This is a genomic window from Kitasatospora sp. NPDC056446 (assembly GCF_042796115.1).
Taxonomy (GTDB): Bacteria; Actinomycetota; Actinomycetes; order Streptomycetales; family Streptomycetaceae; genus Kitasatospora.
Genome location: NZ_JBHTRF010000024.1, coordinates 61,458 through 115,427, shown reverse-complemented (window position 1 = coordinate 115,427; position 53,970 = coordinate 61,458). Strand labels below are relative to the sequence as shown.

At 71.7% G+C, this 53,970-nt stretch carries 53 protein-coding genes (1 of these 53 cut by a window edge); 17 read left to right on the top strand and 36 right to left on the bottom strand.

Going from position 1 to position 53,970, the window contains the following annotated elements; translation table 11 throughout:
• Nucleotides 1-877: 877 nt before the first annotated feature.
• The 4 genes from ACFQ6N_RS17635 to ACFQ6N_RS17620 all read right to left on the bottom strand — a co-directional run bounded on the left by ACFQ6N_RS17635 (nucleotide 878) and on the right by ACFQ6N_RS17620 (nucleotide 5,465).
• A complete protein-coding gene (locus ACFQ6N_RS17635; RefSeq protein WP_380649943.1) occupies nucleotides 878-1,615 on the bottom strand; it encodes a hypothetical protein in 738 nt (245 codons plus the stop codon).
• 132 nt (nucleotides 1,616-1,747) lie between these two features.
• Nucleotides 1,748-3,037, bottom strand: coding sequence for a hypothetical protein (locus ACFQ6N_RS17630; RefSeq protein ID WP_380649942.1), 1,290 nt, complete (start codon nucleotides 3,035-3,037; stop codon nucleotides 1,748-1,750).
• Between the two features lie 298 nt (nucleotides 3,038-3,335).
• Nucleotides 3,336-3,815 carry a nuclear transport factor 2 family protein gene (locus ACFQ6N_RS17625; RefSeq protein WP_380649941.1) on the bottom strand — a complete coding sequence of 160 codons (480 nt, stop codon included), beginning with the start codon at nucleotides 3,813-3,815 and terminating at the stop codon, nucleotides 3,336-3,338.
• Nucleotides 3,816-4,118: 303 nt separating this feature from the next.
• Complete coding sequence (locus ACFQ6N_RS17620; protein ID WP_380649940.1) at nucleotides 4,119-5,465, bottom strand: M48 family metalloprotease; 1,347 nt, start codon at nucleotides 5,463-5,465, stop codon at nucleotides 4,119-4,121.
• Between the two features lie 365 nt (nucleotides 5,466-5,830).
• Between ACFQ6N_RS17620 and ACFQ6N_RS17615 the strand changes: the two genes are divergently transcribed.
• On the top strand, nucleotides 5,831-6,313 hold the full coding sequence (locus ACFQ6N_RS17615) for a hypothetical protein (RefSeq protein ID WP_380649938.1): 483 nt from the start codon (nucleotides 5,831-5,833) through the stop codon (nucleotides 6,311-6,313).
• A gap of 44 nt (nucleotides 6,314-6,357) precedes the next feature.
• Entirely contained in the window at nucleotides 6,358-10,008 is a 3,651-nt protein-coding gene (gene fxsT, locus ACFQ6N_RS17610; protein ID WP_380649937.1) for an FxSxx-COOH system tetratricopeptide repeat protein, read from the top strand.
• Between the two features lie 127 nt (nucleotides 10,009-10,135).
• Here fxsT and ACFQ6N_RS17605 read toward each other — a convergent pair whose 3' ends face one another.
• A complete protein-coding gene (locus ACFQ6N_RS17605; protein WP_380649936.1) occupies nucleotides 10,136-10,444 on the bottom strand; it encodes a hypothetical protein in 309 nt (102 codons plus the stop codon).
• A 497-nt stretch (nucleotides 10,445-10,941) separates the two neighbouring features.
• On the opposite strand from ACFQ6N_RS17605, the gene ACFQ6N_RS17600 reads away from it, so the two are divergent.
• The 3 genes from ACFQ6N_RS17600 (at nucleotide 10,942) to ACFQ6N_RS17590 (ending at nucleotide 13,277) form a co-directional block, all read left to right on the top strand.
• On the top strand, nucleotides 10,942-11,577 hold the full coding sequence (locus ACFQ6N_RS17600; RefSeq protein ID WP_380649935.1) for a LysE family transporter: 636 nt from the start codon (nucleotides 10,942-10,944) through the stop codon (nucleotides 11,575-11,577).
• 64 nt (nucleotides 11,578-11,641) lie between these two features.
• Nucleotides 11,642-12,001 (top strand): hypothetical protein, encoded by a 360-nt coding sequence (locus ACFQ6N_RS17595; RefSeq protein WP_380649934.1) that lies wholly within the window; start codon nucleotides 11,642-11,644, stop codon nucleotides 11,999-12,001.
• Nucleotides 12,002-12,587: 586 nt separating this feature from the next.
• Nucleotides 12,588-13,277 carry a hypothetical protein gene (locus tag ACFQ6N_RS17590; protein ID WP_380649933.1) on the top strand — a complete coding sequence of 230 codons (690 nt, stop codon included), beginning with the start codon at nucleotides 12,588-12,590 and terminating at the stop codon, nucleotides 13,275-13,277.
• 343 nt (nucleotides 13,278-13,620) lie between these two features.
• Here ACFQ6N_RS17590 and ACFQ6N_RS17585 read toward each other — a convergent pair whose 3' ends face one another.
• Entirely contained in the window at nucleotides 13,621-15,765 is a 2,145-nt protein-coding gene (locus ACFQ6N_RS17585; RefSeq protein ID WP_380649931.1) for a HEAT repeat domain-containing protein, read from the bottom strand.
• A 118-nt stretch (nucleotides 15,766-15,883) separates the two neighbouring features.
• Here ACFQ6N_RS17585 and ACFQ6N_RS17580 point away from each other — a divergent pair, with 118 nt between their 5' ends.
• The 3 genes from ACFQ6N_RS17580 to ACFQ6N_RS17570 all read left to right on the top strand — a co-directional run bounded on the left by ACFQ6N_RS17580 (nucleotide 15,884) and on the right by ACFQ6N_RS17570 (nucleotide 17,806).
• Complete coding sequence (locus ACFQ6N_RS17580) at nucleotides 15,884-16,666, top strand: hypothetical protein (protein ID WP_380649930.1); 783 nt, start codon at nucleotides 15,884-15,886, stop codon at nucleotides 16,664-16,666.
• A 41-nt stretch (nucleotides 16,667-16,707) separates the two neighbouring features.
• Entirely contained in the window at nucleotides 16,708-16,920 is a 213-nt protein-coding gene (locus ACFQ6N_RS17575) for a hypothetical protein (RefSeq protein WP_380649928.1), read from the top strand.
• Nucleotides 16,921-17,518: 598 nt separating this feature from the next.
• Nucleotides 17,519-17,806, top strand: a complete 288-nt coding sequence (locus ACFQ6N_RS17570) for a hypothetical protein (RefSeq protein ID WP_380649927.1) — start codon at nucleotides 17,519-17,521, stop codon at nucleotides 17,804-17,806.
• 172 nt (nucleotides 17,807-17,978) lie between these two features.
• Here the strand turns inward: ACFQ6N_RS17570 and ACFQ6N_RS17565 are convergent, their stop codons facing one another.
• Nucleotides 17,979-18,215 (bottom strand): hypothetical protein, encoded by a 237-nt coding sequence (locus tag ACFQ6N_RS17565; RefSeq protein ID WP_380649926.1) that lies wholly within the window; start codon nucleotides 18,213-18,215, stop codon nucleotides 17,979-17,981.
• A gap of 421 nt (nucleotides 18,216-18,636) precedes the next feature.
• Between ACFQ6N_RS17565 and ACFQ6N_RS17560 the strand changes: the two genes are divergently transcribed.
• Nucleotides 18,637-19,554 (top strand): aminoglycoside phosphotransferase family protein, encoded by a 918-nt coding sequence (locus ACFQ6N_RS17560; RefSeq protein ID WP_380649925.1) that lies wholly within the window; start codon nucleotides 18,637-18,639, stop codon nucleotides 19,552-19,554.
• 217 nt (nucleotides 19,555-19,771) lie between these two features.
• Here ACFQ6N_RS17560 and ACFQ6N_RS17555 read toward each other — a convergent pair whose 3' ends face one another.
• On the bottom strand, nucleotides 19,772-20,272 hold the full coding sequence (locus ACFQ6N_RS17555) for a hypothetical protein (RefSeq protein WP_380649924.1): 501 nt from the start codon (nucleotides 20,270-20,272) through the stop codon (nucleotides 19,772-19,774).
• 249 nt (nucleotides 20,273-20,521) lie between these two features.
• On the opposite strand from ACFQ6N_RS17555, the gene ACFQ6N_RS17550 reads away from it, so the two are divergent.
• Nucleotides 20,522-20,749, top strand: a complete 228-nt coding sequence (locus ACFQ6N_RS17550) for a hypothetical protein (RefSeq protein ID WP_380649923.1) — start codon at nucleotides 20,522-20,524, stop codon at nucleotides 20,747-20,749.
• Between the two features lie 423 nt (nucleotides 20,750-21,172).
• Here ACFQ6N_RS17550 and ACFQ6N_RS17545 read toward each other — a convergent pair whose 3' ends face one another.
• The 4 genes from ACFQ6N_RS17545 to ACFQ6N_RS17530 all read right to left on the bottom strand — a co-directional run bounded on the left by ACFQ6N_RS17545 (nucleotide 21,173) and on the right by ACFQ6N_RS17530 (nucleotide 23,714).
• Nucleotides 21,173-21,478 carry a hypothetical protein gene (locus tag ACFQ6N_RS17545; RefSeq protein ID WP_380649921.1) on the bottom strand — a complete coding sequence of 102 codons (306 nt, stop codon included), beginning with the start codon at nucleotides 21,476-21,478 and terminating at the stop codon, nucleotides 21,173-21,175.
• Between the two features lie 39 nt (nucleotides 21,479-21,517).
• Nucleotides 21,518-22,000: an NUDIX domain-containing protein gene (locus ACFQ6N_RS17540; RefSeq protein ID WP_380649920.1), complete on the bottom strand. Its 483-nt coding sequence runs from the start codon at nucleotides 21,998-22,000 to the stop codon at nucleotides 21,518-21,520.
• Nucleotides 22,001-22,410: 410 nt separating this feature from the next.
• A complete protein-coding gene (locus ACFQ6N_RS17535; protein WP_380649919.1) occupies nucleotides 22,411-23,586 on the bottom strand; it encodes a protein-L-isoaspartate(D-aspartate) O-methyltransferase in 1,176 nt (391 codons plus the stop codon).
• Complete coding sequence (locus ACFQ6N_RS17530; RefSeq protein ID WP_380649917.1) at nucleotides 23,583-23,714, bottom strand: hypothetical protein; 132 nt, start codon at nucleotides 23,712-23,714, stop codon at nucleotides 23,583-23,585. The genes ACFQ6N_RS17535 and ACFQ6N_RS17530 overlap by 4 nt, the downstream gene beginning before the upstream one ends.
• 584 nt (nucleotides 23,715-24,298) lie before the next feature.
• Here ACFQ6N_RS17530 and ACFQ6N_RS17525 point away from each other — a divergent pair.
• Nucleotides 24,299-24,748 (top strand): hypothetical protein, encoded by a 450-nt coding sequence (locus ACFQ6N_RS17525; protein WP_380649916.1) that lies wholly within the window; start codon nucleotides 24,299-24,301, stop codon nucleotides 24,746-24,748.
• 170 nt (nucleotides 24,749-24,918) lie between these two features.
• Here ACFQ6N_RS17525 and ACFQ6N_RS17520 read toward each other — a convergent pair whose 3' ends face one another.
• Both ACFQ6N_RS17520 and ACFQ6N_RS17515 read right to left on the bottom strand, forming a co-directional pair.
• Nucleotides 24,919-25,605, bottom strand: a complete 687-nt coding sequence (locus ACFQ6N_RS17520; RefSeq protein WP_380649915.1) for a hypothetical protein — start codon at nucleotides 25,603-25,605, stop codon at nucleotides 24,919-24,921.
• Between the two features lie 269 nt (nucleotides 25,606-25,874).
• Nucleotides 25,875-26,168: a hypothetical protein gene (locus tag ACFQ6N_RS17515; protein WP_380649914.1), complete on the bottom strand. Its 294-nt coding sequence runs from the start codon at nucleotides 26,166-26,168 to the stop codon at nucleotides 25,875-25,877.
• Between the two features lie 415 nt (nucleotides 26,169-26,583).
• Here ACFQ6N_RS17515 and ACFQ6N_RS17510 point away from each other — a divergent pair, with 415 nt between their 5' ends.
• Nucleotides 26,584-27,126, top strand: coding sequence for a DUF2716 domain-containing protein (locus tag ACFQ6N_RS17510; RefSeq protein ID WP_380649913.1), 543 nt, complete (start codon nucleotides 26,584-26,586; stop codon nucleotides 27,124-27,126).
• A 473-nt stretch (nucleotides 27,127-27,599) separates the two neighbouring features.
• On the opposite strand, the gene ACFQ6N_RS17505 is transcribed toward ACFQ6N_RS17510, so the two are convergent.
• The 7 genes from ACFQ6N_RS17505 to ACFQ6N_RS17475 all read right to left on the bottom strand — a co-directional run bounded on the left by ACFQ6N_RS17505 (nucleotide 27,600) and on the right by ACFQ6N_RS17475 (nucleotide 36,668).
• Complete coding sequence (locus ACFQ6N_RS17505) at nucleotides 27,600-27,875, bottom strand: hypothetical protein (protein ID WP_380649912.1); 276 nt, start codon at nucleotides 27,873-27,875, stop codon at nucleotides 27,600-27,602.
• Between the two features lie 27 nt (nucleotides 27,876-27,902).
• A complete protein-coding gene (locus ACFQ6N_RS17500) occupies nucleotides 27,903-29,102 on the bottom strand; it encodes a hypothetical protein (protein WP_380649911.1) in 1,200 nt (399 codons plus the stop codon).
• Nucleotides 29,103-29,107: 5 nt separating this feature from the next.
• Complete coding sequence (gene fxlM / locus ACFQ6N_RS17495; protein ID WP_380649910.1) at nucleotides 29,108-31,186, bottom strand: methyltransferase, FxLD system; 2,079 nt, start codon at nucleotides 31,184-31,186, stop codon at nucleotides 29,108-29,110.
• A gap of 15 nt (nucleotides 31,187-31,201) precedes the next feature.
• Nucleotides 31,202-32,461, bottom strand: a complete 1,260-nt coding sequence (locus ACFQ6N_RS17490; protein ID WP_380649909.1) for a lanthionine synthetase C family protein — start codon at nucleotides 32,459-32,461, stop codon at nucleotides 31,202-31,204.
• Complete coding sequence (locus ACFQ6N_RS17485) at nucleotides 32,458-35,466, bottom strand: lantibiotic dehydratase (protein ID WP_380649908.1); 3,009 nt, start codon at nucleotides 35,464-35,466, stop codon at nucleotides 32,458-32,460. The genes ACFQ6N_RS17490 and ACFQ6N_RS17485 overlap by 4 nt, the downstream gene beginning before the upstream one ends.
• An 86-nt stretch (nucleotides 35,467-35,552) precedes the next feature.
• Nucleotides 35,553-35,714 carry an FxLD family lanthipeptide gene (locus tag ACFQ6N_RS17480; protein WP_380649946.1) on the bottom strand — a complete coding sequence of 54 codons (162 nt, stop codon included), beginning with the start codon at nucleotides 35,712-35,714 and terminating at the stop codon, nucleotides 35,553-35,555.
• A 186-nt stretch (nucleotides 35,715-35,900) separates the two neighbouring features.
• Complete coding sequence (locus ACFQ6N_RS17475; RefSeq protein WP_380649907.1) at nucleotides 35,901-36,668, bottom strand: TauD/TfdA family dioxygenase; 768 nt, start codon at nucleotides 36,666-36,668, stop codon at nucleotides 35,901-35,903.
• Nucleotides 36,669-36,845: 177 nt separating this feature from the next.
• Here ACFQ6N_RS17475 and ACFQ6N_RS17470 point away from each other — a divergent pair, with 177 nt between their 5' ends.
• Both ACFQ6N_RS17470 and ACFQ6N_RS17465 read left to right on the top strand, forming a co-directional pair.
• On the top strand, nucleotides 36,846-37,274 hold the full coding sequence (locus ACFQ6N_RS17470; protein WP_380649906.1) for an NUDIX domain-containing protein: 429 nt from the start codon (nucleotides 36,846-36,848) through the stop codon (nucleotides 37,272-37,274).
• Nucleotides 37,275-37,277: 3 nt separating this feature from the next.
• Nucleotides 37,278-38,426: a helix-turn-helix domain-containing protein gene (locus tag ACFQ6N_RS17465; RefSeq protein ID WP_380649904.1), complete on the top strand. Its 1,149-nt coding sequence runs from the start codon at nucleotides 37,278-37,280 to the stop codon at nucleotides 38,424-38,426.
• Between the two features lie 40 nt (nucleotides 38,427-38,466).
• Here ACFQ6N_RS17465 and ACFQ6N_RS17460 read toward each other — a convergent pair whose 3' ends face one another.
• The 11 genes from ACFQ6N_RS17460 to ACFQ6N_RS17410 form a co-directional block, all read right to left on the bottom strand.
• The gene (locus tag ACFQ6N_RS17460; protein WP_380649903.1) at nucleotides 38,467-39,987 is read right to left on the bottom strand and encodes a LuxR C-terminal-related transcriptional regulator; all 1,521 of its coding nucleotides are present in this window, start codon (nucleotides 39,985-39,987) and stop codon (nucleotides 38,467-38,469) included.
• Between the two features lie 95 nt (nucleotides 39,988-40,082).
• Nucleotides 40,083-40,589 carry a LuxR C-terminal-related transcriptional regulator gene (locus ACFQ6N_RS17455; RefSeq protein ID WP_380649902.1) on the bottom strand — a complete coding sequence of 169 codons (507 nt, stop codon included), beginning with the start codon at nucleotides 40,587-40,589 and terminating at the stop codon, nucleotides 40,083-40,085.
• Nucleotides 40,590-40,631: 42 nt separating this feature from the next.
• The gene (locus ACFQ6N_RS17450; RefSeq protein WP_380649901.1) at nucleotides 40,632-42,023 is read right to left on the bottom strand and encodes a hypothetical protein; all 1,392 of its coding nucleotides are present in this window, start codon (nucleotides 42,021-42,023) and stop codon (nucleotides 40,632-40,634) included.
• A gap of 68 nt (nucleotides 42,024-42,091) precedes the next feature.
• Nucleotides 42,092-42,475, bottom strand: coding sequence for a roadblock/LC7 domain-containing protein (locus ACFQ6N_RS17445; RefSeq protein WP_380649900.1), 384 nt, complete (start codon nucleotides 42,473-42,475; stop codon nucleotides 42,092-42,094).
• A 300-nt stretch (nucleotides 42,476-42,775) separates the two neighbouring features.
• Entirely contained in the window at nucleotides 42,776-43,660 is an 885-nt protein-coding gene (locus ACFQ6N_RS17440; protein WP_380649899.1) for a phosphotransferase enzyme family protein, read from the bottom strand.
• Nucleotides 43,657-44,952, bottom strand: a complete 1,296-nt coding sequence (locus ACFQ6N_RS17435; protein WP_380649898.1) for a helix-turn-helix domain-containing protein — start codon at nucleotides 44,950-44,952, stop codon at nucleotides 43,657-43,659. The genes ACFQ6N_RS17440 and ACFQ6N_RS17435 overlap by 4 nt, the downstream gene beginning before the upstream one ends.
• A gap of 118 nt (nucleotides 44,953-45,070) precedes the next feature.
• Nucleotides 45,071-45,337, bottom strand: a complete 267-nt coding sequence (locus ACFQ6N_RS17430) for a DUF397 domain-containing protein (RefSeq protein WP_380649897.1) — start codon at nucleotides 45,335-45,337, stop codon at nucleotides 45,071-45,073.
• Entirely contained in the window at nucleotides 45,334-45,564 is a 231-nt protein-coding gene (locus ACFQ6N_RS17425; protein ID WP_380649896.1) for a DUF397 domain-containing protein, read from the bottom strand. Before ACFQ6N_RS17425 ends, ACFQ6N_RS17430 begins: the two co-directional genes overlap by 4 nt.
• Entirely contained in the window at nucleotides 45,561-46,436 is an 876-nt protein-coding gene (locus tag ACFQ6N_RS17420) for a helix-turn-helix domain-containing protein (RefSeq protein WP_380649895.1), read from the bottom strand. Before ACFQ6N_RS17420 ends, ACFQ6N_RS17425 begins: the two co-directional genes overlap by 4 nt.
• A 99-nt stretch (nucleotides 46,437-46,535) precedes the next feature.
• On the bottom strand, nucleotides 46,536-47,228 hold the full coding sequence (locus ACFQ6N_RS17415; protein WP_380649893.1) for a hypothetical protein: 693 nt from the start codon (nucleotides 47,226-47,228) through the stop codon (nucleotides 46,536-46,538).
• A gap of 314 nt (nucleotides 47,229-47,542) precedes the next feature.
• Complete coding sequence (locus tag ACFQ6N_RS17410) at nucleotides 47,543-48,061, bottom strand: hypothetical protein (RefSeq protein WP_380649892.1); 519 nt, start codon at nucleotides 48,059-48,061, stop codon at nucleotides 47,543-47,545.
• Nucleotides 48,062-48,213: 152 nt separating this feature from the next.
• On the opposite strand from ACFQ6N_RS17410, the gene ACFQ6N_RS17405 reads away from it, so the two are divergent.
• Together ACFQ6N_RS17405 and ACFQ6N_RS17400 are read left to right on the top strand one after the other, a co-directional pair.
• Nucleotides 48,214-49,038: a hypothetical protein gene (locus ACFQ6N_RS17405; RefSeq protein WP_380649891.1), complete on the top strand. Its 825-nt coding sequence runs from the start codon at nucleotides 48,214-48,216 to the stop codon at nucleotides 49,036-49,038.
• Nucleotides 49,039-49,442: 404 nt separating this feature from the next.
• Nucleotides 49,443-49,931 (top strand): hypothetical protein, encoded by a 489-nt coding sequence (locus tag ACFQ6N_RS17400; protein ID WP_380649889.1) that lies wholly within the window; start codon nucleotides 49,443-49,445, stop codon nucleotides 49,929-49,931.
• Nucleotides 49,932-50,148: 217 nt separating this feature from the next.
• On the opposite strand, the gene ACFQ6N_RS17395 is transcribed toward ACFQ6N_RS17400, so the two are convergent.
• Nucleotides 50,149-50,865 carry a DUF1062 domain-containing protein gene (locus ACFQ6N_RS17395; protein WP_380649888.1) on the bottom strand — a complete coding sequence of 239 codons (717 nt, stop codon included), beginning with the start codon at nucleotides 50,863-50,865 and terminating at the stop codon, nucleotides 50,149-50,151.
• A 601-nt stretch (nucleotides 50,866-51,466) separates the two neighbouring features.
• Here ACFQ6N_RS17395 and ACFQ6N_RS17390 point away from each other — a divergent pair.
• Nucleotides 51,467-51,823, top strand: a complete 357-nt coding sequence (locus ACFQ6N_RS17390) for a hypothetical protein (RefSeq protein WP_380649887.1) — start codon at nucleotides 51,467-51,469, stop codon at nucleotides 51,821-51,823.
• Between the two features lie 9 nt (nucleotides 51,824-51,832).
• On the opposite strand, the gene ACFQ6N_RS17385 is transcribed toward ACFQ6N_RS17390, so the two are convergent.
• The 3 genes from ACFQ6N_RS17385 to ACFQ6N_RS17375 form a co-directional block, all read right to left on the bottom strand.
• Nucleotides 51,833-52,537: a hypothetical protein gene (locus ACFQ6N_RS17385; RefSeq protein WP_380649886.1), complete on the bottom strand. Its 705-nt coding sequence runs from the start codon at nucleotides 52,535-52,537 to the stop codon at nucleotides 51,833-51,835.
• A gap of 436 nt (nucleotides 52,538-52,973) precedes the next feature.
• Complete coding sequence (locus ACFQ6N_RS17380; RefSeq protein WP_380649885.1) at nucleotides 52,974-53,447, bottom strand: hypothetical protein; 474 nt, start codon at nucleotides 53,445-53,447, stop codon at nucleotides 52,974-52,976.
• Between the two features lie 419 nt (nucleotides 53,448-53,866).
• Nucleotides 53,867-53,970 carry the end of a serine hydrolase domain-containing protein gene (locus tag ACFQ6N_RS17375; protein WP_380649884.1) on the bottom strand. Its footprint extends 1,015 nt past the window's final position, so the window shows 104 of its 1,119 coding nt (coding positions 1,016-1,119); the start codon falls outside the window, past its right edge; it ends in the stop codon at nucleotides 53,867-53,869.

The window sequence follows — 53,970 nt, the reverse complement described above, 5'->3', positions numbered from 1 at the left end:
CCGCCAACGTCGACCGGAACTCCTTCCCCCCCTCCCCCTACATCCACGCCTACAACGCGGACGGCAAGGAGATCTACAACCAGAAGACGCAGCCCACGGTCAAGAACACCCACCAGTAGGCCTCACCGCAGGTACGTGGTGGTGGAGCGGCCATCCCCGCGGGTGCGGGCATCGGCGACGAGTTCGGCCTTGGCGGCCTGCCTTTCCCCACCCGCGACCTCGCTCACATCGGCGGCCAGGTGAAGTCGGGTCCCTCGGCGTGAATCGATGGACCTGACGTTCGCCTCGACGAGATGGCACGGCCCGGCGTCGCCGAGGGCCATGCGCGGGGAGCCGTGGAGCGCGACGGCAGCGATGACCCCGAGCGCCCCGACACTGAGGTCGGGGCGCTCGGGGCGCTCGGGGCGAGTCGGGCAGGGTCGGTCAGGTGGTGGTGCGGCGGGCAGCCCGGCGGCGCGCCCTTGCCCTCCGGACTGTTGCCACGGTGCAGCCGACGACGCAGGCGCTCACCCGGGTCACTGGTAGTAGCCACCCGCGTAGTGGTTCGGATACATGTGCAGGAGCCAGGCTATTCGCTGATGAACCAGCAGTGTTCCCGTATTCGGAGGAAGTTGTTGCAGCGCCCGCTGCAGGGTCCCGCAGCGGGCGCGTTTCGCGTGTTGTGAAGGAATGTACGAATACGAGTGACGGGCCGCATGGCAGGCGAGGCACGGGATCTCGACACGCTGCCTTGACAGGGAAGACCACGGCAGGCTCCACCGCTTCCCGGTGGGCGAGGATCCGTCCCCGCGGGCCCTGTAGGGGACTGCCCGTCCTGTCCTGTGACCGGTGATCCCGACGGTGTGTCAAACGGTCCGGACGGCCGGCGTGGGCTTGCTCACCAATCGGCGCTGACCTGGTCGGCGACCGAGAAGTCGGTCTCGCAGTCGGGGCAGGTCGCATGGCCGAAGACGTGGGTCAGCGCGTGTGCGACCTCGCGCTGCCCGTCAGCGAGTGCGAGGTCGTGGAGTCGTCGGCCGATACCGTCCAGGTCGGTGGGAGCCGCCGGGCGCAGGGCTCTCGTCTCGATGTCGCCGTCCGTGATCGCATAGTCGTCGCCGGTGGAGAAGAAGCCGCGTTCGCCGAAGGCGATGAACAGGCTTGCCTCGCAGCCCGGGCACGAGACCTGGTACTCCTCGTTCCCCACCCCCCAGGCCAGGTCTTCACTCCAGCCCACGACACCTTCGAAGCCCAGCATGGCTTCCATGAGATGGATGTACTCGGCGCGGTCCGAAGCGGTCCGACGGTACTGATCCACAGCCCTCAGCAGTGCCGCGATCTCCGCCGCATGCTCCGAGCGGACGTCGCCGGCCTCGCGCCGCTGACCGGCGCCGGCCACGATCGCGCCCGCCAGGACCAGGGCGTTGACAGCCTGTTCCCGGTCCCCGCTCCCAACCGTGCCGGCCAGCCAAGGCAGTGCCGCGAAGCTGGCCGAGTAGACGCTGCCCTGGTGGCACAGGGCCGACCACAAGTCGTTCCAGTGTTCGGCGCTCGGCTCTGCTGCGATCCGGTCCAGCAGGTCCGGTATGTCGTCGGCGGCACCGTAGGCATGGCTGAGTTGCGACCAATCCGTCATGCGGAGATCCAACCAGGCCGATGGGCCGAATGCGGAGGCGGGACGGCGCTCGCCCGGTGCGCGCCAGGCTCTCACCGACGGGTGGCGGCGGTGTACGGCTGACGAGCCGCCGTTTACGGGGGAGCGGAAGGGTTACGGGGTCACGCAGTCCAGGACCCGACCGTCGGCCGTGCCGACGAGCAGACGGCCCGGTCCGGTGACGGTGAGCGCCGTCGGCACGGCGGGCACACCGGCGACGGTCAGCCGATGGTTCCACCGGACGGTGCCGTCGTGCAGGCCCAGGGCGACGATGCCGCCGTCGCGGTAGGCGACGTAGGCGGTGTCCGCTTCGGTGTCCAGATCGGTAGCCATGTGGTCGGCCCGGAAGACCCAGCGGGGCGTGCCGTCGCGAGCCGATCGGCGGACGACGAAGGACCCGCCGGGGTGCGGCCCGTACCCGCCGTAGACGGTGCCGGCGTGCACCAGGTCGCCGCTCTCGGTCTCCACACCCGGGCCGGGGAAGTGGCTCTCCCCGGGCTCCCAGGAGAGCGGGAACAGGGGCTGGACTCCCGCATCCTTCGGGGAGCGCACCGACAGCCAGTACTGCTTCGGCCGCCGCCGGTCCGGTAGCGCCTGGCTGACGTAGTCCCGGCTGCCGTGCCGGATCCGCAGACGCGCGAGCCGGTCGGCGCTCGTCGTGGTCCGGTGCCGGATCAGCAGGCCGTCGGCGAGGACGGTGCGCCCGGGCTGCTCCGGATCCTCCTCCCGCCGGTCGACGGTCGCCAGGACCGCGCCGTCCGGCAGCTCTTCGACGGCGAGGACCTGGCGCCGGGACCGCCAGTCCGGACAGAGCGCCGTGAGCGCCCGGTGGGCGCCGTCGCGTCCGTCGCGTCCGTCGGGGCGCGGGGCGGGCACCCTGGGGCCGGCCAGGTCCGCGGCGGTGAGCGAACGGGGCGGGACGGCACGCCAGTCGGTCCGTCGCACGACGGCGACGTGGCCCTCGACGTGTGCCTTCCGGTCCTTCCAGTCGTCGGGCGGTGCCATCGTCACGCGAAGGGCCTGCTCGTCGAGCCATGCGAGTCCGAGGACCTTGCGGCCGAAGTCGTGCTCGATCAGGGAGGTGGTGGCACCCGTCTCCCAGTCGAGCAGGAGCAGTTCGCCTTGGAAGAAGTAGCCGCCGTCGTAGTCCCCCGTGCCGACGGTGAGCAGCGGCGCCGTGGGGTGGAAGGCCAGCGCGTGCACCCGGAAGCCTGTGCGGAGCACGGCCCGGCAGCCGAGGCCTCCCGTCTCGTACACCCCGACCGTCGACATCCCGGCGAACCCGGGCTCGCCCGCGACGGCGAGCAGCCCGCGCTCCTCGTCGGACCCGGCGAGGACGGGCCGGCCGACCTCGGCGAACGGGCGGGCACCGAGGACACGCAGCACGCGCAGCGGGGAGGTCATGCCGGAGATCCTCCCAGCAAGCAGCGCCGAGCCCTCGCGCGGGCCCCGCCGAGGGACGGCTCGACACCGAACGGCCCAGGCCTGGTGGTGCGGCGGTCCCGGGGCGGGTGCCCTCCAGCTTTCCCCGGGCCTGCTCGCGGACCCGCCACCAGCAGGCCGCCGATGGCCCGGCCGCCCTCGCCCCGCGAGGCCACCCGCTGGATCATGAGCCCGCGGCCACCGCGGCCGGCATGAGAAGAACGCCGACCGCACCGTGGCGCGAGCTGCTCCGGCTATTCGGGCCGCGAAGCAGTGGCCGTCAGATGCGAGGCGCGGTACCGGAGGGAAGTCGCTCCGTGTCGGCACCGAAAGGAAGGAAGACGGTTCGAGTGGCGAGGAGCCAGCTGCCGTCGATGTTGCGAAAGGTGTCCTCGTAGTGACCCACGTTGGCCGGGAGACGGGGCTCGATCATGCCGCCGGCGTAGCCGTCGACCCGATACGTCGTCAGATACGAGACTGCGCGAGCCCTCGTCGCGGACTCGACCGTGACCAAGATGTTCGTCATCAGGCGACGTGAGAGCCTGTCCGAGGGGCGCGACTGAAAGTAGGCACGCAGGGCCTCACGACCCTCAACGCGGCGGTCGCCGTGAGGCCAATGCCAGATGCCGTCGGGCGTGAACAGTTCAGCCACCGAGCTCGGCTCACCAAGGTCGAGGCGGTGGATGAAGTCCATGATGATCCGCTCGCAGGCGCGTTCCGCGAGCATGTGGTCGATCGGGGCGGTGATCTTGTCATCCATTCCCCCTTCCTACCAGCTCGACCGCGTTGCCGAGCGGCGATTTTTCGGCGCCGCCCAGCACCGGTGCGGAATCGACTCGGTACTTCTCACTCCGGGCCCGGCAGGTTGAACCGCAATCGCCCGCGTCCACCGTGAAGGGCCTGCGTACGGGGCAGCTGTGGCCTGCGAACACAGCGCGCTCGGCTGGCCGGACCACGGCTGCCGCGGAAGCAGCCCGTCGTCATAACCGCCGGCCGCCGACTACAGGCCGTCACGACCAGCTGATCGACTTCACGGAATCCGTGCCTGAACCGACGGATCCCGTCAGCCGGCCAGCAGGTCGGCGGCGAGCCCGGCGAGGTACGGCTCCAGTTCGGCGGCGATCGAGGCGCCCTCGGCGGCGGTGACGGTGACGGCGGCGTCCCCGTCCCCGGCGCGGGCGGCCAGGGCGATCCGCAGGTGGGTCGGCGGGTGGGAGCCGTCCACGGCGGACCGGTCACGGGCACTGAGCCGCAGCAGGCGTTCCCGCTCGGCTGCGGGGACGGAGGCGAGGTGCTCGCGCACCCGCTCCCAGAGGTCCGGCGCGGGCGGCGCGGGCACGTCCTCGGTCCGGCGGTTCCGGGCGCGGCCGATCCGGGGCCGTCCGCGCTCCTTGGCCCGGATCTGGTGGATCGCGGTGTTCACCGAGTTGAGCAGCAGCAGCGCCGCGAGCATGCCCCGGGTCGCCTTGCCGCCCGCCACCCGGGCGGCGAGCACGTCCGAGTGGTACTCGGCCTGCTGGCCGGCCCGGGAGGTGAGCCGGTCGAACAGCACCAGCCCCTGGTACAGCACCCAGGCGACGCCCCGCAGCACCAGCCGGCCGAACACCGCGCCGAGCCGCACCAGCATCGAGACCTCGTCCCGGGCCGTGACCGGCCCGTCGTGGCCCGGGCGGGCCATGTCGTACCAGGCCCAGAGCGCCGAGACGGCGCTGTACAGCCAGAACGAGCGCCGGCGGTCGCCGTTGACCCGGTGGCCGAACTCGTGGCCGAGCAGGGCTGTCCGCTCCTGGTCGTCCAGTACCTCCCAGAGCGGCAGGCCGAGCCGCAGCACCGACCGGCGGCGCAGCCCGACCAGCCCGTAGGAGGCGTTGAACTCGTCGGTGACCTGGATGACGTCCACCGGGCGGGCGCCGACCTCGGCGGCCACCCGGTCGGCCAGCCCGTACAGGGCCGGCGCCCCGGCGCGGTCGAGCACGCCCGCGTCCTTCGGCAGCCGGCCGAGCCGGGGCCGCAGGGTCACCGCGATCACCAGCACCACCGCGCCGACGCAGCGCTGTACGACGGTCCCGGCGATCAGCAGCCAGAACGCCAGGGCGAAGGTGCCGACGGTGACGAGGTGGATCACCCCGGCCGCGGCGGAGGCCAGCAGCCAGTCCCGGCGGGCGGTGGGGGAGCCGCCCCCGGCGGCCTGCTCCTCGTAGAGCCGGTCGGTGCGGGCGAGCGCGACCCGCTCGCGCCGGGTGGGTTCGGGGGCGGCGTCCTCGCCGGGCACGAGGTTCCAGTCGCAGGCCGGGCACCAGACGAGGAAGCGCGGGTCGTCGGTCAGGGGGGCAGCGCAGCGCGGGCACGGCGAACCGTGGACGGGCCGGTCGGCGGCCGCCACGACGGGCGGCTCGGGGGAGGTGGACACGGTTGATCATGATGGCGGACCGGGGCGCCGCTGGGCAGGGGGGTTATTCGTATCGTGACCATGCCCGTCGTGACCAAGCCCGTCCCGGTTCGGGCCGCCCCCGGCTGCCGGGCGGCAGGCGCAGGGTGCGTCCGGACGGCGTGCGGCGGGCTCCGGAGATCGGGGTGCCGGACCACCTCGCCGCTGCTGCGGGGAACGCCTGCCGGGACGACGGGACGACGGGACGACGGGACGACGGGACGACGGGACGACGGGAGGGCGGGACCGCGGTGCGGACGGTGGTCTTCTTTCGGTGGAACCATTGGAGTTGAATGGCCGTCAGTTCTGCAGGGAGAGCACCACCGAGGACATGGGGGTAACCAGGAATGCTGTCGGAGGCGTTGAGCGCGCTGGCCGTGGCCGGGGGCACCGGGATCGTCCAGGCCGCCGGAACGGACGTGTGGGCGGCCACCCGGGAACGGATCGCCCGCCTGCTGGGCCGCGGGCGGACCGAGGACGAACGCCTCGCCCAGGCGCGCCTCGACCGGACCAACGAAGAACTGGAAGCCGCGGCCCCGCAGGAACGGGCCACCCTTGCGCAGCGACAGGAACACACCTGGCAGACCCGGCTGGCCGACTTCCTGGAAGGGCTGGAACCGGCCGAACAGGCCCAGGCCGCCGAGCAACTGCGGGCCCTGCTGGTCCCCGCCCCCGCCGACCCCGCTCGCCAGGTCCACGCCGACAACAGTGGGGTCACCGCCGGCCGGGACATCGACAACCAGGGCGGTGCGATCGGCCGGGACTTCAGCGGCTCGGTCACCATCGGCGCGCCCGACCGCCCTACCCCGCCGGGAGCGGACCCGCGCTGACCGTCCCCGGAGCCGAGCACGGCCCCGCCGGTCCGCAGGCCGGCGTGCGCAGTCAGCACGACCTCGTCAACCTCGGCGGCGTGGTGGCCGGGAGCATCCGCGGCGACATCCACGTCCACGGTCCCACCGCCCCGCCGGCCCTCACCTGGCCGATGCAGATCGGCACCGTCCCCACGGTCGCGGACTGCTACCACCACCGCCCCTCCGTCGACCGCGCCCTGCGCACGGGCACCGCCACGGTACTGAGCGGACCGCAGGGCACCGGCAAGACCCAGGCCGCCGCCCACCGCGCCCGGTCAGCCCTGCGGGAAGGCACCGTGGACCTGCTCCTGTGGAGCGACGCATCGAGCCGGGCCGCCGTACGGGACAGCTACGCCCGGGCGGCCGCTCGGCTCGGGCTGGCCCAAGGACCCGATGCCGCGGCGGCCTTCCTGGCGTGGCTGCACACCACGGACCGCCGGTGGCTGCTGGTCCTCGACGCGTTGGCCGACCGCGGAGACCTCCAGGACCTGTGGCCGGACCCGGCCCCCGGGAGCGAACTCGTGGTGACCACCCGCAGCACGGACCGCAAACTGCGCACCCGACGGTGCGCGATGCTCCCCGTGCGCCACTTCACCACGTGGGAGTCCGTCGGCTACCTGGCCGACCGCCTCGCCGTCCACGACCTCGGCGCCCCGGAGTCCGAACTGACCGCGGCCGCCGACGCGGCAGGCGGCCGACCGGGCGAGCTGTGCGCCGCTGCCGACCAACTGGTCGAGGCCGGCTCGGGCCCGCCACCACACCCGTACGGCCTGCACCGCGGATCCGTACGGCTGCGCCGGCCCGTGTCCTGCCCGCTGTGCGCCCCACCGGCCCCGGCCACCGGCATCGCCCTGCGTCACGCCCCGGAGGACGAGGTCTGGGCCCGGTGGATCGCGGCCGTCCTGACCACGGCAGGACTCGGCCCGCTTCGCGAGGAAGCCGACGCGGACCGCACGATCGTCCTGCTGTCCACCGCCTACCTGCGCTCGCCGCGCTGCGCCGACCCCGTCGAGCACGCCGTGGTGACGGCACGCGTCGACGCCGCGTCGTTGCCGGCCTCCCACCCCCCGGGCCCGACCGTCGAGCTGAGCGGCCACCGCCCCGAGCAGGCCGCCGTCGCCCTGCTGGCCGCACTCGGCGGCGCACCGCGACCACCCGACCTCGCCGGCCTGCGCTACCCCGGTACGGGCCCGGCCCACTTCAAGGCCCCGCACCGCCACCCGTCGTTCACCGGCCGCGGCACGGTCCTGGAACACCTGCACCGGCAGCTCGGCGGGGGAATGGCGGCCGTCCTGCCCAGCACCCGGACCCTCTACGGCCTCGGCGGGATCGGCAAGACACAGATCGCGTTGGAGTACGCGTACCGGTTCGCGACCGAGTACGACCTGGTCTGGTGGATCGACGCCGAACAGCCCGACCTGATCGGCCCCACGCTCGCCGACCTGGCACGCGAACTCGGCCTGCCGGTCGGCGACTCGGTCGCCGAAGCCGCCGACTCCGCCCTGACCGCCCTGCGGCGGGGCACCCCGGCCGCCCGCTGGCTGCTGATCTTCGACAACGCCGACGACCCCGCCGAGATCCTCCCGTTCCTGCCGGGAGGCTCGGGCCACATCCTGGTCACCTCCCGCAACCCGGAGTGGAACCGGGTGGCCGAGGCCCTCGCCGTGGACGTCTTCACCCGCCGCGAGAGCGTCGAGCACCTGTGCCGCCGCGTCACGGGCCTGACCGAACCGAACGCCGACGCGGTGGCCCACGAACTCGGCGACCTCCCCCTGGCGATCGAGGTGGCCGCCGCCTGGCTGGACGCCACCGGCATGCCCGTCGACTCCTACCTGGCCCAACTACGCGGCGCGGCCGCCCAGGTGCTCTCGATGGGCCGACCGGTGGACTACCCCGCGACGGTGGCGGCCGCCTGGAACGTCTCGATCACCCGGCTGCGCGCCGAGGCCCCCGCGGCCGCCCGCCTGCTCCAGTTGTGCGCGTTCTTCGCCCCCGAGCCCATCTCCACCCGGCTCGTCTACGACAACGAAAAGACACTCCACGCGCTCTACGGAGAGCGGGCCGACAGTCCGGTCGCCCAGATCAACCTCGGCGCAGCCATCAAGACGATCGGACGCTACTCCCTCGCCCGGGTCGACAGCACCGGCATCCAACTGCACCGGCTCGTCCAGGCGGTCATCCGCAGCACGATGACCGCCGAGGAGCAGCGCGGCGCCGCCCACGACGTCCACCTCATCCTGGCCGCCGCGCGCCCTGCCGACCACGACATCGACAATCCGGCCAGCTGGCCCGCGCTGGAGGAGATCTGGCCACACCTGACCGCCTGCGCCACCCACCGATGCGACGCCCCACAGCCCCGGCAACTGCTCATCGACCGCGTCCGCTACCTGTGGAAGCGCGCCGAACTGCACACCGCCGACCGCCTGAGCGAAACCCTCATCCCGGTATGGACCGACAAACTCGGCCCGGACGACCCGCAGAACCTGCGGCTGCGCTTCCAGCACGCCAACATCCGGCGTTCGCTGGGGCGTTACACCGAGGCGCTGACACTGGACGAGGACGTCCTGGAACGCCAGCGGACCACCCTCGGCGAACACCACCCGGACACCCTGATGACCGCCGGGTCACTGGCCGCCGACCTACGGGGCCTGGGCCGCTTCCAGCCCGCGCTCGCGCTCGACCTCGACACCCGTGCCCGCCTCACCACACTGTTCGGCGCGGACAACCCGCGCACCCTCGCCATGGCCAACAACCTGGCGATCGACTACCGGCTCGTCGGGGACAGCCAGGCCGCCCGCGACCTGGACCAGGAGACCCTGCGACGACGAGAGGACGTGCTGGGCCCGCGGCACCCGGCCACCCTCTCGACGAAGTACTGCCTCGCCCGCGACCTGCGCGACCTCGGCTGCTTCCCGGCCTCGATCGCCCTGCTGAGCGAGGTCACCGTCGGCTTCGACGGAGTCCTCGGCCCCGACCTGCCGGAACGGCTGCGCAACGACACCTCGCTGGCCGTCTCGCTGCGCCGGGCGGGCCGGCTGGAGGAGGCCCGTACGAAGAACGCCACCGCCTACGGGCGCTACCAGGAACGCTACGGCGGGGACACCCCGGACGCTCTGATCTGCGCGGCCAACCTGGCTGCGGACCACAGCGCCGCCGGCGACCACGGCCTCGCCCGGGACCTGACAGTCCGGATCCACGCCACGTACGAGCGGCTGCTCGGCGCAGACCACCCGTTCACCCTCGCCTGCGCCGCCAACCTCGCCCTCTACCTGAGGACCAGCGGTGACGCCGAGGCCGCCATCGTGCGCGGCGAGGCGGCGGTGGAGGCGCTGGGCCGAACCGTGGGACCGGCGCATCCGTTCACCCTCAAGGCGGTGAACAACCTCGCCAACGCCTACGCCGACACCGGCCGCCACGGCGCGGCACTGCCCCTCCTGCAGCAGGCCCTGGCCGACCTGGGCGCCCGCTACGGCATGCGGCACCCGGACGCACGGGCCTGTGCCGCCAACCTCGCCCGGACCCTGCGCGACCTCGGCCGACCGGTCGAGGCCGCCGAACACCACGCCCACGCCCTCCACGGCCTCACCCGCCACCTGGGCGCCGACCATCGCGACACCCGGGCGGCCCGCGACGGGTGCGCGATCGACCTCGACCTCGAACTCCAGTCGGTCTGAGCCTCCGCGCGGCCAGGCGGCCGGGATTCCCCGTGACGGGGGATCCCGGCCGCCCCTGGGCCTCCGGCGGGTGGGGGCGGACGGCGTGGGGGCCGCCGCGGACCGCTAAGGGGCCGGTGCTGCAGTACTAGCCGAGGTCGATGCGGTAGCCGGCGAGCTGGGAGTTCACGCTGGTGCAGTACGCGTAGCTCCAGGTGCCGCCGCCGACCGGCTGCCAGTAGCCGACCACGTCCAGGCCGTTGTTGCAGATGGCGTGCGCCCGGAACTGGCTGGCGCCGCTGGAGCAGTAGGCGCCGTAGGTGTTGCCGTCGTGCCAGTCGGTGCAGCCGGCGGTGACCGAGGCTTGCGCCGCCGAGGCCGGCGTGGCGGCGGCCAGGCCGAGCGTGAGCGTAGCGGCGGCGGCGGCGGTCGCCGCCAGGGTGCGCATCGTGACCATGGGTTTCCCTCCCTGATGTGACGGCAGTCCGCTCCGGGTGGAGGCGGCTGCCTCACGGACGAGACTAGGGCGGGGCCGGGCCTGCCCGGGAGTGCCCGGCGGGATGGTGAGACGCAGTGCCAAGTGGTGGCGACGGATCGTCAATTCGCTTGTGGAGAACGGCACTTGATGCTGATCGGACGCCACCTGCGCACCACCGCCCGCCCCAGCCTCACCCTCACCGGGCCGGCCTCATCCTCACCGGGCCCGCCGCCACCGCAACGACCAGCGCCCTGCTCGAAGCCGGCCGCGCCCGCGTCCGGCGGCAACGTGCGCGATGTCGCCCCGGTTCTGCGGCACGGGCTGACGACGGCAATCGAGTTGCACAGGCGGCCCCGCTGCCAGCAGGATCTGCCCATGACGACGATCGCCGCCTTCCTGCCGCTGACCTCCACCGCTCCGCCGGTGCGGGTTCAGCAGCAGCCCGGCCGCCGGCGGAGGTCGACTCTCGCCCTGTCGTGATCGCCGCCCTGGTCGCGGGACTCCTGGCCGGCTATGGCATCGCCATGCCGGTGGGCGCGGTCGCGACATACCTGGTGGCCCTCACAGCTCGGACGTCCCTGAAGGTCGGTGCTTGCGCCGCACTCGGTGTGGCAACCGCCGACGGCCTCTACGCGCTGATCGCCGTGGTCGGGGGTTCCGCACTCGCGCACGCAATCCAGCCGATCATGCTTCCCCTGCGCTGGGCCTCGGCCTTGGTACTCATCGGGCTGGCGGTCCGCGGCGGTGCCGCGGCCATCGGTCGGTATCGCGACCGCCCGGCGGCCACCCGGGCGGATGAGGGGGCACCGGTCAGTCCCGCACGTGCCTACGTGGGGCTGTGGGGGATCACGATGATGAACCCCATGACCGTCGTCTACTTCGCGGCTCTCGTACTCGGCGCCCGGACCACAGTGGCACCGAGTCACCTGGAGCAGGTCGTGTTCGTCCTCGCTGCCTTCGCCGCGTCCGCCGGCTGGCAACTGCTCCTCGCCGGCGGCGGTGCACTGCTCGGCCGGGTCCTGACCGGAAGTCGCGGGCAACTCATGACCGCCATGGCCTCCAGCGCCCTGATCACCGCCCTCGCCTTCCGCTTGCTGATGTCGGCACCCTGACGCGCGTCGGCTGCCGGAGCCGCCTCCCGAACCGGGCGTGCGGCTTGGCGCCGCACCCGTTCCCGTGATCATCAAGGCAGCCACGACAGTTGCGCTGGCCCTGACGGCGCTCACGGCGACGGCCGGTAGCGCCTTCGCGACCGGGGACTGGGCGAGTCAGATCGGCACGACGAACCGGGGCTGCTACGCCTGGAGCACCTTCACCAGCAACTCCATCGCTGGCCACGTCTACTCCCAGACCGGCGACAAGTGCGAGGTTTGGATCGTCCAGAACGGCCACTGGCAAGGGCCGTTCGCCACCAGCGGGAGCGGAACGGTGATCGACACCTGGACGAACTCCTACGGCCCGGGCGTCGGCGTCTTCATCTACGCGCAGGACGACACCCAGGGCGGGTCGACGACAAGCCCCGTGTACGGCGGCTGACGCCACGCTCGCGTAGCACCGGCCTGCGGCGCCGCCGTTGGCGGGGGGCCACCGGCATTCCCGGTGGCCCCCGACGCGTCCCAGGGCGTCACTGACCCCGGTCAGCGCGATCACTTCGGTACTGATCGCGTCGACCGGGGCGGTCCTGGAACCGGCCACGACGTCGACCGCATCGGCTCCGAGCTCGCCGACATCCGCGACGCCATGCGCTGAGTGGCGACCTCTTCGGCCTGGCGCCCCGTGACGGTGAGCGCAGGGCCGTCGGGGCGGCGGCCGAGTGGCGGACGGGAGCGCCGTCGAGGAGACGCGAAGCACAGAGCCGGAGACGCGTTGCTGATTCCCCGACGGGTCCGGCGGCCTAGCGTGGCCAGTGCGCGGGGAGTCCGTACGGACAGGCCCTGCACGGGGCGGGAGTGATCGGGGAGTTCGGTGGCCCGGTCGGACACGTGCGATCTCCGACCTGCCGGCGCAGTAACATCCGGCAATACCCAGCCGCGTTACGCGCTGTTCCGGTGGAGTCCGGGTCTGAAGGAGAGGATCCATCCTCCCCGCAGGGTGTGACCTGGTGTCATATGAATGAGGCGACATGACGGATACAGAGACCGAGCAGCCGTCCGAGAAGCCCGGTGGCCTCCAAGCGATCTGGGCCAACACCCTGGAGCCGACAGCTCCGCTGCCCTGGTACCGCAGGGTGCCAGGCAAGGCCTGGATCGCGGGTGCGGTGGTCGTCTCCCTGTTCACCGCGCTGACCGTGGCCACCGTGACCGGGATGGGAGCCCCGCCCGCGCACCGCATCGTCCTGGCGGACCGGATCGGCGACCAGGAGCGGATGCCGGACGACGGCGTGGTCACGGCGGAGCGTGGCCGGCTCCAGAGGAACCTGACCGCGTTGAGCCGCTACCGGGACGTGTCGGTGGCGGGTTACGGGCCCGTCGGGTCGGGCCGCAGCACTCTGCTGCTGGCCGGGATGACCGGGAGCTTCCCCGACGCCCGGGGGGAGTTGGACCGGCAGTTCGGTGCGGTCTGGGGGTCCGACGTGTCCAGCGTGACCGGTGAGACCCTGCAAGGCCGCCAGGACTACCCGGCCGGCCCGCTCGGGGGCGCGCTCGACTGTGCGGTCCTGGCCGGGTCGACCGAACCCCGGACCATCTGCGTATGGGCGGACGGCACAACGGTCGGTGGCGTCATCGACGGGACGGGTGACAGCCGCCCGGAGGATCTGGCCCGGCGCACCCTGGAGATCCGTGCGGCCGTCGAAGTCGAGGTCCGGAACTGACGGCGGTGGCTTTCAGGTTGTTCCCGTCGGTCTGGCTTGCTGTTCCGGCCGCCGGTCCGCCGGGTCCGGGGGTTGGGTGACAGCGGGGTGGTGACGGAACCCGGCCGGGGTTCCTCGGCGGGTGGGTCGCTTGGGTCGCTCCGCCTTCGTCCTGCCTGCCCGTTCGCCGTCGTCGGGCCTGCCGTGCCGCCGGGCCGGGCCGGGCACACAGGCCCGGCGGTCCTGCCTCTCGGGGGCGGTACCTGAATCGCCCGGGCGCTCGGGGAGGGCCGATGTCGACGGCCGTCCCAGCGCGATCCGAGAGCGGGGCCCTGGCCCGCCGATCCGTAGGGTCGTTGCTCTCTCAGCCGGTCTGGTTGATGACGGTCCGGCCGGCGCGTTGCAGCGCCTCGTCGGCTTCGACGCTTGCGAAGACGTCGCCGCCGCGGCGGGTGAGGGCGAGTTCGGCGCGGATCCGTGGAAGGGCGGGTGCTGCGGCGGGGCCCATCCGCTGTAGGCAGTCCAGGACACGGCCGGCGGTCGAGTCGTTCTCCTCCCATCCCTTCAGCAGTACGGGCAGGACGACGTCGGCCTCGGCCGGGCCGCCGATGTCGTAGACCGCGGCGGCGGCGTGCGTCCGGGTCACGGCATGGCCGGCGTCGAGCATCCGCCGCAGGCGGGGCAGCGCCGCGGCCGCCGGACCTCCGATCCGGCCGAGGACGTCGGCGGCGTCGTGAGCGTTGTCGGTGTCGAGCAGCGCGATCAGCCGCGGCACGGCGTCGGTGGGGTCGCTCTCGATCTCCCACAGGGCCTTCACGGCGGCGAGGCGCAGGTCCGGGTCGTCGGTGTCGGCGAGCGGGCGGACCGTCCCCAGCGCGGGGGCGGCGTCGGCGCCGATGGAGCCGAGTGCGTGGAGGGCCACGGCGGCGGTGTGCCGGTACTCCTGTTCGACGGCGGTGGTGAGGGCCGTGGTGAGCGCGGGTACGGCCGCCGCGTCGCCGAGGCGGTTGAGGGCGGCCATCAGGGCGGTGGCGGATCCCCAGGGCCAGGAGAAGTCCGCGTCGGCCAGGCGCCGGGTCAGCCTCGGCAGCAGGTCCCCGGCGGCCTGGGGGAGGTGGCTGGCGGCCTGCACGGCACGCCAGTCGTCGGTGCCGGTGTCGAGCGCCGTCAGCAGGCCGGGCAGAGCCCGCTCGTCGCCGAGGCCGGCCAGCGCCGTGACCGCCTGCTGGTGGGCCCGTCGCAGCAGCGGGTGCCGTGCGGCCCAGACGTCGGGGCCGTGGGTGGCGCGGTGCGCTTCGACGAGGGCGGCGAGGGCTTCGCGTGCGGGTTCGGCGAGCGCGGCGGGGAGCTTGCCGAGGGTTTCGGCGGCTTCGGCGGCGGTGTACGGGTCGCCCGGGAGCAGGCAGTCGGCGAGCAGGAGGACGAGGCCGGTGTGGTCGCCGCGCCACGAGCGGATCAGCTCCCAGGTCATGGCGATGGCGTCGTAGCGGGTGGCCGCGTCGGGGCTGCGGAGTTGGGCGGTGAGCAGGGCGGTGCGCTCGGGGAGCCGCGCGTCCAGGACCCGGTGGAGGGTGGCCAGCAGCTCGGTGGTGGGGGAGTGGACGCGGCCGTGGCGGTCCAGGTCGGCGAAGACGGCGGCGATCTGCGGGGGGACGTTCCGGTCCGGTGCCGGCTCGGCGGAGGTGTCCGCGCAGGTGCACTGCCCGCAGTCCGCCGGTCGGCTCTTGGCCCCGTTGCCGTCTCCGTCTCCGTCTCCGTCCCCGGCCCCGGGTTCCGGTTCGGGAGTGAGCTGCTGGAGCAGGCCGGTCGCGGTCGGGACGAGGTCGGCATCGATCGACCCCGGTGTGCAGGCGGCCCGGTGGACGAGGGAGGCGAGCCGGATGTCGGCGTCCAGCGCCGGGTCGGCCGCCAGGGCGGCAAGCCAGGTTGTCACCGGGTCGAGCGCGGCCGGCAGTCGCCGGGCCAGCGTCGCGGCCGCCTCGATGACCAGCAGCCGCTCCACGGTCCCGCTCTCGGCCGCCAGCCGCTGGCGCAGCAGGGCGAACGCACGGTCGGCGTCGTCGAGGAACAGTCCCAGGGCCGGGACGGCGGCCCGCCGCACCTGCGGGTCCGGGTCCGCCGCGTGCCGGACGAAGTCCTCGACGCGCTCACGCATCTGAGGCACGACATCCGCATGGGGCGTCGACTCGTGGCCGGACGGACTGAAGTAGACGGCGTCGGGGTCGCACTCCAGCGCCGCGCTGCCGATGCTGAGCATCAGGCGGATGACAGCCGCGCGGTCGGGCGCCTGCGGATCGTCGGCGAGCGTGAACAGGAACGGCAGGCTCGCCGCCGTGCACGAGTAGACGTCGCCCTGGTGGTGGGCCGAGCCGTAGAAGCTACTGAACGCCTCCTGCCGGACGTCGGGGTCGGGCGAGGCCATCTGCTCCAGCCACAGGGGTACGTCGTCGGCCGGGCCGTAGGCGTGCCCCATCGACGACCAGTCGACACCGTCAAGGTTGTTGATCATGAGCCGTACAGTGGCACGGGCCACTGACACGATCTGCTGCGGATTGGCGGACTGCGGACTGCGGCTCCGTTCGGTAGGGCCGGACCGGGTGTCGGCACCGGGTTCTAGGGTGCGGAGGGTGACGACGACTTCCGGCGCGTATGCCGGCCTTCCCGGGCCCGTACCCGGTGCTCTGCCGGATCCGTGGACGGCGCTGCGGGAAACGGGCTGGCCCTCGCTGGATACCGCGTACGGGACCGCAGGAAGGATTCCCCGGATACTGGCCCCGCTTCTCGCCCCGGACCTGACCGCGGAGGAGACCCGGCAGGCTCTCAACGCCTTGGAGCCGGTGCGGCACCAGAACACCATCTACGAGGCGACCGCGCCGGTCGCGCTGTGCATCGCCGCTGTCCTGGCCCGTCGCGCGGAGCGACACTCCGGGGCGGCGGACCGGGTGTGCGCGCTGCTGCTGGACTGGTTGGCCGGTGTCGCCTACGACAGCGACGACGCCTGCGTGAATGCCGGCCGGCAGTACTTCGACGACGACTTCCTGGAGGCCTACCCGGCGATGGTCGCCTTGCGTGCCCTGAGGCCGTTGCTGTACCAGGCCGTCGCGCCGTTCCTCGACGACCCCGACACCGCCGTTGCCGAGGAGGCGCTGTGTGCCGCCCTGGCGTTCGCCGAACACCCCGGTCTGGCCGGGCACCGTGACGGCCTTGCCGAGCGAGCCCGGCGCTTCCTGCTCACCAGTGACCTCACCAGCGACACGCGGTGGCGACGCCGTCAGGCCCTCGACGCCCTGACCGCCTGGGACCACGACACCACGGCCCTCACCCGCCCCGGCGACGACGACCGCAACCCCTGCATCACCGGCCGGTCTTGGCCGGACGCCGACGGGTACCCCGACGACCCGCCCTTCTGACCGCCAGGCAGGACACGCCCGCCGTCCGGCCTGCTCAACCCGTGCCGCCGCTCTGCACCATCCTGGAGCGCGTCGGCCTCCAAGTGCTGACCGACGACGACCATCAGGCGGTGCTCGACCTCACCCGACACCGCTCCCTCGCCACGCTGCGCCGGTTCATGGGCCGGTTGGAGCGCACCCGCACGGCGGCCGCCGCCCTGCGCGCCGATCAGGTCCGGCCTGTCTGTCCTGTGGTTCGCCGCAGCCACCCCTGACCGTCTCCCCGACCCGCACCTCGCCGCCCGCGGCCGGCCCCGGCAGCAGCCAGGAGACCGCCCGACGGTCTCTGGCGGTGGAGGCCCGCCGCCCGGGGCGGCCAGGGCAGGCGTGCCGCCGCCCACGTGCTCGGCCATGCCGACCTCACTGTCTACTTCCCGGCCCGGGGCGGATCCTGCTTCCTTGGGGCGGAAATGCGGGTGTTGCAGGATCCTGCATGAAAGGGCTGCAGCGACTTCCGCCAGAACGACGTGCATTGTTGGGTCGTCAGCGGATAAATTCGTTCCCGTCGCCGGGCAGGGCATGGATGAATCGCGTGCATTCGCCTGCTGTCGGCGTCGATTCATCGTCGCCGGAGCGGTACCACGGCTTATCTTAACGGTGAAGATCCGTCGCTGACGGTCGCTCCGCTGGCGGGAGAGAGCGAATTTCTCGGCTCGCCCGCTGCCCCCGGCACCCCGGTATGACAGCCTCTGGCAGCTCGCTCCGACGTTGTGCGAGGACCACCCGCTCGATACCCCGACGAGTATTCGGGCGGCTATCGCAGGTGATTACCCTCGTGGGTAGGCTCGTCCCCTGTTGCCTTAAGAGGTATATGTGACTGACACCGGTATCAATGTGGCCTATGCGGTGTTCCTGGTGTTTCTGCTGCTGCGCTTCTACGTGAGCCGCACCGGCAAAGGACCGAACCGGGTGCTTCCCCCCAGCAGGGCGGGAGGGGTTGTCGCCGCAGCCGCTTTCGCACTCGCACTCGGCGTCGGACTGGCCGCAGCCCTCAGCGCAACGCGAGGTGTGTTCTTGGTGGTCCCCGCAGTCGCCTTCGCTATTGCCGCAGGGTGGGCGGGAGATCTGGCCGCACGGCTCAAACGGGACCGACGCGCGTAGTCGGGGCGGGAGCGGACGTCGGCGCCGGCCTGGGCGACGATCTCGGCGACCGGGGTGGCCTCCAGGACGGTGTCCCTCGGGTGGGACGCCCCGATCTTCCGCTGCACGGTGACCTTGATCGCCGATGGTGGGCCGCACGACCGGCGGCCCACCATCAGTGCGTTCCGGTGGCTCAGTAGAGGACTACGGAGAGCCGGGCCGGGCCGGTCTCGGTGGTGGTGTCGCAGAAGTAGACGATGGCCTGGTGGCTGTTCACGTACGCCTGGCCGGCCGCGTGGCAGGCGGCGGCGGTCGGGTAGATGCCGACGTAGGTGTAGGTGGACGCCTGGGCGGTCGGGGCGGCGATCAGGGCGGCGCCGGCCACGAGCCCGGCCACGGCCGCGGCGGAGAATGCCTTGCGAAGCGACATGAGTGGTCTTCCTCCCATTGGTGAGCGCCGGGGTCCGTGCCCCTGCGCTTCGCCGAGGAGCCTCCTCCGAATGTGAAGGCGGGGCAATGGTCGAGACCAATTCCGACCGGAAGCGGTGTGGTGTTTCTGTGATGGTGCAGGTCACGGGCTCGCCTGACGGGCTGACGGTTATCTTCCGGACAGTTCTTGCACTGTCCGGAACCTGACAGTCCGTTTTGAACCGATTCGTCAGACAGTCCCGGGCTGTTTCCTTGGTGGGAGCGCTTTCGCGCCCGGGCCGGGACAGCGTGCAGACGGGTCTCACCGAAGCCTGACCGGCAGTCACGATCACGTACGGGTCGCCGAGCCGTCCGTGCCGGACCGGCTCTTCGACCGGGCGGCCGGCCTATCCTGCCTCCGACGATTGCGAGAAACCGACGCCATGACCGACGCCATGACCGACGCCACCCCCGACACCGGCCTGCCGCCCGAGCTGGAGGCCTGGCTCGCCGCCCGCCTGCCCGGCCTGGACGCCACCGAGGACGTGTCCTGGCCCCGGGAGACCTCCCAGGTCTGGCGCGTGGCCACGCCCACCGGCCCGGTGTTCGCGAAGATCAGCCCGAGCGAGGCGGACCACCGGCGCGAGGTCTACGCCTACGACAACGTCACCGCTGCCTTCGCCGAGCACGAGACGCCGCGCCTGCTCGCCCACGACCCGCACCTGCGCGCCCTGCTGACCAGCCCGCTGCCCGGCCGCGTCGTCCGCGACCTCCCCCTCGACCAGGCGGCCGAGCGGCGCGCCCACGAACTCGCGGGCCACCTGCTGCGCCGCTGGCACGCCCACCCCGCCCCCGACGAGCAGCAGGTCCGCGGCCAGGTCGTCACCGCGGCAACAGTCCAGGCCGACGAGGCCGCCCGGTGCCTGCACCGCACCGCCGCCACGCTCACCCCCGGCCAGCGCGCCCTGGTCGCCCGGGTGGCGAGCGACCTGCCCGGCCTGGCCGCACACCTGCCGCTGGTATACCGGCACGGTGACAACTCGCCCCGCAACTGGCTCTGGCACGCACCCCCCGGCGCGCCCGGGAGCGTGGGCCTGATCGACTTCCAGATGGCCGATCACGGCGCGGCGGTCAACGACCTGGTGTGGCTGCACGGCGCGCTGTGGCCGAACCGGCCCGACCTGCGGTCCGCCTTCCTCACCGGCTACGGCCGCGACCTCACCGACACCGAGCAGCAGGCCCTACGCCTGTACACCGCGCGCCTGGCCGTCTCCTACCTGACCACCGGCCTGACCGAGGACAACACCATGCTCGTCGACCGCGGCCGGAGAGTGCTCGACCACCTCGTGCACGCAGCCTGACCCTCCCCACCCAGCGACCGAAGCGACCGGCTTTCCGAACTCCTCGCGGCCACACGCCTTGAAGCCCTCCAGGCCCGCCTGGAGGCCACCCACCCGCCCCGTTCTGCCCGCCCTCGCGCCGCTGCTGCCCTGCCGCCTTCCCGTGGCGCCGCAGTCCGGGTCGGTGACCCGTTTTCGATCACGGTGCTCGCCGCAGGCCAGGCGCCGCGCAGGATCGTCAGCCGGGCTCGGCGGCGAGGCGGCCGAGCATCGCCATCACGGTGATCCGCGCGTCCTTGTCGTTCGTCACCGCACAGTGGGCATCGACGCCTCGCCTGTCCGGTTCCTCGTCCGGCTGGGCCAGGCCCAGCCGGATCAGGTTGACTGCGGACTCGCGGCACCAGGAGTAGTCCGCTACGGCGCGCACTGCTTCGACGTGGTCGATGCGGCCGGGGTCCTCGGCGCGCAGCAGCGCTGGGGTGGGAAGCGGCCCCAACACCTCCGAGATCCACCCCGAGACGGCCTCGCGGGAGCATCCCCGTTCCAGCCGCGAAGCGCTCGCGGCGGTGAGCGCCAGGTGGATGAGGAGTGACCCGAACCAGGTAGTGGCCTCGGCCGGAGGCGTGTCCGTGCCCGCCGGCGGCATCACGGCCTGGTACAGCATGGCCGCGTCGTCGGCGCACGCAGCGTCGACGACCGCCTTCACGGCGCTGCCGAGGGCAGCTTGGTCGATGGTCACGTCAGCGACTCTCCCACAGTTGGCAGTCGTCAACTTACCGCCCCCTCGGGGGAATCAGTGCGGTTCGGCCACTCTTTCGGACCTGGGCTGGACGCACTTGTGCAGGCGAGGGGCACGGACAGCTTCTCTGCCCAGGTTCACCCCCGCGCTCCTGTCCGCCACACCGATGCCTAGATCCTCTGCCTCGGCCAGGCGGCCCGGCATGGACGAAGTCGGTTGCCGCCTCGTGCCAGAGGTTCCCGGCGCCAGGTGGCTGAGCCGGATGCGGACCGCGCCGCCACCGCAGCCCTGCGGGCGCTCGGCTACGACGTCACCGGCATCCAGGCCCTCGCGTGCAGCCAGGCGCCCTTGGCCAGCCGCCTCTCCTCCCGGCAGCTCGGTCTTGCCCCCGGTGTCCGCCTCGACGTCCTGCACCGGCAGTACGGTGCGCGCCGTGCACGGGCGGTGCGGCGGCCGCGTGCACAGGCACCGTGGTGAGGAGGGCCAGCACGACGACCCCGACCGGACTTGTACGCACCTGACCAGTACCCCCACAAGGGCGGGCCGACAGAGCCGGCTCTCGGCCACCATTTCACCCGCACGAGCGACCGCGTCGGGCGCGAAATGACTGCCGCTGCGCACGCCGCCTCGATTTCCTCCTGGTGGAGGTGTGCGAGCGCCATCCTGGCGGTCACCATCGCGGTGTTGCGCCGAAAGTGGGTCGGCGTGCCGGCCAGGGAACGGTGGCACGCGCTTCGGCCTTGACGTGTTCGCCGAGGTGCTCGTGGATGATCCCGCTCAGGCCGTGCAGTTCGGGAAGACCGAAGAACGCTGACCAGGACGGGCGGGGTACGTTGTGGGCGACCCGGGTGAGGCCGCCACCGGACACCACAACCCCCCTCCCGGCACCTCCGCGGCCGTCTACCGCCTCCACGGCGTCCCCGACGTCCTGGACACCACGCCGTACTGCCCGGCCCGCACAAAGCGGGAGGAGCCGCGGTGAACCAGTTCCCGCGCCCGCGTTCGGTCCAGAACAAGCCCTGCCCGACCTGCGACCGACGGATCGTCCTGACCGAACGCGAGCACCCGGCCTTGGCCCACATCGCGGGCGGAAGCACCATCGCCGCCACCGGCAAGCACCTCGGCCTGGCCGCCAGCACCGTCGAGATCGCCCTGGCACAGGCCCGCCACAAGGCCGGCGCCCGCAACCTCGCCCACCTCGCCCACCTGGCCCCGCCTTCTGAGCGGCGCCGTGCCGGTGCGCGGTCACGGCGCCGGTGCGAACCACGCCTGCGACTCGTCTTTCACCACCACGCCGATGATCTCCCGCATCCGCGCGCTCATCCGCGGCAGGGCATCCAGCGCGAACCACCCGACCTCCACCGACTCGTCATCACAGACCCGGGGCACCTGACCCGGGTCCGCCGGCCGACACGCGAACACCAGCTCCAGGTACTGCGCCCGGTCGCCGTTGCCGTGCCGCACCGGCGGCGAAGTCGTCACCATCGCCAGACGCTCCACCACCACCTGGACCCCGGTCTCCTCCTCGACCTCGCGCACCGCCGCCGCGGCCGGGTCCTCTCCCGGCTCCAGGATCCCGCTCAGCGGCGTCCACCATCCGTCGGCAGGCCGGCGCTGCAGCAGCACCTGCCCGTGCCCGTCGCGGACGACCGCGACCACCCCCGGCAGCCACAGAAGGTGATCAGGACCGACCGCAGCCCGCAGGGCTGACACATAATCAGGGACCATGCGCTCACCGTATCGGGCGCGGACACGGCCGGCACAAGCCGCCGTCGGCGCCTTCGGTATGGAGACCGGGGACGTGGAGCAGAGTGCCGGCGAAGCCGTCGAACGCAGACGAAGCTCCCCACGCAGCGTCCGGAGCGTGGCGGCCGGCACACGTAGCCGTCGGTTGCCGTCGTCGGGCGGGCGGTCGGCCCGCAGGGGACTTGGGCGTGGCCGGGCAGCCGTTGTTCGCAGTGGGGGCCGGAACACCGGGCGGCCGTCTGTCCGTGAGGTTCCGTCACCATTCCACGATGACGGAACCCGGGGTTGCGACAAGCCGCCCTGCCGGGCCTCGGTCTGCCACCCCCGCCCGCCGTGCCCTGCCCGCCGAGCCCCGTCCGCCGGCGGTCTCCGCCTGCCGCGGCCTGTGCGGTTCAGTCTTGCCCGCGCGGGGACGGCAGCGGGTTGGCCGGTTGGTGCAGCCACGCCCGGTGCTCGCCCCCCTCCAGGGTGAGCCCGAACCTCTCGAACCCCGGACGGCCTGCGGCCGTCCACCACCGGACGGTGTCCTCGACCTCCGACCACATCCGGCGGGAGCCCGACTGGCGGACCTCGAACCGGCTCGCGCCGTCCACGAAGTCCACCGTCGCCCAGGAGGTGACGCCGGTGTCGAACAGCCACAGCGTGGTCATGCCGCTGCCGCCGTTGTTGCTGCGCCGGTAGTACAGGTCGGGTACGGCCAGGCCCACGACGAAGGACGCCAGCCAGTCGTCGACGACATTGAGCGGGTTCAGGGTCGTGTACTCCCGCACGGCGTCCCCGGGCCAGTCGCCTGGCAGGTAGTCGTCGACGGGCGGGGCCTGGTAGCGCTGCTGGCGCATGCGCATGAACGCGGAGGAGCCGGTGAACGGGCCCGTGGCGGTGGTGCCGGTGACGGTGGTGCCGGTGACGGTCAGCCGGGCGACGGCTCCGCCCCCGAAGAGCGGCGCGAAGGGCAGCACCAGCACACCATGCCGGCGGATCTGTCCGATCAGGGCCGGGGGGACGTGTCGTACCGAGCAGGTGAGGATTCCCCGGTCGTACGGTGCCCCGGGCAGGTATCCGTGGGCCGCGTCGCCCACCACCGCAGTCGGAGCGATGTCGAGGGCCCGGAAGTTCGCGGCGGCCTGGGCGGCGACCACCGCGTCCAGTTCCACGGTCACGACGTTGTGCGCGCCCTGGCGACGGGCCAGCAGTCCGGCGTTCCAGCCGGGGCCGGTTCCGCCTTCCCAGACCTTGTGGCCTTCGTGGACGTCCAGGTCGCGCAGCATGGAGGCGACCATCGTCGGCATGGACACGGACGAGGTCGGTTCCCGCTGCTGTCCGCTGCTCGTTCCGTCGTCCCACTGCGTCACGATCGCCACGTCGGAGTACGCGAGCTCAAGCCACCGCTCGGGGCTCCGCGCACGGTCGCAGCGCTCGTAACCGTCGCCGGTGCTCGCCCAGAAGACGTCCGGGAGGAACTCATGGCGGCCCACATCGAGAAACGCCTGCCGCCAACCAGGGGTCAGGACGCCCGAGGCCTCCAGCCGGTCGACCAACCGGGCCCGGACGTCGACGGCCGCCGTCACTTGTGCTTCGGGTCGGGAGCCGGGCCCTGTCCGTCCGGGTTCGGCTTCGGGCCGATCTCCGGACCGCCGGGCTTGGCGTGGCCCCCGCCCTTGCCGTCGTTCGGGCCGCCCTTGTTCTCGTCACCCACGGTGACTCCTCTCCACCCCGATGCACCGAAGGCCTTGCCGAGCAGAGCGTAGTCGACCGGACACCTGACGTGAATGGGCGCGTCTCTTCCCGTAGTCCTCTCTTCCCGTAGTCCTCGACGACGAGTTGGGCACCGGGTCGGCGGACCTGCTCGTGGAGTCTGCGGGCCGCCGTGTCCCGGGCGGGCCGCCGTGTCCCGGGCCGGCGGGCCGGCGCCCCCGGAGCGACGCGCGCCAACTACGGGCCCGCGATCGCCAGGTCCTCAAGCACCTCACCGCCGAGTACCCGGACCTCGCGGCGATCGGCAGCCCCGAGGCCTTCGCCGGGATCGGGCTCATCGCCCGCCGCGGCGTCGGCGCCCCCGCAAGACCGCGGAGACCACCCCCCGTGAGCTGAGAAGCCCGTTGCTCAGTCGAGCTCGGTGATCGTGAGTTCGAGTCTGCTGTCTCGGTCGGGTGATCGTTGGTCGGCTGGGCGTGGGAGTGGGGCCTCCCGCACAACTCGGGTGCCAGGACACTGCGGGGTCGGGCCATCCGCCTCCGGTGTCACCGCAAGCGGATAGCCTCCGACGGGGACGGGCGGTCGATGGGAGTGGACGTGGACATCGAGGAGATGCTGGACCGGCTCGGTGCGGTCATCGGGCCGCCGCCGGAGGGGGTGGTCCCGGTTCCGTGGGAGCTCGGGCCGGAGACGCTCGGTTTCCAGCTGCCCGCGGACTACCGGGCGTTCATCGACCGGTACGGGACGGTCAGCATCAGCGACGAGCTGCACGTCTTCGCACCGTCGGCGGCGCCCAGTCCCAGGGTCGGGCAGCCGCCCGGTTTCGAGGGATTCCTGTTCTACACGACGGAGCCCTACGGATACTGCGCCATGCTGGCCCAGGCCTACGAGGACGGGGACCACGACGAGTGCCCGTATCCGCTGTTCCCGGCCGAGGGCGGGCTGCTGTCGACTCGTCCTGGGGTGGCGTGGACAGCGGATGGAACGTCGAGCGACCCTGACACCGGGGCTGCTCACGAACCGTCGACGAGGTGAGCGACAAGGCGCCGGCCGCCACCAGCCGGCCGGCGCCTTCGGCAGCCGGAGGTGATCCGCCCTCGGGAGGCCGTGATGCCACCGACTCGCCGGCACCTGTCCACGACTCGTCGCACAGCCCCGCCGTCCCGGGTCCCGCCGGTGCGTCCTGCGTCCTGTGTGCTGTTCTGTCAGGTCCGGTACGGAAGCCAGACATCGCCGTCCACGATCCTGACCTTCGGCCCGCCGGGAGTCCAGGTGATCGACTTGGCACGGCCTTTGTCCGTGGTGAGCTCGATGTCGTACATCTTGAGGTACTCCTCGGCCGGGTACTGGTCGGTGGTCGGGTTTCCCCAGGGCTCGATGTACTGGCAGATGTAGGTGGCGGGCTGGGGCCAGGTCTGCTCGCAGGCCGTCTCGGACGGGTACTCCTTGCCGTCCCCGTCGGTGAACAGGACGCGGTAGGTGTATCCGTCGTCCGTGATCTCCTCGAGCCTGACCACGCCGGTGACCGTGTCTCCGACGTTGACGTCGTAGTCCGTGCCCTGGGCGTGGGGGATGTCGTGGCCGTGCTGGTCCTTGCCGTCGTAGATGGCGTAGGTGTGGAGGTACCACTTCGGGTATCCGGCGTGGAAGGCGAGGACGGGCTGGAGGATGGACCCGACGCCGCCGGCGGCCGTTCCGGGCCAGAGGTAGAGGAAGACGTCGTGATCGCTCGTGTCCTCGGGAACGGAGGGGACGACGAACGTGGTCCGCAGTTCGGTGACGTATGTGCCGTCCGGGATGTCTGCCGTTGCGTGGTGGAGGTTGCCGGCCGCTCTGTGGGGGCCGAGTCCTCGGGTCGCGGAGGGCGGGATCCTGTGGTTCTGGTGGCTCATCTTCGCTCCATTGGCGTGAACTCGGGGTAAGTGGCGCGGTGGGCCGTCGCTTCCGCGTCCTGTGCGCCGGGCGGGCCGGATGGTCTCCACCTCGTGGGCGGGGTGGAGGCCACCGGGTCGGGATGGGCGGGGGAGACGGCTACCGCCACTGGCCGCGCAGGTGTCGAGCATGTCGGACCGTGCCTGCTTCGCGGGGGCGGTGATGTTCAGCCGGTAGTGGCTCTTCACCGTGCCGACATCGTGGGGTGCGTGGCGTGCCGCTGCTTCAGTCAGTGGCTCGAGATGGCGGCGGGTGTGCAGGTCACGCCGGCGGTCGGGTTCTCGGAACCGAGGCCGAGCGAGCCGAGCAGCCCTGGGGTTCCTTGCCGGTCGATTGACTGGCAGGACGTGAGGATCGTGCTGCCGTTTCCGGCGGAGGCGACGGTCGCGCCTTCTTCGAACTCGCCGACTGCGTGGGCGGCTCCCGCGCTGCCGGCTGCCGGCAGGACTGCTGTGATAGCGGGTGCGGCAGAACGAACGATCTTGTGCATGAGGTCGAGTTCTCCTTCGGCGGGGCTGACCATGCCCGGATCATTCCACCCGAGATCCGAGACGGAGGGCCGGACACAGGCCAACTCACCCGACCTGGTGACACTCTGGCCGGGAGTCGCAGGACCCTTGGTTGAGTCGAGGCCGAGGAGGTGGATGATCAGCCGGTCACCTCGCTGACCGTCGAGCGGGTCGAGGCCTCGTTGACGAGGTTCCCGGCGGCGGCGAGCGACCGCAGCGCGAGGTTGTTGAGCGCCCGCGGATAGCCGCGAGAGGTGGTCGGGAGCGGGGCTGCCCGGTCCTTCGTCGGGCCCCTCGTCAGGGCCTTCGCCTGACCGGGAAGACGGGTTCGCCGCCTTGGTCGGTGCCGCATCCGGCAACGCCGTCACCGTGAGGATCCGGCTGGAGCCGACCACGACCTTGCAACATTCATACAGGTAGATTCTGCTCGTGAGCACCGACGCGCTTCGCCGCTTGACCGACCGGGAGTCCAGGGAAGTCTGGGACCGCTTCGACGAGAGGTTCGACTTCAAGCCCAGCATGAATGCCTTCCCCGCGATCACCGAGCCGGTTCCGTCGGTGACCTGGAGCCTGGACGCACTTCACGACGATCCCGGTGACCGGAACCTCGATCACCTGGTTCGCCTCGTCCAAGACGGTCTGGCCACCTGCACCCCGCCCGGAACGGCGTTGCTCGTCCTGGAATGGCAGCACACCAGCTACCGCCTGCGCCCCGACCTTCCCGCCTCCGACATGTTCCTGCCCGACGCACTGGGCGGCAACTTCCGGCCCGGGTGGCCGCGCAGTCCCTATCCGGACGGCGACTACCCCGTCTACCTGGCCGAGGACCTCACGTTCGGCACCTTCGGCCACCCATGGGAGCACTCACTCTGCGTGTTCGGAACCGGCTTGCTGAATGAAGTTGCCGCCGATGTGGGCCAATTGCTCCCGACGGTTCTGCGCCGAGACGGCCAACCTACGACGACGAGCTGATCAAACGCCCGTCTTCACCGGCCTCGTGCGGGCAGGAGGGCAGGTGGCCTTCCCCGACGGCCACGTCCAGGCGTTCCGCACGCTGGGCGGCATACCCGTAGGCCAGATACGGTAGGACAACCTCTCACCCGCGGTGACCAGGTGATCCGCGAGAGCAGGTCGCGGGAGGAGCATCCGCGCCGGCACGACTTCCGCCGGCACTGCTCGATCACCCCGTTCTACTGCGAGCCGGACTTCGCGGCGCCCACGAGAAGGGCGGAACCGAAGGCCAGGTCGGCTACTGGCGGCCCAACCACCTCACCCCCGTCCCACGCGTCGACTCCCTCGACGAACTCAACGACGCCTTCGCGGCGTTCGAACAGGCCGAAGAGAACCGGCGGAGTTCCGATCGCCTCGAACGGGTCGTTCGGAAAAGGGCACATGTTCCGCTCGACCTGTGCGCGGCAGCGCCGAATGTCGACGGGTTCGGGGGTTCAGGCTGCCGGGGCGGACCGGTGCGTGCGCCAGAGCGACCTCAGGGCTTCGAGCTCGGTGCGGGGGAAGTGCTCGCCCCACTCGCCGCGATATCCGCTCTCGCCGTACTTCGTGGCGACTTCGTCGAAGCAGCGGATCACTGCTCGCGCCACGACGTCGACGCTCTGCCGGGTCGACCAGATCTCGGTCCCGGCGTTGTCGTGCTTGGCACCGTCCGGTAGTTGAAGGAGGCGGATCCGTACGTCGTCGCCTGTGCGGTAGAAGATCCACCACATATCACGGCTTTGCCGTTTCTTCCCAGGTCAGAGCCCCAGTGGACCATCTGCGGTCAGCAAATCGTCAGCATTGGACGGGATGGAGACGGCAGGCGATGGCAGCGAGGACCCTGGCCCATGGGATGGGTACCATGCTTCGGGGAAGCCTGGGTCCAGCGGGAAGTTTTCGAGCACCTCCCGGCCGGCGGCGAGGGCGTCCTCCAATCGGTCATGGATGGGTTTGGGCAGGGCAGCGGAGCCCAGTGCGCAGGTGGCGAGCGCCTGTTCGAGTTCGACTGTTCGGCCAGGGTCCAGGCGGCCGCAGACGCCAGGGTGGGTGAGAAGGTCGCGCAGTGCGTAGCCGTCGCCCGTTCTACCGGCGTGGCTGGACAGCTGCTTGATCAGGTTTCGGGCGGCGGGTGTGTCCGGGGCGGCGTCGATGGCGGTCAGGGCGAGGCGGGTGGTGAAGACGGCCAGGCCTTCGTCCGGTTCGAAGGCGAGGCAGTGGTCGATCGCGGTCTCGGCGGCGTGCCGGTCGCCCGGGCGGCACAGCGTGGTGAGCACAGCTGTGACGGCGTCCTCCCACGGCTCGCCCGGCTCGGTGGTGGCCAGCAGGGCGAGGGCGCCGGGCAGGTCGTTGTTGGTCATTGAGGCGAGGATGGCGACCTGGCGGCCGTCGAGGATGCGCCGGCCGATGCCGTGGTGTGCCTCGATGTGGCGCAGGGCGTCCGTCCAGCGGCCGGCGGAGGTGAGGGCGCGGGTGCCGTCGGCGATGACGACGCGCCACAGCCACGCGATGACTTCGGCGTGCTGTTCGTCGGTCTCGGTGAGGCGGGCGGGCACGGTGATGCCGTCGAACGTTGCTTCAGTGGCGGTGGTGACTGCGTGGTAGAGGTCGAGGAGGAGTTGGTGGCCGCGCTGGTGGTGGCCGGCGCGGATGTGGAGGCGGGCGAGGTTGACGACGGGCTCCAGGCCGCGGATGGCGCCCGTTGCGGGGAGTGGGCCGCGGGTGAGGTAGAGGACGGCGTGGCGGTGGCACAGCGAGCGGGCGTAGTCGGGGAGGCCGAGGTCGGAGGCCAGGAGGGCTGCCTGGTTGAAGACGGTGGACGCGAGGCTCGGGTCGACCTGCCGGGAGGCCGTGTCGGCCAGCTTCGAAAGCCGGCCGACACGGGCGGTCAGGGGCAGGCACGGGGGCCGGTGGCGTGCTACCAGCGGGAAGCGCTGGGCGATCGGTCCGGTCGGGTGCACGGGGGTTACTCCCAGACGACGGTGATCGGGTGGTGGGGGCGGTCCAGGACGAAGCGGCCGGCGGCCGGGTCCCCGGTGGTGGGGGTCTCGGGGAGTTCGAAGCGCAGGGGTCGGCCGCGGAAGGCGGTGTGCCAGGTGCGGATCCGGTCGGCGACGAGGTCGGCGAGGGCGGCGCCTGTGGGGCCGTGGCCGATGACGCCGGTCTCGTAGGTCTTGCGGCCGTCGGCATCGGGCTCGCCGGGGCGCAGGGTGAGATAGGCGAGGGAGCCAGTGTCCACGGTGGCCATGGCGCCCCAGCCGAACATGGGGGCGATGCCGCGTTCGCGGGCGTTGCCGGTGACGCTCATCCGCATCAGGGAGTTGGGGAGGGTGAGGGCCAGCCACAGGTCCTGGTACTCGTAGGTGGTGCCGGCCGGGATCGTCACGCCGGTCCAGACGTCATGGCGCCCGGTGTCGAGGACACCGAGCAGCCGGTCGGCGTCGACCGCGCCGGTCTGGTCCTTGTGGACCTGGAGGGTGACGTCGCCCTCGTGGGTGAGGGCGACGGTGCGGCGGGCGTCGTCCATGCTGCCGCGTAGCGGCATGAAGACGGCGAGTTGGTCGTCGACCGACACCCAGCCGGTGTCGCCGCGCTCGAAGGCGATGGTGCGCGAGGCGGTGCCGCGCAGGCGCAGCGGCAGGACGATCCGCCCGCTGGGCTTGATCTGCTGGAGCCAGGCGGTGGGCATCTCGCTGGTGCTCACGGTGGCGATCAGCCGGTCGAACGGGGCCGCGTCGGGGTGACCGTGGGCGCCGTCACCGAGGATTACGTCGACGTTGGTGATTCCGGCGTCCGTGAGGTGCTTGCGGGCGTCGTCGACGAGGTCGTCGTCCACGTCGACGGCGACCACGTGCCCGTCGGGGCCGACGATGGTGGCCAGGTAGGCGGCGTTGACTCCGGTCCCGGCTCCGGCTTCGAAGACGCGCTGGCCGGGCTGGGCGCCGAGCTGCTCCAGCATCAGGGCGACGATGGCGGGCTGGGAGGCGGCGCTGATCTGGGTGCCGGAGCCGTCGGTCTTGGTGTATGTGGGGTTGTCTGCGTAGGCGGCCTCCAGGGGGAAGCCGGGCAGGAAGTGCTCGCGGGCGACGGTGCGGAAGGCGGCCTCGACCGCGTCGGTGCGGATGGCGCCCTGGGCGAGCAGTCGGTCGGTGAGGCTGTCGCGCAGCTGCTCGACGGGGGTGGCAGTGTTGTTGCTGAGAGTAGTCACGTGGGCGACCCTAGTGGTTGTGCGGATGGTGGGCTGCGAGGGTGCGGGACCCTCGCTGGAGTGGAAGACGGTGTCCAACGCGCGTGCGGCGGTAGCGGATTGGTGATCGATCGGCAGGCCGGCGCGGTTGGCGTGGAAGATCATCAGGTGGGTGAGGACGGCGCGCAGCCCCCGGGTGAGGCGGCCGTCCCGTGCGAGACGGACGAGGTCCTGTCCAGCCTCCTCGAAGGCGTCGACCCAGTCGGTGTGTCCGGCGAGCGGTTCACCGGGGCAGGCGAGTCGGTGGGTGTCGAGGGTCATCAGGTGGCGCATCGCGGTAGTCAGGGCGGTTGCCCGTTCGGGGACGAGGGCGGGCGGCGCGGGGCGCTCGGAGGCGAACTTGGCCCAGACGTCGCCCTGTTCGTACCAGTCCAGGCCGGCGGAGCGGAGCATCGCGGAGACGAGAACGACGAAGGTCTCGGTGCGGCCGAGTGCGGACGGGTCGGGCTTGGCGGCACGAGCCATCAGATGGCGGCTGTCGGTGTGGAAGAACCGATGGACGATCTCCATGGCCTCGGGGCCGCCGAACGCCTCGGTCTCCGGCTCGTAGACCACGGTGACCCAACCCGAGACGAGGCCGACGTCCACGAGGGTGTCCAGGAGCGCGGTGACGACGGGGACGGGGGCGGCGGCGCGGTAGCGCAGCCGCAGCCCGCTCTTGCGCATGTACCACCAGCCCTCCAGTACAGCGGAGTTCTGCGCGTGGGCGAGGACGGGGGTCAGGTGGTGGGCGGCGATCTGTTCGACGGTGCCGGGGTCGGCGAAGGTGAGGTCGTGCTGGATCCAGCCGGTGGTCATCGAAGGAGTCCTTGGTCAGGTGGTGAGGAGACAGGCGTCCCAGCTGGTTGCGGGACTGGTGGCCGCGGTGGGGGCGAGCAGGGCGAGGGCGGTGCCGGCGGCGCCTTCCAGGAATCCAGGCCCTGCCGTCGCCAGGAGGTGGTGTGCCTGTTCGTCGGGGTCTGTGCGGGGCGGATGGGCGGTATCGAGGAGCAGTGCGGCGGCTGTTCGCAGGCGGGCCGCGTTGCGGGGGAGGGCGTCGTCGGCGGCGCGGTGGGCGATGTGGGCGAGCCCGGCGTAGCCGTGGCAGGCGGACAGGTCGGTGGTCGCGGCGAGCGCCTTCGGGTCGGCCAGCGTGGTGGCGAGGGCTTGCTCGGCGTCGTGGCGTAGATGCTGGTCGCCGAGGGCGAGGGCAGCGAGTTGTCGGGCGCGTGCGACGCCTGCGGTGCCGTAGCACCAGCTCGGCCGCTGCGGCGTCAGTGGCCTGTGGTTGAGGTCATTCAGGTGTGTGGGTGTGATCCAGTAGGGCCAGGCATTGCCGTCACGCCAGCGCTCCAGCCAGGACAGAACGGCGCGGATCGCCTCGCGCTGGCCGTCGACCTCGATGCCGCGGCGCAGTGCGAGAGCCAGCAGTGCGAGTGGGCCCGCGATGCCGTGCGCCACACCGGTGTTGGCGTGCCCGCTGGGGAATCGCGCGTCCGGCGCGCCTGAGGGGCCGTCCATGCTCCACCAGCCGGGCAGCGCTTGGCCGTTGAGCTTCACGTCGGTCGTGAGGCGGACGAGGTAGCCGAGGACCCGGTGGATCGCCTCGCCGGCCGGGTCGCGGCGGAGAAGCACCGCGCCGATTCCGGCCAGGCCGCGGATGGCGTCGAACTCGGCCAGCGCCGGTAGGTCGCCCCGGGTGCTCCGGGCGAGGGCTTCATCGCAGCGGCGCAGGGCGTCGCCGGCGACGACGCCGTCCAGGCGGGCGAGGGCGCTGCTGTAGGAGCCGGGCCGTGCCTGCGCGGCGCAGGCGAGAGCGTGTGCGAAGGCCGGAGCACCGTAGTGCAGGTAGCTGTCCGGGCCGCTGGTCACCGGACCCTTTGCTGCCATGGCCAGCCAAGTACGTACCGGTTCCCATGGGCCTCGGCCGGTGGCGGCCCGTTCGATGTGGAGCAGGGCGATGCCGGGTGCGCCGTGGGCCAGGGACTGGCGCCACTGCGGGCGCGACGACCAGGCGGACGCTACGGCCTCGGGGTCGGCGAGGAGTTCGGCGATCCGGTCGGACAGCCGAATAGCGGGGTGCGGGGTGGTCACCGGTCACCGTCCCGGGAGAGGCGGGCGAGGGCGGTGGCACGGGCCAGGTAGAGAACCTGGGCTTCGGCGTCGAAGTCGATGCGGTGCGCGCGGACGAAGCTGCAGTGCAGCAGCGAGCCGAGCACGTCGTCCGCCTGCACGCCGTCGGTGTGCGGGCTGGGGAAGTGCCGTCGATAGGTGCCGAGGGCCCGGTGGCGGGCGGACCAGGCGTCCACGATCGCGGCACCGCCGGGTTCGGCACGCAGCGCCGCCCAGCCACGGGCGGGGTCGGCCAGGCGCACGGTTCCACGGAAGACGTGCCTTGGCACGGGGACCGGCGCCTGAGCAGGGACGTTGTCAACGAGCCAGCGCAGTCCAGCGGTGGTCGAGCCGGCGAACCCTGCGGTGATGGCGACCGCGTGGGCGGCGAGCACCGCCTGCCGACCGGGCAGCACGGTCTGGGACAGCTGGGCGAGGACGGCGGCGGAGTCGGTGCGGAAGACTTCTTCCGCCGCTGCCCGTGCCGGTCCCTCACCCCAGCGCCCGGTCTCGGTGTAGGAGGTGGGGTAGACGACCTCGGACAGCAGGCCGGCCTGGTGGAGTTCGGCGGTCCAGGCGCTGATCACGGTGGCGGCGGGGCCGAAGACACCCGGTTCGGGAAGGGCGATGCGCAGCCGCAGATGGTTGCGCGGGTCGCGGAAGCGGACGAACCACCACTTCGGACTGCCGAGTCTGTCCAGGAGGCCGGGTAGGTGTCGGGCGAGGACGGTGTCCTGGCGGTCCAGGGCGCCGTAGAGGGAGGCGAGGAGCACGCGGGAGGTGCCCGGGGCGTCGCCGTGGCCTCGCTGCAGGATCCGGTGTGGGGTGGGCTTGGGCAGGCGTGGCCATGCCGGGGCCCGGGTGGCGGTGACCGGGACGACGATCTCGTGGGCCCGGCCGTCGGCCCAGCCGAGGTCGGCCGGGTCGGGTTCCTCGACGAGGACAGCGTGCGGGGCGGAACGGAGGTGGTCGCGGAGCAGGGCCCGGTGGCCCAGATGGTCGAGGTCGAGGGGAAGGCCCTGGCTGTCGGCGGCGAGCAGCACGTGCCGTGGCGCGCGGTGCCGCGTCGACCACGCCGTCAGGGCCTCGTCCCACCGCCGCTGCGAGGCGTCGCCGGAGGGAAGTTCGGCCGCGGTGAGGCGCCAGGTGGCGGGGGAGAGGATGACGCGCCGGTGCCGCAGCCGGGGGCGGAAGGGCAGCGCATGGAGCGAGCCCCAGTCGAAGCGGGTGACCTGTGCGGCCTGGGCGCGGGACAGCTCGGTGATCAGCCGGGCGAGCGGCGGGGTGTGGTGGCGGAGGTTGAGGGCGTGGGTGGCGGTGGCCTCGATCCGGACGCCGAGCGTCGGTGCCGCCAGGTACATGCGCCGTCCGTCGCAGCCCACCGCCAGGTCCTCGGGGCCGAGAGCGCGGTCGGTGGCAGGGCGGTGTTCGGCGAGGCTGATCACCAGCCGACCCGTCGGCAGGCTGCGGGTGACGTGCCCGCTGGCGGGGTCCAGCGGTGGGAACGACAGCTGGGCGGTGACGGCGTGCTCGTCCATCGTCGGGAGGTCCGCCAGCAGGTCGGTGAAGGCAGTCCGGTTCTCGGGTTCGAGGAGGTGGAGGAAACGGCCGACCGAGACGCCGGCGGCCCGGGACGCCGCGACCACCTCCAACCGGAACTCGCCCCGGTCGAGCCGCTCTTGACTGCGGGCGTGGACGCGGACGATGACCTCAAGGTGCGGAGGAACGCGGGGCTCCTCCGGGCCCTGCTGGAGGGAGGCCAACAGCGCTTCGTCGAGGACGACCTCGCGCTCGCCGTCGAGCGTGGCCCGCTGGGCGAGGGCGGCGAGCAACTCGTCGCGCTCGTCGAAACGCGCCGGTTCGGCCGGCCGGGCGCCTGGATAGCCGTCGGGCCAGCCGATTCCACTGTCGGCCACCATGTCCAGCAACGGCACCAGCGCGCCGCGGCCGTAGCGCTCGTAGAAGCGCTGGTGGTAGGCGCGCCACGCCGTGGTGCCGTTGGGTGCGGCACTGAGCCGGTCCAGCAGGTGGGCGGCTCGGGCGGCCTCGTCGGCCACCGAGCGGGGGAGGACCAGGTCGGCGTCCAGCCGAAGGTCGACGGCGGGCACCGGACGACGGCTGCCGGCGGTCCGGAGGTCCGTCAGGATCTCGGCTGCCTCGGGGATGTGCTCGGCGCTGATCTTCGACAAGACCGTGAGGAGGTGCCGGAGCGGGTCAGGGTCGGTCGCCGGAGCGTGCAGGTTCGTGATGAGCACACGTTGGGCGACGAGTTCGGACAGGATGCCGGTGACCTGTTCGACGGTTGCGGTGGGGAACTCGGCGCGGACGTTGTCGACCAGATCTCGGAAGCGGATCGGAAGGCGAGCGAGGCCAAGGGCGAAGGCGACGGGGAGGGTGCGACGCAGGGTCGTCTCGGCCGCGGCCGTGCTGCCGTCGGCCCGGGGGATCGCTCGGTGGGGGACGACGAGGCGATCGCCCCGCACTTGGACGGTGTTGTTCGCCGTCACGTCCAGGAGTGCCAGCACGGCGGGACGGCACTCCAGCAGGCCGGCAGCCTGGGCGATCACGGACTCCGAGACACTGGTGACAACATGGTGTCCGGCGCCCCACCGCACGACGCAGGACGGCCCGAACGATGCCGCCTGTACGCCCGCGAAGCGTCCGAACGGGGTGGCGCGGCCGGCCGCGCGCAGGAGGTAGCGGGCGGTGGAGAGCGCGGCGCGCCGAACTTCGCGCGGGTTGGGCTGGGGGCTGTCGATCAGCTGGGCGATGCGATCCGCGAGGGTCGGGCCGGCCAGTTCGAGGGCTTGGGCGAGGTGGGCGTCGGCCCACAGAGCGCGCAGCCACTGTGCCTGGTGGAGGGCTGCGGCTGGTCCGGTGGTCGAGAGGTCGGGCCACGCCGGCACCGGCAGGTCGGGATGGGCGACGGCGCGTACGAGAGCCGCGTCGGCGGCGCGGTAGACGGCTTTGGGAGCAGGTGTGCGCATCGCTGCGGACCTCCGGACTCGGAGACGGAGACGGGGGAGGGCGGGTGGTTCCCCGGGAGCAGGCCCCGGGGAACCACCCGGGAGCGTCAGTGCACGCCGGTGGTGCAGGCGCCGCAGGTGGAGCCGCAGCCGTCGTCGGTGAGGACCTGCAGGCTGGCCGCGTCGGCGGTCTCGACGGTGCGCACGTCGAGGTCGAACTCGTCGCCGCTGACGACGGCCGTGGTGGCCTTGGTTTCGGCCGGGATCATCTGAGCCATGATGGCTCCTCCTTGAGGGTTTCCCTTGCGGGGCCTGGAGCCGGGGCGCGTATGCCCCCCGCGTCACCAGGAGTCGGTGGGGCGGCAATGCCGCGGGTCGAGGGACGGCTGCCCTTCGAGGGTGAGCGATTCCGCGGAGCCTCCTGCGGGTCCTCGTGAGGGGAGGCTGCCAAGGCATCAGGAACGGGGGAATCCGGGCCCGAGACCGAGTGCAGGGTGCGGATCGCCCAGTGCCCGCAGTATCAGCCGCTCACCCGAGAAGCCGGTGCGGCCGTGCAGCAAACGATGGTTGTCCAGTACGACGCCCTGTCCAGGGGCCAGCCGAAGCCGCTGGGTGTTGCGGTCGATGGCCTGGCGCAGGGCGGGCAGGTGCGCCTGGGCGTCGGGCGAGAACCGGGCCAGGTCGTCCTGGCGCAGCCGCAGCTGCCACCGTCCGGCGGGCAGCTGCTGGAACACCGGGGCGAAGTGGCCACTCGACCCGCCGAAGTAGGCGGCTCGCTCCGCGGAGAATGCCTCGATGGCGGCGGGGTGCTGCACGGCCAGCTCGGCGAGGACGGCCCGGCCGTCCACCAACAGGGTCTCACCGCCGTTGTCGCCGGCCCGCGCGCACGCCAGCAGGAGCAGACGCGGCGGATCCGATTGCTGCGCGCACTCGGTGTGCAGGGCCAGCGCGCCGCGCCCCAGGCCCGCGAAGCCCGGCCGCCCGCTGTGGCGACCGGTGTCGCGGATCACGGTGAGACCGTCCGGGTCGGCATCCCGGTGCTGCCGCAACGAGGACATCAACCGGCCGGCCGCGAGGAGCACATCGTCGCGCCCGCCCAGCCTGGCGAGCCTCAGCAGGCCGTCCTCGCGCAACGCCTCACCGGCCTGCACACGCACCGTTCCGTCCAGCCCGCCCGCGGTGAAGTCGTCGCTGCCGGTGCCACTGGTGTCGAACGACGGCATGGTGAAGCTCCCTCGTGGGACCGATCGGGTGGGAGGCGGCACACTCTCCACGCCCCGGCCACCGAATGGAAAGTGACAGATTGTCAAAGCCTGATTACCCGGCTGCGGGGCATCGCGTGGGTTCGCAACTGCTACCTTCGACACGCCCGTGACCGCCCACGCGCCCCGGAAGAAGCGATGACCGAAACAGAACTGCCCTACGTGCCAAAGGCCTTCCCGATCTCCGTCAAGGGCGTCGTGCTCGACCCGCGGCAGCGGGTGCTGCTGCTGAAGAACGAGCGCCAGGAGTGGGAGCTGCCCGGTGGGAAGCTGGAGGGCACCGAGGCCCCCGAAGAGCGGGTCGTCACCGAGATCCACGAGGAGAGCGGCTGGACGGCGACCGCCGGCCCCCTGCTGGACGTGTGGATGTACGAGCCGATCCCCGGGCGCCAGGTCTTCATCGTCACCTACGGCTGCACCGCCACCGACGCCCACCGCGCCCCGGTCGTCAGCCACGAACACAAGGAAGCGGGCCTCTTCCACCGCGACGAGGTGCCCGGCCTGGCCATGCCGCAGGGCTACAAGGACTCCATCACCCGCTGGTACGAACTGCACCACCAGGCCTGACCGGTGACCCGGACCGGCCCCCACGGCGGCATCCGCTGGCACTGGACCACCCCCAGAGCCCAGGACATCCTGCGCCGCCGCGCCCTGCCCGAGATCCTCCAGCTCTACCGCGAACTCCACGGCCTGCCGCAACAGGAACTCGCCGACCTCCTCGGCTACTCCACCAGCTACGTCTCCCGCATCGAGACCGGCTCGCGCACGATCACCGACATCGGTGCCCTGCGCCACCTCGCCGAACGCCTCGGCCTCCCACCGCACTGCCTCGGCATCACCGACGACACCGATGCGGACCACCAACTCGTGATCCAGCTCGCCGACTCCGTGCTGCGCCTGGCCGAGATCGCCCGCCAGGCCGGCCAGGCCACCACCGCCGTCGCCGAGCTGTGGCCGCTGGTCGCCCGTCTGGAGGCCCGCACCGCTGACGGACACGCCGACCTCGACATCCTGCGTCTGCTCGCCCGGGCCCGCGTCGGCCTCGGCGTCGCCCTCGGCCACGTCCTGCCGGAGGAGCGCCTGGCCACCGCCGCCCGCTGGACCGGCAAGGGTTTGAACGTCGCCCGGCGCCTGGGAGACCCCGGCCTGCACGCCAATGCCCTGCGCCACCACGGCAACGAGCTGCGCAAGGCCGGACTGCACCTGCGCGCCCTGGACCGGCTCGGGCGGGCCCGCGACACCGCCCGCACCGCCACCGAACGCGCCGAGGCCGTCGTCCTGCTCGCCCGCGCTGCCGGAGCCGCAGGGAACACCGCCGTCTTCGACACCGCGATCGAGGAAGGCCGGCGCCTCCTGGGCGAGGCGACGCCCACCGCCCTGTTCTCCGAGTTCACCCTTCACGAGGTCCGCCTTCGGGGCCTCATGGGCACCGGCCGGGTCGCGGAAGCGGTCCGACACCTCGACCAGGAACCGGTCGGCGGACTCGCGGCGACCTCCCAGTGGCGGATCATCGCAGCGATCACCGCCGGCGAGGTGCTGCTGAGGAAAGGGGACCCGACTGCCGCGGCGCGGCAACTCGGCGCGGCGGTGGACGGGGCGACCCTCCACCGTCTGCCGCACCAGCTCCAGCGCGTCGTGCGTGCCGGCCGTCACCTGCCCGAGGTCCGGGACCGTGCGGGCGATGCCTTGGCACGGCTGCGGGCCGAGATAGCGGCCTGATGTCCGGCCCGACAGCGGGGCGGTGATGAACACGGCGAAGTCACATCCCTGAGATCTGGACTGAACGCTCCGGGACGGCCGGGTGGGCGGCGCTCAGCGGTTCCAGGTAGTGGGTGGGGTGCGCCGGGGGCAGGGTGACGATCCCGGTGAGTACGGCGACGGCTGCGGCATGGGTGCGGCTCCCGCGCCGGGAGAGCGCCCGGACGATTCGGCCTTCGACCGCACGAGCCGTGGGCAGGCTCAGCCCGACGGCGTTCGCCCCGGCCTCGCTCAGCGTCCCGGTACAGATCAGCGCGGCCACGGCCCGCCCCGCCTGATCCAGCTCGGGCACGTGCTCGGGCAGATCGGCGCGCAGCCGGTTGGTGCCGATCACCTCCGCCGTGATCAGACGGGCGACCAAGTGCGCGTCGTCGATGGCTCCGGTGCGCCGGCGCAGGTCCGCCAGGCGGGTCCGCACCAGGTACTCCCCGGCATGGACCCGGTCGCCGATCTCCGCGATGCTCTGCCCCTGGGCGGCCAATTCGGCGATCCGGCGTTCCAGCGCGTTCAACTCGGGCCGCGGGGCACGCCGGGACCCGAGGCCCGGCACGATGCTCGTGGTGGTCAGGATCCGGCGGAACCCGGCTCCTGCCGCGACGGACGCCTGGTCGGCGGTGCACACGACCAGAATCTCGTCCACCGGTGTCCCTAGCAGGCGGGCTGCTTCCAGATAGGCGACGGTGCCGTCGTACGCACCCTGGCGGACGGCGCACGACCAAGCCGCTTCCAGACCTACCGCGCCGACCGCACGGTCGGAATCGACCGCCGACGCCGGGAGCAGCAGGGCGCACGGTACACCGAGGGCCAGCGCCTGGTGCACCAACCGTACGACGGTCGGCGCCGCTCTGCGGGGCGGGGCCCCGGCCAGGACTCCTGCCAGTGAGGGCACCTCCGGCAGGCCGGCCAGTGCGCCGAGGTGCACGGCCAGACCGTGCGCGGAGTGCAGCAGCGCGACCGCGCGGTCCAGCTGATCAGTGCGTTCGGGTTCAGCTTGCGTCTCGTTTACGGGTCCGTCCGTACCGGTCCCTCCTCTCGGTCGGTGGTGCAGGGTGCGGCCCTGGCCCGAATCGGCCGCCATGGGTGTGGTGAGGTCGGCCAGAGTGTCCCCGGCCGGATCGATCAGTCGGTGCTCGAACGCCCGGCGGACGGCGACAATGCGCTTGCCGGTACCAAGCGCGGCCAGCACGGCCTCCTCGTAGAACTCCGCCGCGCCCTCCCGGACCTCCAGCGCGCGGGCGATGTCGCGGCGGTTCCCACCCTGCCCCCAGATCCGCAGGATCAACTTCTGCTCGTCCGACAGCATCGGAGCGGGACCCGTGGCGGTCGAACGGGGGAGCAGACCGTACCGCCACGCCTGAGCGAAGGCGTGGACCCGGTTCGTCGTCTCCAGCCGGTCGTACGCCTGGCGCAGATAGCCCTTGACGGTGTCGACACGCAGGTTCATCGCCGCGCCGATCGCCGAGTTGGTCATCCCGAGGCCGGCCCTGTCGAGGACCGCGATCTGCTGTACGGTCAGCGCCATGGGCGGAACCTTCGCCTCCGTCAACCGATTGCTCCTGGCCACGGGAGTCAGCGGCATGCCGGGGCCTTCGCCGGACGGCCGGATGCGGTGCGGCATCAGCGTGCCTCCGCCGTTTGCCGGAGCTCACTGAGCTTCACGTCCGGCCAACCGGCCCCCAGAGCACGGAGCGGTACCAGATCGGCCAGGACGGCCGCCGCGCTCGCCTGCTCCCGGGAGCGAACCCCGAGTCTCCGCAGGATCGTCTGGATATAGGTCTTCACCGTGTTCACCGTCAGCCCCAGGCGTCGAGCGGTGGCGGCCGCGTCCTCACCGGACACCAGGCCGGCCAGTACCTCGACATGCCGTGCCGACAGCGCCTTGCCGGTGGGGTTCACCACATGTACGTCCCGCACCAGCCCCCAACCCGCGCCCAACGCGGTGGCGTGGAAGCGCGACCGCGCACCGATCCTTGCCACCAGGGCGATGACGGCTGTGCCGACCTTGGCCTCCTCGATGCCGGTGGCGCGGCTGGTCGCGCCGTGCAGGGCACCACGTGCCACCTGCTGCAGGAGGAGGACGTCGGCGTCGGACAGATCGGGCCTGGCGGGACCGGGCGAGGGCATGGCGGACCTCCAACAGGGCAGGGTCGTGACGGGGGTAGGTGGCTATCGACAGGGCTTCGGTCGGTCGAGAGCGGCCAGCAGGGAGGGGCCGATCCGCCGGGCGGCGTGGGATCCGATCGTCAGGATCAGGTCACCCTGCTGAACGAGGGAGGCAACCAGGCGCTCGGGGCCCTGCCGGTGCAGGTCCGGCTGGAAGCGGATCACCGTGCCGGTGGAGCCGGCGTCGAGGATGGATTCGCTTCCGTCGGCGTGGTTCTGACCGCTGGGGAAGGTCGAGTGGACGGGGAGCAGCACGGTTCGGTCGGCGGAGCCCAGGGCCTCGGCGATCAGACCGGAGAGGGCGTTCGACCGCAGGTGCCCGGAGGGCTCGTACACGGCCACCACCGCGCCCTCGGTGAGCATCCGGGCGCCCTGGAGGTCGGCAGCGATCTCCCTCGGGTGCACAGCCCTGGACTCGACGACATCGATGCCGCCGTTCGAGCCGAGCCGGGTCAACGACCGTTCGACGCCCGCGAACGCGCGCAGCCCGTCCACCAGTTCGTGGCCGGGAACGCCGAGTGCCCAGCCGGCAGCCCACGCCGTCGCCACGGCCATGGCGTTGTCGCTTCCGGCGACCGGCACGGTGAACGTGTACTGCCTGCCGTCGGCCTGGACGGTGACGCGGTGGTGGTCCCCGGTCCAGAACTTCCCGAGGACCCGCACGTCCATGTCGGTGCCACGGCCCATGGTCACCACCCTCGGTCCGGGGCGCCGGTGGAGTCGGTCCGCAAGCTCCTGGCAACCGGGCTGGGCGGCCCACACCACCACGGTGTCGCTCCGCCTGGCGAGGGCCTCCATCTGGTCCAACGCCTCCGCCTGGTTCCAGAAGGCCGGCGGCGCCGCATCCACGGCGGTGACCAGTGTCACCGTTGGGCTCAGTCCTTCGCCGAGGGTGCGGAAGCGCCAACCGGGCGGCGAGGTCTCGTGGCTGGAGCCGTCCGGGCAGAGGTCCACCACCAGGACATCTCCTCCGCCGTCGTAACCAGTGGAGTCACCCCTCGGAGCCTCGGCGAGGATCCACCCGGGATCGCGGCTGACGAGCGCGCAGGTGAGCGCGGCGGCAGCCATGGTGGTCGAATGGCTACCCGCGACGGCGACCGTGATCGGCGCTGTGCCGGCCAGCAGCTCGACGGCCCGCGCGTAGCCCATCATGGGCAGACCATGGTCGGCGATGTGGCTGGTGACGCCGTGGGTCACGGTGTTGTCGCCGCCCCAGACCAGCGAGGCTGAACCGGGGGCGGCCACGCGGAGAACAGCCCCGTCACGCTCGAACCGCTCGACCAACTCGGGACGGAGGCCCACCTGTTCGGGCGAGATGGTGACCCTGGCGTGGCGCCGGGTGAGGTAGGAGGCCAGTCCGGCCATGCCGGGGCTGAGCGGGTCGGGGATGTGCACGGTGCCGAGGACATCGGGCAACGGCAACGGGCGCCGGGGACGGCCGGTGCCCGTGACCGGGATCGGGTTCACGCCGCAGCCCCCACGGCGACGGTGCTGTCCGCGAGTTCGACGAGCCGGGCGGCGATGTCGCCCAGCTGGGCGTTCCTCCCGCACACCACGGCGAGCATCGAGTCGTCGTTGGCGCCGACGAGAATCAGCGTGCGCCCGGATCGGTCCTCGATCACGCTGTGACCCCACAGGCCGGACCCGGCGGTACAACGGCCGATGATCTCGGTGCCGCGGTTGCTCACGGCCTGAAGCGCCGCCATCACGGCCGCCCAGTGGTCGGCCTCGTCCTTGTCGACCCCGGGTGAACTGCCGAGGAGCAGTCCCTCGGGGCTGACGTGGATGGCGGAGATGGTGCCGGCGGTGCCGGTGACCAAGTCCTTCAGGAACTGCGGGTGGCGCAACACATGAGCCTCCTTGGCCAGAACGAACGCAGGAGAGGAGGGGCCGAAGCGCGAGGATCGGCTGGGACCCGAGTGGATCGCCGGGGTGGCGTCTCCAACACGTTCAGAGTGGCCAAGGGTGTGGTGCGAGCGGGAGGGGGTGGATGGGGACAACCGTGGAATACTCCAGCTGTCCCCATCGACGGGGCCGGGCAGTATCCAAGACCTGTGCGAGCCGGCGTCGGTGAGGTGCGGCTTCAGCCTTGTCGGCAAAGCGGCGGGCCCTGGTGCGGCCGGAACCCGTTTCGGATGGCTGCGAGGTCAGATGACGGTCCAGCCCCATGGCCGGGCGCCTTCCAGGCCTTGAATACAGGCGAGGCGGTAGTGGGCCTGGGCGCGATGCCTGGCGGGGTCGGCCGCGGCGAGCTGAAGGGCGAAGCAGGTGACGCGCAACTCGCGGATGTTTCGCAGGACCGGATAGCTCGGCCATTCCGTGACATCGGCACCGTAGGCGGTGCAGATCGCCTTGTACTGCTCTTCCGTCACGCTGCCGAAGCTCGTGAAGCCGGCCGCCATCGTCGCGAGGTCGTACTCGCGCCGGCCTCGGGAGGAACGCTCGAAGTCGAGCAGGTAGGTGGTGGTCGGAGTGACCGCGGTGTTGCCGCCCCAGGCGTCTCCGTGGACCACGCAGAGCGGCCGTCCGACGGGGAGCTCGTCCCATGCGGCCTGTAGGTCGGCGAGGTACCCCCGCAACCAGCGCCGCTGGTGTTCGTCGAGGGTGACTGCTTCGTCGATCCGTTCCGCGAGCCGGACGAGTGGATCGAGAACACCGAGGTCGATGTGCTCGGGCACCGGCAGATCGTGCAGCCTGCGGAGAAGGGGCGCCATGTCGGCGCCAGTGCCCGGTCGGTGGGGCGGCAGCTCGTGCCAGAAGGTGACAGGACGGTCGCCGACGGGGATCGGGCCGGAGAACGCCTCCACCGGACGGACGACCGGCAGGCCGCACTCGTGGAGCCACCGGGCTATCGCGATCTCCTGCACTGCCGCAGACCACTGGCCGGGGCGGGCGATGCGGGCCACCACACCGCCAGGGAGACGCCACAACGCGTTCTCGCCCAGCCTGATGAGCTCGGCACCGTCGGTGGACAGACCGGCATCGGCACATGCGCTGAGCAGGACGGCGTGGGAGTCCCTGGCAGTGGTCACTCGCCTACCGTAGTGGCGATCCGGAGGCGCAGGCTCTGGAGCCTGGAGTGCTGTTCGTACCGAAGCGCAAGCTTCGCCAGATCCTGGAGGTCCCGCACAGCTCGGTGTGAACGGAGTTGGGAGGCTTCGGCCACGGCCCGCTCGGCCTCCGGAAGCGCGGCGTCGGGGTACCCCATGACCAGCAGCAGACCGGCCAGCTTGGTGCGGCTGAATGTCCTGGACCGGGTGAACGGTTGGGAGTGCCCGTCGACGGCGGTCCTGAGCCGGTCGAGCGCGTCGTCGACGGTGTTACCCGCGAGTGCGAGGTCGTAGACGGCGTGACCGCTGTCGCCATGGTGCTGGGCTTCGTCGTAGTAGGTCATCCAGCCCGACTCCTCGGTGGCCTGGAGCCGGGCGTACGCTTCGTCGGACCGTCCGATGGCAGTCAGTGCCGCCTGGCGGTTGCCCAGCTTGGCGTGTCCTCGCGCTGCGGCGTTGTGCAGCATGGCGCGTTCGGCGGGGGAGAGCCGGTCGGAGCGAACGAGGCCCAGCTCGGCCAGGGTCACACCGTCGTCGTAGTGTTCGCACCAAGTGGCCAGCCGGGAGCGGAGATTGTACGAGACCGCGCGTGCGGACCAGTCGCCGGCCTCCTCCGCCAGGTCGGTCGCCCATCGTAGGTGTCGGCCGGCCTCGGTGAACTCGCCCGCGTCGTGCAGAACGGCGCCTGCGGCCGAGGCGAGACGGCTTGCCGCAGTGAGCAACTCCGGTCGTAGCGGACTGCTGCACGGAGCCTCGGTCAGTGCTCTGGTCCACCGAAGCTGCGCGACGGCCGTCTCCCGTACGAGGCCGCCTCCGCCGTGCAGGTTGTCCCAACTGCGCAGGGCGGCGGCAGCAGACTTGACGTGGGCGACGTCCCCCGGACGCACCGACGGGCCCGGTTCCGAGCCGACGGGGATGATCGGGGCCGTGACCAGGCTCAGGCTGTCCGGGGACACGGGGGAGGGAACGGCCGCCCGAGTGGTCGTGGCGGCGGAGTCGCCCCCGCCACGAAGATCTGCTCGCATGTCCACCAGTACGAGGCTGCGGGTGAGCGCTCCGCCGGTGTCCAGCGTGATGTCGAGGGCCTCGGCGTGGTGCGGCAGGCACCTGCGTTCACCGCGTTCCATCTTGCCGATCAGATCACCGCTGAGGTGCACCAAGGCGCCGAGCTCGTCCTGCCCGAAGCCCCTCAGCATGCGCCACTGCCGGATCTCGTTGCCCAGCCACTCCTCGGGCGAACGCTCCGGACGCAGTGTGTTGGGTCGTGCCGCCACATTGGCCTCCCGACCCGGGATGGGGACAATCGCGTTGTCCCCATCCCGGGGAAGATCTCTTACCTGGACCGGGAACCAGCGGCTCCACACATCTGCCGCAATGGATCCATCGGCGTCGTCAACGTCGGACGGCCCGGCGCTCGGCCTCGTCGATGTCCGGCTCGAACTCGCCGTCCCGGCATCCTCGAACGAAGGCGACCCACTCCGCCGAGGTGAAGAAGAGAACCTCCGCCGTGGCCGAGTGCCGAAGCGCGGTGGCGCCGCCCGGAAGGTACGCGACCTCCAGGCGGTCCGCGGGATCGCTGTCCGGGGCTGCCATCCACCGGACTGTGCGGAGGTCGAGTGCGTAGAGGTCGGCCTTGGCGGCCGGCACGTACGTCGTCACGCTTCGACCAGGGCGTCGGCCGCGAGGGCGCTGAGGAACGAACGCACCTGACCGGCACCGGATCGGAGCGCCGGGATCTCCGGGTTCTTCGAGTCACGGATGGCGAGGGCCGGCACCCCCGGCACGGCCGCCACCTCGACGCAGTTGCTGTTGTTCGCCGTGTAACTGCTCTTGTGCCAGAGCACGTTGTCGAGCGGCACGGCGTAGATGTCGTTTGTGTCGATCATGATGCGGTCAGTCTTCTCTCGGTCTGCTCGATGAGCGCCAGCGACTCCCGGGGGCCAAGGGCGGCGCGCAGGAGGTAGGAGTGGAGCCGGGCGAGGCGCCGAAGTCCGAGTGCGTCGTCAACCACGATCGTCCCCGTGACAGCCTCGGCGAAGGCGGTGTCCGGCGCATCCTGGCCGTTGCCCTGAAACAGCGTGAACGCGCCGGTCAACGTGCCTTCGGCCCCTCGGTCGAACGGGACGACCCGAAGATCCACGGTTCCCAGGCGGCAGACGTCCTGGAGATGGCGGAGCTGCGCTGCCTGGACTGCAGGCCCTCCTACCTCGAATTCCAATGCCGCCTGGGTGATGACGGCCGTCAGGCGAAGGGGGACCTCGTCGCGCAGGCGACGCTGCCTCATGTTCTTGACCTCGACCAGGCTGTCGACCTGGTCCGGGCCGAGCGCCGCGAATCCGACCTCGGTGACGGCGCGGGCATAGGCCTCGGTCTGTAGCAGAGCAGGTATGTACGCGAGCTGGTACTCGGCCGCGGAGGCGGCCTCGTGCTCGTAGGAGATGAACTCCGTGTACCTGCTGCTGAGGACGTCCGCATAGGCGTCCCACCACATGGCCGTACGGGTCCGTCCTCGACGGAAGAGCACCTCCAGGTGGTCCCGGTCGGGATCGGAGACTTCGAAGAGGTCCATGAGGGCCTCGAAGTCGGCCGGGGTGGCACTGCGCTTGCCGGTCTCGACCCGCGTGATCTTGGAAGTGCTGCACCCGATCCGGCCGCCGACCTCTTCGGCCGTCCAGCCTGCGGCTTCGCGCCGACGCCGCAGGTCGGCACCGAACTTGCCGCGTGCAGCGAGGGGTTGTTGGGGGACAGCCGGTGCCATCGTTCCCTCCGTGAAGCTCTAAGCGAATCTGTCGCTCCGTCAGCTTAGCTGCGGCGCGTGCACGGCACATGTGAGGCAAGGAAATTGGCATTTTGCCAGTCACGTGCTTGACGGTGCGGGAGGAAGTCGGGGGCCCTGATGATGGTGACGCACTGCAGCGATATGGATGCGTATTGCCATCTCTCGGCCGCTTGCGCGCCGGCGGCCTCGTGACGCCTTGCCGAGGCCTGCACCAGGGGCTTCACCTTCTCCGCACTCAGGACGATCAGCCGATGGAACGACCTGGTCGCGGTGCCGGGCTGGCGGGGCCTGGCCGCGGCCAGCCCTCGCCCTGGAGGCAAGGTCGTCCACGCGCAGGAGCCGGACCTCGCTGCTGGAGGCCGCGTGGAGGAGCGCCAGGACTCCGAGCAGTGCCTCGTGCGGGTGCGCGTCGGCGCCGGTGGTCCAGTGGCGGAACGGCTGCCGCTGCTGCCCGACGGCGACACTGGTGCCGCTGAACCCTGACGGTCCTTTGGCCTTCACTCCCCGGGTGGTGTCGATGAGCACGACCTTGCGGGAGCGGGCGAAGCGGAAGTAATGCCGCAGCACGGTCAGTCGGCGTTGCCGGGCCTTGGGCATGGTCGCCAGGAAGGCCTCGACGTCGTGCAGATCGGTCAGGGCCCACTCCTGCTTGTTGCGCGTGCCGGTCAGGAAGCGGGCGAGGTCACGGACGATGGCCAGGGACGCCTCGATGGTGCTGTCCGTGCGAGGCAGGGTGCTGGCCTTGAGGGCGCGCTCGCGTGCTCGCAGCATGGACTCGGTGAACGCCTGCAGCTGCGGCCGCAGTGGGAGCGGGGTGTCCTCGATGCGGCGTCGGCGGCGTCATGGTGCAGGCGCGACTCGCGCAGTGCCGTTCGGCGAGATGGCCGGCGAAGTCACCCAGCCAGGGCACCGGCTCGGTGAGCCGCGCGGCCAGATTCTCGGAGGCGATGAAGGGTCGGTCGGGGTGCACTCCAGTGCGGTGCACAACGCTGCGAGCGTGGACATCTTCACCTGCGGCGACTCCCACCGCACCCGCCGGCGACGTGAACTGCTGAACAAGGACAACGGCGCCGGACACCGGCACATCACAGCGCCCACCAGCAGTACAGCCGCTGATCGGAAGCCCGCGCACGCTGGGCCAGGCCGGCCAGAGCCTCCAGGACATCGAGCGTGTCCTCAGCGCTGATCCCGAGTTGCCGGAGTTCGTCCGTCCTCGCCCACGGTTCGGCGAACCGGACAAGGTCTTCCGGCGATGCCGCGGCAAGGGCGTCTGCCAGGGAGTCCGACACGCTGACGACGAAGGGCTCGCACTCCGGGGAGGACAGCAGTTGCCCGGACCGCGGACGCTCGCTGGCCTCCTCGAAACCGCAGCCGGTCATGACCGCTTCGAGCCGGGCAACCGAGACGACCGGGTCAATGTTCTTGAGAAAGACCGCGTCCAGGCCAGCCGGCCCTGGGCCTCCCAGAGTCCGGAGAACCGAGACGGCGGCCTGGTCGCCAGCGGCGGAGAAGTAGTCACACAACGGCATACTGCCGATTCTCACATCCGCGTCTGACAGCCACGTCGAACAGTCAGGCGCTCGACCAATCACTTCGGGGGTCAAGTCTCCGAGACTCGCCGAGGGTCACTTTTCGGGGTTCAGGCACGGATCCCGTGAAGGCGATCAGCAGTCCGTCGCGATCTGTGTGCGACTGAGCGCCGACGTCGTGTAGACCCTCCCGCTTCCCACACGTACGGGGGCGCTACCTTGCCGACATGTGTATCTCGACCAGTGAGGCCGCGTTCTCCGGCACGATTGTGTACTGCGGTCGGCAGCACCACCCCCTGCACGGCCTCATACATGTCCTGGGCTACCAGAACACCGCCGTCAACCTCGCGAGTGGTCCGAACGCGATGCTGCTGCACTTGCCCACCAGCCGGCTCACCCCCGGGCACTTCCTCTCCGTCGGACGCGGCGGCGACGTCCTTGAGCGCATGGTTGCCGCCGTTCGCCCCGTCGCCGTGGCAGCAGACGAGATCACGTGGATGAGCGGGGAGCCGGAGTCTGTCCAAGTCTTCGAGCATGACGTCTACACGGTGCTCTTGGCCACTGACCCCACCGCGATCCCCGCCGCACTGCAGCAGGTGCCGTCACACCGGCGGCCGGACCTCGACCCGGACCTCCTGCGCTTCTACGCCGACCACTTCCCCGACCACACCATCGCCGTCTGCTGCTTCGACAACGCTGACGCACGGCGCGCCAGGCCCCTGTTGCTGTGGTACCCGCCGCTCGACCCCGACCGGCTGACCGTGCCCGCCCTGGACAGCCACACCGGAGCAGTCCCGGACCTCGACGCCGTCGTCCCCGTGGATCACTGGGTCCTGCTGTCTACTGACCAGGCTCCATCCAACTGGGGCGAACCCGTTGACTACCCCGAGAACATGCGCCACAGCCTGCGGTCCTTCCTTCCCGCCGCTGTCGTGGGCCAGTACTACGGCGGAGGAGACGCCCTGCTCAACGGAGACTTCACCATCAGCCACAGCGACCTTCTCACCGGCGACCTCGACCGCGTCGAGCGCTGCCGGCCGACTCGCCGCTGATCCGGGCGCGGCAGCGCTCCCGGGCCGCGAGCCGGCGAGCTCGGTCACATGCGCGGCGGTCGGCGGTCGGCGGTCGGCGGCTGGCGGTCGGAGGCCGGCTGCGGTCAGGAGGACCCGTTCGCGTAGCGGCGGTGGCTTTGCTCTGCCGAACACGCTGCGCTTGAGGGCTTTCAGGTCGTTGACGCGGCCCTCGACCGGGCCGGAGGAGCAGTCGGTGCTCACGCCGTCGACCACGGCGTCGAGGTCGGGGATCAGTCCAGCGGCGAAGCCGGCCTGGCCGTACTGCCCGTCCGCGCAGAATCTGTGACTCGGCACGCCAACTGTCGTGTCGCACCGCATCTGTCGTCTACGACCACTGGGAGTGCGCGATGCCGGCACGGAGTCGACCCGGATAGGCTTCGCCCGTGGCGAGCCAGCACCGTTCGACGGATTTCACCGAGGCCCAGCTGTCGATCATTGACGAACTGAGTGCCCTGCCTTTCCCCGGGCAGGAAGGCAGGCCGGGGAAAGGTGCTGGGTGGGGCGGCCCTGGATACCACGTGGCCGTGCTCCGGGAGAGTCGGGACTTCTGGGATGACCGTAGCGAGGAGGTCGTCGAGGCAGCCGAGGGGGAGCTCGAAGCCGATCTTGATGCCCTGGCGGCCGTTCTGACCGCCCGCTGGGGCGTCCCCACGGCAGTCGACCTGTGGCCGTATCTCGGGTTCGATGATCCAGACCCTGAGTTCATGGCTCCCGAGCCGCTGAACTTCCTGGCCAACGTCGCCGGTGGAATGCAGATGTGGCAGCTGCCGTCCTCCTGTCGATGGCTCGCACTGGCCATCGGCCAGGCGGACCGGGAGCTGCCGTTCGAACTGCTCGTCGCGATCGGTGAGGCGTCCTCGCTCCCGAGATGAGCCGGTCCCGGAGGCCGACCGACACCACAAGATCGTCTGGGAGGCCTGAGGACGCTCGGGGTGCCGGTCAGGTTCCGATCACCGCCTGGCCGCCGCCGTTGCGGCACCGCGGACCGCGTCGTCGGAGGAGGCCGGACCCATCGCGCGGGAGCCCGCCGCGCGGCTCACGAACGGCGAGTCCGTGAGCCGCGCGCGGGTACCGCACCGAGCCGTCGGCCTACGCCCCGGACACCGCGCGCGACAGGCGCAGCGGCGCCTCGACGGCGTCGGCGGCGCCGAGTTCGCGCACCACCTCCCGCCGCGTCGCCGCGACCGGAGCCGCGACGGGAGCCGTGACCGGAGCCGCGAGCTGGGCCAGGGTCGCCGCGGGAGCGTGGACCGTCAGCTCGAAGTCGCGGCTCGTCTTGGCGTCCGGGGCGAGCGGCAGGCGGATGCGGCCGTCCGCGACCATCCGGCGGACCCGGCTGCGGCTGAGGCCGAGGCCGGACATGAGCAGGCGTTCGACCCGGACCGGGACCGGCAGCTCGAAGCTCACCAGCACCGTCAGCGGGGTCGGATCGTCGATCGCGTGGAGCGGTGTGCGTGCCTCCAGCTCCCAGGTGCCGCTCCAGTCCAGGCTGTAGCCGTTCTTGGCGGCGAGTGACGCGCTCATCGTCAGTTCCCGCACCACGGCGGGGTCGTTGTTCTCGTACGCCTCCCTGCGGGCGGGTGCCAGTGACGACGTGTGGACGCGCTCGTGGACGGGCACCTTCGAGGTCCGGTCGCAGCCCGCGCAGCTGAGCAGCAGCCAGACGTCGAGGAGCTTGCCGTTGGCGTTGACACGGATCTTGCCAGAGGGCCGGTGCCGCGTGCTGAAGCAGTCCGGGCAGCTGCGGAGGACGGTGGGCAGCGCGGACTGGCGCACGGCCCAGCGGGCCTTGCGTTCGGTATGCATGGTGGTCTGTTTCCTGGTTCAGCAGGAATGCGCGCAGGCCGGATCGGTTGGATCGGCCGGGGCTCCTGGGATCTGACGAGTGCTCACGAGGGCGCGTGTCATCGCCTCGGGGCGGGTGGCCGTATGGGCGGGCGTCCCGAGGTCGATCGCGCGACAGGTCGTTTCTCTCCGTGGCAACTCGCGACAGCGCGCCTCATCGCCTCGGGACATGGCCGCATGGCGGCATGGCCGAGCGCCGAGGGCGGTCGATCGCGTGAGTGCGCGTGTCATCGACTCAGCGCGGGGCCGGTGGCCCGGTGCAGAGGTCGATCGCGTAGGGGTGAGTTGCCACGTGGCAGTCGTCAGCACAGGTACATGCCACACATCGTGATCCGGGCCGCGCTCCCTCGCAACCGATTTTTTCGGACCGACGCCGTCAGGCCGGCGCCGCTGGTTCCCCGCGCGAGCCGACGCCGTCCCGGCCTTGGCGTGCTGCGCCCGCCCGCCGCCGCTGCCCCGCCCGGGTCCCGGGCCCTGCCGACCGGCCCCCGGAAGCTGCCCTGGCGCGGTCAAGGTTCCGTGAGAATGGTCTTTGACGTCGCAGGTCAGGTATCGTGCGGACGTGACTGGGCACCTTCCCCCCGACGTGGCCGAGGTGCTCCACGCCCTCCTCGACGACGACGACCCGGTTCACCTGGCGCTTCGCGCCCAGGTGCCCCATCTGCGCGTGCGAGAGCGTTGTACGTGCGGATGCGGTACGACCTACTTCGACCTCGACACAGCCGCAGTTCAGCCGGCGCCGTCCGGGCCGAGCACGGTGATGGCCGCCGAGGCACTGATCTACACCGAGAACGGCGACTGCCCCGGCGAAGTCCTGGCCTTTGCTCAGGCCGGCTACCTCTCTTGGCTGGAGGTCTGTTCCTGGAGCGACGACACCGAGGTCACCCTCGCGCTGGCCCAGCGAACGCTGCGCCGATGAGGTGTGTCCTCAGCGGTTGAGGAACGGTTGCCAGGGGTCGGGGAGGGGAGCGTTCGGGTCCTCGCCTTCGGTGGACAGACCGACGTAGGCGCGTAGAGCGGGGCGGGTACCGGGGAGGCCGTAGTGGGTGAACCGCTCATGGAGGTCCGAGCCGAACGGCCAGGACTGGAAGTTTGCGGCGGTCAGCAGCTCGGCCAGGACCCTCAGCAGCTTCCGGCGTCCAGGGGAGAGTTCGGCGAACACCGGTACGGTGTCCGTGGGTTCGAACAGGGCTTCCAGGAGGTTCCCGGCGAGGGCTGCCAGCGGGCGGGGCCCGACTCCGGTCTCCTTGATACGGGGCAGGGTGCGGGCGATCTCCAGGAGGATTCCGTCCGGATCCTCGGCGGCGTCCATCAGGTGCAGCAGGCTGCGGACGGTGTAGCTGTGCAGGTCCCCCGCGTTGTGGGCGGTGGCGGCGGCAGGGGCGGGTCCGGCGCGGAAGGCGGCCAGTTCGGCGGCGATGCGCTCCGCCGCCGGCAGGCCGGGGGCGGAGCCCGGGTGCGCGGCCAGCAGGCGGGTCAGGGCGGTGGCGGCGGCCCAGCGCGGCAGGGGATGCCCGTGGTCGAGGTGACGTCGGAGCCGGCCGTCGGGGTCGTGGTCGGCGAGCAGCCCGACCGCGACGAGGACCGTGGCGGCGCATGCCGGGTCCCGCTCGCCGTCGAGGCGGGCCAGCAAGGGAGGTGGCAGGCCTGGTCGGCATGCTTGCAGCGGTGCGCCCGATCGTGGAATGCCAGGAGGACGTCATGAACGCTCGTACGCGGGTGGAAACGATCCGGTGCGTCGCCGTGCCGGACTCCACGTGGGTGTTGTCGACTCGTCCTGGGGCGGTGTGGACAGCGGATGGAACCCCGAGATGCCCTGACGCCGGGGGCTGCTCACGAACCGTCGACGAGGTGAACCACCAGGCGCCGGCCACCACCAGGCAGCCGGCGCCTTCGTGTCCCGGCGACGCCGGATCACCTGTTGCGCCGACCCGCCGTCCGCGCCCGCCGCGACGCCGGTCCGGCAGGTGGACCCGGGCGACGAACTCGCGGCGGCCGCCGGCGATGAGCGGAGGCGTCGTCCCCTGCCGAGGGCGGTGGGGGACGACGCGCTTGAGCGGGTGCGGGGCCTATTGCGGTGCGTCCCTCAGGTCGGTGATCCGGCCGCCGCTGAGCGGGACCTGGTACCAGACGTCGATGGTCGAGCCGCCGAAGTGCTCGGTCACGACCACCGTCGCGTGTCCCGCTCCGCTGCCCTCGTACCGCACGTCCCGGCTCTGGGGGACGTTCTGTGCGCGGAACACCGGGTCCGCGTCGTTCGCCTCCGCCCACGCGTCGAGCCGGGCGTTGAGCTGGGGGGTGAGGAACTCGTTGCGGACCTCGGTCGGGTTCATGTTCGGATTCGTTCCGTTCACCGCCTCCAGGTACTGGTCGAAGAAGCGCGTCACCTGTGCCACCGGCTTCGACGCCCGCGTCTCAGCAACGGCGTTGGGTGCTGTCCGGTCCCCGGCTTGTGCGGGAGCGGACAGCAGGCCAGGTCCGGCCAGCAGTACCACGGCGCAGACTCCGACCACTGCGCCGCGGACCTTCGTACGGTGGGACATGTGACCTCCTCGACGATCTCGGCACTGACGAACTGTCAGCGCTCTGTCACTCGAAGTGAATCATCCGTGGAAGAACCATCGGTGCAGGCACGCACAAGGGCCCCCGCCCCCAGGTGAAGCTCCTCCAGAGCGTCGGGCGGCCTGGAACGCGACAGACTCCTCGGCGGCGATTCGCTCGGCGGCCCGCCGCGATGCCTGTTCCTCCTCCGCCACGGCGGTGGGCCACCGGCTCTCGCTGCTCGGTGGCCTCGCTGTGTGCTCGGCCGGGCCCGCGCCGGGTTGGTCAGGCCCCGGTGACCGTGGGGGCGGTGAGGGTGAGGGTGACGTTGGTGCCACTGTTGGGGGTGAATCCAGGACTGGCCCAGGCGTAGCGGGCGATCGGGCCGCCGATCGCGCCTGTGATCGGTTGGTGGGGGCGGTCAGCCGTACATCGCCGCGCGGTAGAGAGCCGCGAGCGCGTCGTCGATGGGGTGGGGCTGCGGCTTGCCGGAGGAGTCGAGGCTGTTCCACCTTTGCAGGTTCA

Bases quoted from the DNA above. Each gene is read 5' to 3' on its own strand.
- ACFQ6N_RS17590 (WP_380649933.1), top strand. From the start codon at position 12,588: ATGACGGATACAGAGACCGAGCAGCCGTCCGAGAAGCCCGGTGGCCTC.
- ACFQ6N_RS17460 (WP_380649903.1), bottom strand. From the start codon at position 39,987: ATGGCGCTGACCGTACAGCAGATCGCGGTCCTCGACAGGGCCGGCCTC.
- ACFQ6N_RS17515 (WP_380649914.1), bottom strand. From the start codon at position 26,168: ATGGTCAGCCCCGCCGAAGGAGAACTCGACCTCATGCACAAGATCGTT.
- ACFQ6N_RS17565 (WP_380649926.1), bottom strand. From the start codon at position 18,215: ATGTCGCTTCGCAAGGCATTCTCCGCCGCGGCCGTGGCCGGGCTCGTG.
- ACFQ6N_RS17470 (WP_380649906.1), top strand. From the start codon at position 36,846: ATGACCGAAACAGAACTGCCCTACGTGCCAAAGGCCTTCCCGATCTCC.
- ACFQ6N_RS17485 (WP_380649908.1), bottom strand. From the start codon at position 35,466: ATGCGCACACCTGCTCCCAAAGCCGTCTACCGCGCCGCCGACGCGGCT.
- ACFQ6N_RS17525 (WP_380649916.1), top strand. From the start codon at position 24,299: ATGGGAGTGGACGTGGACATCGAGGAGATGCTGGACCGGCTCGGTGCG.
- fxlM (WP_380649910.1), bottom strand. From the start codon at position 31,186: ATGACCACCGGCTGGATCCAGCACGACCTCACCTTCGCCGACCCCGGC.
- ACFQ6N_RS17395 (WP_380649888.1), bottom strand. From the start codon at position 50,865: ATGCATACCGAACGCAAGGCCCGCTGGGCCGTGCGCCAGTCCGCGCTG.
- ACFQ6N_RS17625 (WP_380649941.1), bottom strand. From the start codon at position 3,815: ATGGATGACAAGATCACCGCCCCGATCGACCACATGCTCGCGGAACGC.
- ACFQ6N_RS17505 (WP_380649912.1), bottom strand. From the start codon at position 27,875: ATGTGGTGGATCTTCTACCGCACAGGCGACGACGTACGGATCCGCCTC.
- ACFQ6N_RS17455 (WP_380649902.1), bottom strand. From the start codon at position 40,589: ATGCCCTCGCCCGGTCCCGCCAGGCCCGATCTGTCCGACGCCGACGTC.
- ACFQ6N_RS17425 (WP_380649896.1), bottom strand. From the start codon at position 45,564: ATGATCGACACAAACGACATCTACGCCGTGCCGCTCGACAACGTGCTC.
- ACFQ6N_RS17540 (WP_380649920.1), bottom strand. From the start codon at position 22,000: ATGGTCCCTGATTATGTGTCAGCCCTGCGGGCTGCGGTCGGTCCTGAT.
- ACFQ6N_RS17615 (WP_380649938.1), top strand. From the start codon at position 5,831: ATGCTGTCGGAGGCGTTGAGCGCGCTGGCCGTGGCCGGGGGCACCGGG.
- ACFQ6N_RS17605 (WP_380649936.1), bottom strand. From the start codon at position 10,444: ATGGTCACGATGCGCACCCTGGCGGCGACCGCCGCCGCCGCCGCTACG.
- ACFQ6N_RS17560 (WP_380649925.1), top strand. From the start codon at position 18,637: ATGACCGACGCCATGACCGACGCCACCCCCGACACCGGCCTGCCGCCC.
- ACFQ6N_RS17405 (WP_380649891.1), top strand. From the start codon at position 48,214: ATGTGTATCTCGACCAGTGAGGCCGCGTTCTCCGGCACGATTGTGTAC.
- ACFQ6N_RS17475 (WP_380649907.1), bottom strand. From the start codon at position 36,668: ATGCCGTCGTTCGACACCAGTGGCACCGGCAGCGACGACTTCACCGCG.
- ACFQ6N_RS17420 (WP_380649895.1), bottom strand. From the start codon at position 46,436: ATGGCACCGGCTGTCCCCCAACAACCCCTCGCTGCACGCGGCAAGTTC.
- ACFQ6N_RS17415 (WP_380649893.1), bottom strand. From the start codon at position 47,228: ATGCTGCGAGCACGCGAGCGCGCCCTCAAGGCCAGCACCCTGCCTCGC.
- ACFQ6N_RS17635 (WP_380649943.1), bottom strand. From the start codon at position 1,615: ATGACGGATTGGTCGCAACTCAGCCATGCCTACGGTGCCGCCGACGAC.
- ACFQ6N_RS17520 (WP_380649915.1), bottom strand. From the start codon at position 25,605: ATGAGCCACCAGAACCACAGGATCCCGCCCTCCGCGACCCGAGGACTC.
- ACFQ6N_RS17585 (WP_380649931.1), bottom strand. From the start codon at position 15,765: ATGATCAACAACCTTGACGGTGTCGACTGGTCGTCGATGGGGCACGCC.
- ACFQ6N_RS17380 (WP_380649885.1), bottom strand. From the start codon at position 53,447: ATGTCCCACCGTACGAAGGTCCGCGGCGCAGTGGTCGGAGTCTGCGCC.
- ACFQ6N_RS17480 (WP_380649946.1), bottom strand. From the start codon at position 35,714: ATGATCCCGGCCGAAACCAAGGCCACCACGGCCGTCGTCAGCGGCGAC.
- ACFQ6N_RS17630 (WP_380649942.1), bottom strand. From the start codon at position 3,037: ATGACCTCCCCGCTGCGCGTGCTGCGTGTCCTCGGTGCCCGCCCGTTC.